The sequence below is a fragment of the Bacillus sp. 7884-1 genome (assembly GCF_002272245.1).
Lineage (GTDB): Bacteria > Bacillota > Bacilli > Bacillales > Cytobacillaceae > Neobacillus.
The window spans coordinates 1-43,697 of sequence record NZ_NPDD01000182.1 but is presented as its reverse complement, the minus strand read 5'-3'; the positions used below and the strand labels follow the sequence as shown (position 1 = coordinate 43,697).

Here is a 43,697-nt window from a genome sequence, read left to right as displayed (position 1 = left end):
GCTACCAGTTATCACCCTTGTTAGGGACACATTTACTACACACAGAGGTAGGAATAATAAATGGAGACAAAACTAGTAAGGATAGCAGAATTAGCAAAATCTGATCCTTAGAGATTAGAAAGGTTCTGTGAATGGTAACTAGGAGGAGCCGTGTGCGTTAATAGCGCAAGCACGGTTCTGTGAGGGGGGTGGAGTACAATTTACCGCAAGGTAAAAAGGCTCCCTTCTACTCGACTAGCTGTACAAGTTATAAATTTAATGGTTTAAAGTTATAGAGTATTTCTTTGAATGAGGAATGCTTTTTATTTTTGTTTAAAACAAAAATCTACAATAAAAATGTTATTTAAATTAATAAAAATTTATTGAAAAACGATAAAATATATATTAAAATCAAAATCAGAGTAAATAAGTGAGGTGCTTTTTATGGAAAAAGTAACAACGTTGTTTTTAAAAATAGCTGTTATTCTTTTAGGAGTCCCAGTTCTTGCTCTGTGCATCTTTTTGGTGCCTGAGATGGCAAATCTTGCAGCAAAATTGCTTCAAGAGTTTGCTTTTATAGAATATCTCGTTTTCATCGCTTTTGATGTATCGGCGATACCTTTTTACTTTGCTTTGTATCAGGCTTTCAAACTCTTACGCTATATTGACAAAAATAAAGCTTTCTCCGATTTATCTGTAAAAGCTTTAAAGAAAATCAAATACTGTGCCATCACAATCAGTATTTTGCATGTGCTAGTTTGGCCGCTCTTCTATATCTTTGCGGAAGTAGGCGACGCACCAGGAGTTATCTTTGTCGGATTGGTTGTTCCTTTTGCTTCGATGGTTATCGCAGTCTTTGCGGCTGTTCTCCAAAAACTTTTACAAGAAGCAATTTATATCAAATCAGAAAATGATTTAACGGTCTGAAGTGAATAACAATGGCAATTATAATCAATATTGATGTGATGTTAGCAAAAAGGAAAATGAGCGTAACAGAACTTTCGGAGAAGGTTGGAATAACAATGGCGAACCTTTCTATATTGAAAAATGGAAAGGCAAAAGCGATTCGATTCTCTACTTTAGAGGCAATTTGTAAGGCTTTAGAATGTCAGCCTGGAGATATTTTAGAATACAAAAGTGACGAAGACAGTTAAACATTGTGGAGGAAACTTAATATAACAATTATTAGTGGAGGTATAACTATGGACATTAACAATTTGATTATAGAAAATATTGCTAACCATCATGAGCTGGAGAGAATGTATAGAAAAGACCCGAAAGCTTTTAAAAAGTCATTCTCACACGCATGGGAACAAAATCCTGATTCTCAGGTTCTTGGTGTTTGGTATGAAAGATTGCATTTCAAGGAGACGGCAAATACAGAAAAATCTTCCTTGCTTCAAAAAGGTTTCTTATTCATGGGCATTTTAGCCATTCTGGCCGGGATAAGCACCAGGATCATTTTCCATTTTGTCGAACAGGAAGCAATTGCTCCAATTAACCTGGCTTTTGGTATAATTCCCTTTATTGCTGCCTATTTTGTTTACAATAATACTCCGAAAAAAAGTGTTATTTATTCCCTTGCAACGTTGTTCCTAATTTCCGGGTTTTATCTTAATATGCTGCCATTAAATTATAAAGACAGTATTATCCTTGCTTATTTACACGTTCCCATATTCTTATGGGTATTGGTAGGGCTTGCATTTACAGGAAATGAATATTCAAAAGGCAGTACAAGATTAGCCTATATTAAATTTAATTTGGAATATTGTATTCTCTACGCCAGCATGGCAGTTAGCGGAATGGTACTAGCGGCATTAACCATGCAGTTATTTAGCTTTGTTGGCTTGGATATAGAAGATTTCTATTTTAGTAATGTCGTTTTATTTGGTGCTGCCGCTCTCGCTATTGTGGCTGCATACCTGGTATCAATGAATCTTAAACTTGCTAAGAATATTACACCATATATAGCTAAAATTTTTAGTCCTCTTGTCCTGGTCACATTGTTGGTCTACCTTATAACGGTTATATGGGTCGGAAAAAATCCATTCTTGGACCGCAATTTCCTGATAGCCTTCAACGGAATACTCCTTGGTGTATTGGCCGTTACCATATTTTCCATTACCGAGAGCGACTCAGACGAGAAAAAGAACATTTCAGATTATATAAATTTTGCCTTAATTGTTCTTGCGCTTATCATTGACAGTGTGGCTTTGTCAGCCATCGTGTTCAGACTTTCTTCTTATGGGATTACGCCTAATAGACTTGCTGTTTTAGGAGTAAACATACTTATCTGGGCAAATCTAATTTGGATTATGCTCTCCTATATGCGTTTTCTACAAAACAAATCCGGACCTTCAACTATCCAAGATGCCGTTACTAAGTATTTGCCGGTCTACGGACTTTGGGCAGCTTTCGTTACATTTACTTTTCCTATAATTTTTAATTAGAAAGGCTCTGTTAATGTAACGAAAAGCTAATCTTCTATAACGTATAAAATCCTCAGAGCCGATATTATGCAGCTTTTTATACAGAGTTGCATAGTTTTGGCTTATTTTCATTACCAAAGTTAAAAAAGAGGGTATTCAAACTAGAAGACATAATATATTGTTGCAACTGGATTCTTTAAAATATGTCCAGTTTCATGTGCCCAACGAAAAGGACTTCATGAAACGTATTTGATTAGCTAAACTTGCAGGTTTTAAGTTTGAGTTTGATTTAGATTAAATGTGAAAAGATGTACTTACACTAAAGGGTGCTTTAGTTGAAGAAAGCCACTGATTTTTATCAGTGGCTTTTTTGTTTGTTTAATGGAAGACCTTTATCATGAACTATTTATTCAATCACGGCGGAATTCTAGTTACTTAATTCCATTAATAATTCGTGGACAATGTGTTGTTCAAAAGTTTAATTCAAGAAAAAATGGTATAATTTTTAAAAAAATAGGGTAAAGGGGAAGTGAAAAATGATAGATCTTAATGGTCGTAGCTTTGTTTCGATTGAAAATACGGATAATGGTGAAGTTTCTTCAAAGACTATTTTTGATTACACACAAGAGGGGCATATTATCTCAGCAACTTACAGTGGAGGGGAAATTGTAAAAGGAACATTGATTGGAGTAATAAAGGATGACGGTTGCTTAGAGTTTAGGTATAACCACGTTAACAACAAAAATGAAATTAGAGGTGGACAATGTATTTCTACTCCTGAAATCTTACCAGATGGGCGACTTAGGTTATATGAAAATTGGAAATGGCTTGATTCTGAAGCTACTGAGGGAAATTCAATTATTGAGGAAATTATCATTTAAAACTATTGAACGTACTAAATTATCCCTATTATGTAACGGGGGGCTTTAGTTAATAAGGTTTAGGTATTCCTAATAAAGAAACTCACCAATTATTGAGGGTTTTGCTTTTTTATATACCAATAACGATGTCAAAACGAATACCGTTTCTGTACTTATTTTTAGAAAAGCATCTCAAAACGGAAGCCTTTATGCTTGGCACATGCCGTTTTTAGACTACTAAATTAAGAGCAATCATCAAAAAGCCGAAAACCTGCAAGATAAATTCATCTTTTGCATGTTTTCGGCTTTTTATTGAAGATTACATTTGAATAGGGTGATCGGTTGATTCTGACATTCTTTGTTTCTTTGATTTTTTAAAATACAATAATTCATATACACATGGGATGACGATTAATGTCAAGAGGGTAGCGAGAGCCAGCCCGCCTATAACAACAACCGCCAAGCTTTGAGAAACCAAGCTTCCGCTCTGAGAAGCTTTAAACAAGAGTGGAATCATCGCACTGATCGTTGCGATGGCAGTCATCATAATCGGCCTCATTCTGGTAGCCGTCGCTTCCACAATCGCTTCGCGAATACTCATTTTTTCTTCATTTTGTCTAACACGGTCAATTAAAACAATCGCATTGGTTACAACTATTCCAATCAGCATAAGCGCTCCAAGCAGGGCGGTGATATCCACGGAAATCCGGCTGATTAAGATTCCTAGAATCGCACCGATGGCTGCTAACGGCAGGGAGGTTAAAATGGCGATTGGCGCTTTAATCGACTTAAACGTGATGACCATAATCAAGAACACAATTCCGATGGAAACGAGCATCGTTAAGAAAAGATCGGTGAAATCCTCCATCTGCTGCGCACTTGCCCCTCCAACAAGAACTTCTACATCTTCAGGGAAATCCATTCCTTTATTATCTTTTTTGTCACCGAATATTTCTAAATTAATCTTGGTTGAAATTTCAGAGAGCTTAGCAGGATCGACGGATGCTATGACACGAAGGTAGGTTTCTCCATCTTTATGGAATTGGCTCGTTGAGCTCTCAGCCACTTTTAAGGCTGCAACTTCAGAAACGGGTACCATTCCACTTTCGGTTATTATGGAAATGTTTTTCAAGTCGTTTTCCGTTTTGGTGTTTAGTAAAGGTTCAAGAACAACGGTCGTTTGTTTTTCATTTATCGTGATCGACCCAAGTGGTGTTTGATTTAACATGACACCAAGCTGCTGGGCAATCTGCTGTGTATTACCTTTTGCAGGATCTACGACAAGAGAGTAGACGGTTTTCTTTTCATCTTGATTCGTTGTTACTTTCTCAACACCGTCAATATCCGATGCTATTTCTTTAATATTGTTAGCTGTTTTTTCCAGTTGAACTATATCCTCACCAATCACATCGATGGTAATAGTGGTTCCTGACCCACCCATCATAAACGAAGCTGTTGCGACTTCTAATACAGCATCCTTATAGTCGTCTTTTTTCTTTTCTATTTCTTTTAGAACTTTATCGGTATCGTCTTTATCTTTTAATAGAATACTAATTATCGCTTCGGTTGGAGAACCGATTTCGCCAAATTGAGCGGAATCAGCTGAAGAACCGACTTGGTTAAAAACATATTCAACCTCATCCAATTCAGCTATCGAATTTTCAAGCTCGAGTGCCTTTTCTTTGACTGTTTCAAAAGGCGTTTCATTTGGGAATTTCAAGGTGGCTGAAACAAAGTCGGCAGAAGAATTGTCAACGGCACCCTTCGGTACAGCAAAGTAAGCACCTATCGATCCTGCAAACAAAAGGAAGGAAATCGTAAAAACTATCCATTTATGATTTAAAGACCATTTGACTGCTTTTGGAAAGCGAACAGCAGGTTTATGTTCAGGAAGCTTTGTATTTTTCAACAAGCCCGCACTCATCAACGGAACCACTGTCAATGCCACAAGAAGGGAAGTGAGCAATGAATAGGTAACCGTTAAGGCAAATGGTAAAAGGAATTCCCGAAGTCCACCGTTTAATAAACTCATTGGCAGGAAAACCGCGACGGTTGTTAGCGTGGAGGCCGTAATTGCAACACCCACTTGTTTCGTTGCATCAATCACCAGTTGAACGGAAAATTTCTCTGTTTGCATTTTGCGGTAAATATTTTCAATGACCACGATACTGTCATCAACAAGTCGCCCAACGGCAACGGCAACACCGCCGAGTGTTAAAATATTTAACGTTACCCCGGACCGTGACAGTAAGAACAAGGTAAAACAAAGGGATAGCGGGATGGAAACAATCGTAATAAACGTTGTACGGATATTCCGTAAAAAGATCATAATCACAATCGTAGCAAATAAAGCACCAAGAAGAACTTCTTTCATCATCGTTTGAACCGATGTTTCAACCATATCAGCTGATGCCACATAGATCGTAGATTCTTGCGTATCGTATTTTTTGTTAATTTCCTTTGTTACTTTTTCAATTTCTTTACTTATAGTGACAGCATTTGAATTGCTGTCCTTCGTAATACTGATGCTTAATGCTTCATTCCCGCCGAAACGGTTAAGAAAATTGGATTGGTTTTTTTCCTCAATCGATGAGATATCCTCAAGCGTTACATTGGGTGCGACTGGCAGGTTTTTTAGTTTTTCAAGACTTGATAAGTCGCCAATCACCTTAATATTGCTGGTTTTTCCGTCAATATTCTTTTCGCCGATGGCAAGAGCAGTGTTTTGACCTTGAAGAATTCCGAGCACACTCTGAAGGGATACTTGGCTTTCGGCTAACTTTTGATTATCAATTTTTACTGAGATAACAGGGTCAACTAAACCATAGGTTTGAACTTGGGACACACCGTCAATATCTTTGTATAACGGTTCAATTTTTTCTTTTACCAATTCCAGGTTTTCAGTCGTGAGGCCTTCTTTAAATGTTACTGCGATGTTGGAGATGGGAATCATGGAGGTATTTAGCTGCGAAATGATTGGCTTTGATATGTAAGCTGGAAGTGCTACATGTGTTAAAGCCTCTTGAACATCTAATTTTGCCTGTTTCATGTCGGAACCTGCTTCAAAGAATAAATCAACCTTTGAAAAGCCGTCTCCCGTTGAGCTATAAACTGAATTTTTTCCCTTAATTCCGGTAACCGCCCGCTCGATTGGAGAAGTAACTTCACTTTCCATTGTTTTTGAATCGGTTCCTTGGCCCATCGTAATAATGGTTACCTGCGGATTGTCTGCAGAAGGCAAGAACTCCATAGGTAATCTAAAATAACTGACGACCCCAATGATTAATACTAAAATCGTCATCAATGATACAGCGGCTTTATTACGAAAAGCCCATTTCGTGAAAACTGACATAGGTAAATCTCCCCTTTGATATAGATATATAGTCCAAGTAAAATCGTAACATAATTCTGAAATTTCTACCCAATATTTACCATAAAATTGCAAGAGATTAACAATCTCTTAATAAAATTTGATATTATATTTCATCAACACCGCCTTTTGTGAAAAGTTTTTTGTAGTGCTTTTTGACGAATATGTCATCATCGAAATCCCTACCTAAATATCCCATATTTCCTTTGTTTTGAGGAGACTGAATTTTTTCTACGACTTAAGTCTTACAGAGTAAAAGGCTGATTAATAAAAGAAAGAAGTGCCCGGCACTATCCAATAATTGGTTGGTGCCGGGCACTTTTTGTTTTTTACTTTAAATATTTTCAATCGTTCATCTACAGTACACAATCCGATTATTAACTAAGGATGTTAAAAAGAGATTGGAGAAATGAAGATGAACATGGCTTGGAAAGAAATGAAGAAAAATAAAGGCAATTTTTTGATTTAAGGTTCCATTGTTTACTTTGACCATCGTGCAATTGTAGCGGTTGGGAGTTTGATTAGCGGTATTATTTTATCAGTATTCACACAATGGGGTCTTTTCCAGTTTTTGGATTATCGTAAAGAAGGGTTTACTATACTTACGATTATCGACTTAGAAAAATAGAAGAAACTTATTCAAAATGGAAAAATGGAGAAGTAACAGGTGTTTTGTTTATGGAAATGCTAGAACTAAAGAAAAATACATTTTATTAATTTATGAAGGAATACGAAAAAGCAAAGTAGCACTATTCATATAGAAAGTTACTTTGCTCTTGGCTGCACGGACCTGGTATTACCATTAATGTGGGAAATAGCTGGAGATTGCACATTTTCCGTAATAAGTGATTGTAAGATTTGCAAGATTTGTGATATTTGAAATAATTGTTGTTAAGTTAAAGGGCATTCAGTTTAGAATATTGCCTCCTTCTAAATTGCCTTTACCTTCACCGGCTCCCATTATTTTCAACCGCTCTTTTACGATTTTTGCCCCGTATTTCTTATCATTCAACATGTTGTATTTTTCCATTTGTAATGTTAAGTTTTTTCATTCTATACTGCAGGCTTTGCCGGCTTAAACCTAGTAAACTAGCAGTTCGTGAAATATTTAAATCATTTTTTTGCAGAACATGGTCAATATAGGATTTTTCAAATAGCTCCATTTGGTCCTTTAAGGGAACTGCAGCCTCTCCACTTTCTCTAACAAATGTGTCCACCATTGAAAGAGGGATCATTCTCTCTTTCATTTGCATTTTACTTCTGTATTGATATGGTAAATGGGAGTAAAGAATCATTTCTTCATCCATAATAATGTTCATCGCGGCTTCGATAATATGTTCAAGTTCACGAACATTTCCTAACCAATCGTGCTCCATAAAAGACTGTCTTACTTCCTCAGATAAGCCTTTTACATTCATTTGAAATCGGTCATTGTATTTTTCAATAAAGTGTTGGACTAATAATGGAATATCTTCCTTTCGCTCCCTTAATGGAGGAATAAAGATGGTTACAACACCAAGACGGTAATAAAGATCTTTGCGCAAATGATTATTGGCAATGGCGTCAATGGGATCCTCATTAATATTGGCAATAACCCTTACATCAACAGGTGTATCTTTCGTATCACCTACACGTCGTATTGTTTTTTCTTGAAGCACACGTAATAATTTTGCTTGAAGATTTAGATTTAAGGAGTTGATTTCATCAAGCAACAATGTTCCCCCATTTGCCTGTTCAAATAAACCTGGGGTATCGACTGCTCCGGTGAAAGCGCCGCGTTTGGTCCCGAAAAGAAGACTTTCTATTAAATTATCAGGAAGAGCTGCGCAGTTTTGTGAAATAAAAGGAGCTGATAATCGATTGCTCGCGTTATGTATACTTTGGGCAAAAAGTTCTTTCCCTGTCCCTGTCTCCCCAACAATCAAGACATATGAGGAGGTACGGGTGGCTCGCTTTGCACCTTCAATAACTTCGTTTATTGTATGGCTGCTGCCAATGATACGATCAAACGTAAATCTAGGTGTTCCCTTACTATTAATATTCACTTTTATCAGGCGTTCTAATTTTGTTACATCGTTGGCAATTTCTACAGCACCTTGAATTTTTCCATTGTTAAAAATAGGAAAGGTATTGTTAATCGTCGTAATTTCGCGACCTTTGTTATTAAAATAGGTTTGCTTGACGTTATACGTTTCTCTGCCTTCCTGTAAAGCTTGTACAAAAGTACTAGATTGATCATCTTTAAACATAAAAACATCTAATAGATTTTTATTAATAACATCCTGAATATCCATAGATTCCATTTGCATTATTTTTTTGTTGTAAATAATCGTTTTACCCGTTTCATCGACTGCATGGACACCTACATCCACTTCGTCCAAAATCCGTTCATACATTTTGGTTAAATATTCAAGATATTGAATTGATCTTTTTGAAATTTCCATAATCATTTCTCCTTATTTAAACCTGTTATCAACTATTAAAACAAAAAAATCTTATTAACACAAAATTATTTTGCGTTATTCTCAAAAAATATAGATTTTCGCAAAGGTTTATTGCACCAAGATAGTGGAAATCCCCTTAAAACTGCAAAAAAATAAATTGACGCATAAATTGCATAAATAAGGTAGAACAAACCTGGGGAGTATGTTCAGTCCCGCTGTTTCATTATCATCAGATCCAGAATATAAACGTGGCTTTGGGCCAATGTTACCGGGTATTAGCCTCTAGTTTTAGGGGATGGGTATAAATAGTAATATTGCTGATAATGTCAAAAGGTTAATTTTCACCCCGTACTTGAAACCAACCAAGATTATGAAAAAAATATTGTATCAAAAAAAAGACTCTTTCTATTTCATTAGAATGAGTCTTTTTGCAGTTAAGGTGCAAAATAAATAAAGATAGTGCCAAGAAATTTGGCATATTGGTTTCACAGAAAGTTCACAAATAGGGGTTTTTACATTTGGCACGGAAATTGCAATTTAATAGTTTGAAATAGTGATAATTTTGAATTATTTGGCTGTTGTAAAGTTTCCTATAAGCCTGATCATCAAAATGTGACAGGAATGTGAAGTATTATTTTTTGAAAATTTTATCGCTATTATTGGAAACAAAATGGAAACACATGCATTTTTAAGGAGATGAAAGGAGAAATTCTATGTATTTACAAGAAAACAACACAAATGAATTGAAAAGAACGATGAAGACTCGGCATTTAGTTAGGATCTCACGCTTTGCCTAGGTGAATTGTCTATAGCAATGCCAGTTTCTGGGTCCTTCCAAACGTATACAACGAAATTTATTAACGATTCCAAAATCGATTAATTAAAAAGAATCGTGAACAGGACGGAAGCGACGAACAAGAACTACAGCTACAGACTGATATAAAAATGATTATATAAGATCTTTAAAAAAGCTAAGATGACAAATGTTTTTGTTTAAAGTTAATTCCTATTGAATTAGATGTGATTTCCTTGTAAAAGAAATAGATACCTTCAAAAATCATCAAAGGGGGCTTAACATTGAAAACAGGTACGGATCGTGTAAAAAGAGGCATGGCTGAAATGCAAAAGGGCGGCGTCATTATGGACGTTGTGAATGCAGAGCAAGCAAAAATAGCAGAGGAAGCAGGAGCGGTAGCTGTTATGGCATTAGAGCGCGTTCCTTCTGATATCCGTGCAACTGGCGGGGTAGCAAGAATGGCAGATCCACGAATTACTGAAGAAGTCATGAATGCGGTTTCCATTCCAGTTATGGCAAAAGCACGTATCGGACACATCGTAGAAGCCCGAGTACTTGAGGCAATGGGCGTTGATTATATTGATGAGAGTGAAGTTTTAACACCAGCAGATGAAGAATACCATCTAAATAAAAAAGCTTACACTGTTCCATTTGTTTGTGGTTGCCGTGATCTTGGGGAAGCCGCACGCCGTATTGGTGAAGGTGCATCCATGCTTCGTACAAAAGGAGAGCCGGGAACTGGTAATATCGTAGAAGCTGTTCGTCATATCCGTAAGGTAAATGCACAAGTACGTAAAGTCGTTACAATGAGTGAAGATGAACTGATGACAGAGGCAAAGCTACTTGGAGCACCATATGAACTACTTCTTGAGATTAAACATCATGGACGCCTACCTGTAGTAAACTTTGCAGCTGGTGGAGTAGCAACGCCTGCTGATGCTGCACTTATGATGCAGTTAGGTGCTGATGGAGTATTTGTTGGTTCAGGAATCTTTAAATCTGATAACCCAGTAAGATTCGCTAGAGCAATCGTTGAAGCAACGACTCACTACCAGGACTATAAACTAATTGCAGAGATTTCAAAAAATCTTGGAATTGCAATGAAAGGTATTGAAATTTCAACTCTGCCTCCAGAAGCACGTATGCAGGATCGTGGTTGGTAAGGAGTTTTTCTATTGCTTAAGGTCGGAGTATTCGCATTACAAGGGGCTGTACGTGAACATGTTTGTTCGATCGAAGAAGCTGAAGCAGAAGCTGTTGTTATTAAAACGATAGAACAGCTTGGAGAAGTCGATGGGCTATTTCTTACTGGTGGAGAAAGTCCAACGATACGCAGAATAATAGATAAATACGATTTCATGGAAGACTTAAAATAATTTGCTGAGGAAGGAAAGTCGACGTTTGGGACTTGTCCTGGCTTAATTATATTGGCATAGTATATTGTCGGCTATGATGCTCCTCATATCGGAGCAATGGACGTAACTGTAGAACTCAATTCATTTGGGCGTCAGAGGGAAATCTTTGAAGTGAATCTTGATATTAAGTACGTATAAGGGGCACCTCCGCTTTTTCTAAAAGAAAATTTCTTATCTTTCTAGAAGGATTTTGGCATACAAGGGAGAATTATTTATTTATAAAATGCTATAGTTCAATAAAATAATCGTAAGCGTTTAATTGTTATTGAAAGCGCTTCAACATTTTTGAAAATTTAGAAAACTCATATTGACATTGTTTTTTCTGACCCATATACTCGAGTTAGAAAAAGAAAATGATCAGTTGGTTTTTTCAAAGGAGATTTAGGTGCATGCAAACACTTGAAACAGTGATTGTTACAGGATATGCAAAAGCTCCACAGGGAACTTCCATGTATGAAATGTATAAGCATGCGGGAATAGTACTCGAAGTGGATCTGAAAGAACATAAAATTATCGGCGCCGAATTCACATTCGTAACAGAATTAACAAAAAATTATTTTCAAAAACTGCTGATAGGCTACTGTCTTCAAGACGGGGTTGAGCCGCTGATTGTACGAATTCAAAGCTTTTATTTTGCTCCATCCCAGCAAGCGATCATTGTGGCTCTTCAAGCTGCAGTTCAACGTTACTGGGATAACGTGAAGCAAATGAATACATAACGTTTGGTTATAATAAAGTGGGAAGATGACCTCTTCCCATGGTCTTATTAAAACCGGGCAGACATGGACTCTTTGTAAGGAATGTTCGTTGGAACGACATTCTTTATAGAGGATTTATGTTTTGCTCGGTTTTTTATATTTCCGAACTGTTGAAACCCAATAAAGTCTATGGAGAGGAAGGGAAAATGGATGAACAAGCTGATTACATGCGAAGAAGCTGTAAAAAAGATTAAAAGCGGCTCGCGAATTATGGTTGGGGGATTTGGGCTTGTAGGAAGTCCGCTTAGTTTAATAGCCGCTTTGGCTCAGACGGAAGTCAAAGACTTAGAGATTATTAGTAATAACCTTGGTGAACCAGGCAGAGGACTTGGAGTTTTAGTTCGGCAAAAACAAGTAAAAAAAGCGATAGGTTCTTATTTTACAAGCAACCCGGAGGTGGTTAAATCCTATCAGGATAAGGAAATAGAAGTGGAGCTTCTCCCTCAAGGAACGATGTCTGAAGCTATTCGAGCGGGTGGTGCAGGACTAGGAGGGTTTTATACACCGGTCAGCGTAGGAACAAAAATCGCCGAAAACAAAGAAGAGCGGACCCTTAACGGTAAAAAATATGTGTTCCAAGAGCCGCTTAAAGCCAATTTTGCTTTAATTAAAGCGAAAAAAGCGGATCAATTAGGAAATCTCATATACAACAAATCGGCAAGAAACTTCAATCCGATGATGGCAACAGCTGCGGATGTGGTTATTGCAGAGGTGGACGAAATTGTGGAGGTTGGCCAAGTTTCTCCTGAAGAAATTGTGACCCCTCATTTATACGTTGATTTTATCGTTGTGAAGGGCGGGAACTAGCTTGAACGTGAAACAATACATTGCTGCAAGAGCGGCGAAGGAATTAAAGAATGGCGATATCGTCAATTTGGGTATAGGGATTCCAACGCTGGTGGCTGATTACATTCCATCAGATGTTAAAGTTTTTCTACACTCGGAAAACGGCATCCTTGGTGTAGGTCCTACCCCTGAGCCAGAGCATATTGACCTAAATCTTGTCAATGCAGGGAAACTGCCTGTCACAGTATTGGAAGGTTCATCCTTTTTTGATAGTGCTTCCTCTTTTGCGATGATTCGCGGAGGACATGTAAGTGTTTCAATTCTTGGGGTGCTACAAATTGATGCGATTGGGCGGATCGCCAACTGGGCCGTTCCAGGAAAAAGTGTTCTTGGTGTAGGCGGGGCGATGGATTTATTGGAAGGCTCCAAAAAGGTAATCGTAACAACAATGCATACGTCTAACCAGGGAGAGTCAAAAATCGTCAAGGAATTAACCTATCCGATCACATCGGAACGAATAGTGGATTTAATTATTACCGATTTGGCGGTGTTCGCTGTAAAGGAAGATGGACTTCATCTTATTGAACTGTCCCCTGGAGTTTCCCTTGAGGAAGTTCAACTGAAAACAGACGCACCCTTCCTTATTGCTGAATCTTTCAATAAAGGCAAAGAGGTGACTGCGTAGTGGTTGTAATCGTAAATGCATTTCGGACTCCAATCGGAAACCTCGGCGGATCACTGGCGGATACGCGCCCGGAAGAGCTCGTATCCCTCATCATGAAAAATAATCTTTCGGCTTCCGGTTACAGTGCCAATATTGTCGATGAAGTCATCGTCGGCCAAACAAAGCAGAGTGCGCATGCTCCGAATATTGCAAGAGTCGCGGCATTACATGCCCATTTTCCAGAATCGATTCCTGCTTATACTGTTCATCGTCAGTGTGGTTCGGGGATGCAGGCCGTCATTAACGGAGCGATGTCCATTTTGACTGGTCAGGCAGAGGTTGTTTTAGCAGGAGGTGTAGAAAGTATGTCTCAAGCTCCCCATTATACAGTCGGTTCGCGATTCGGCCTTAAGATGGGAGATTTGACACTGTTTGATTCAAATACGGAAAGTCAGCCAAAATCCCAGCCTGAAGAGATATACGGTCGATTTACGATGGGGCAAACAGCCGAATGGCTTGCTGAAAAATATAACATAAGCCGCCGTGAACAAGACGAATTTGCCTTCACGAGTCAGCAGAAAACGAAACGTGCAATTGAAATGGGATATTTTGAGGAAGAAATCATTCCAGTTCCGGTAAAGGAAGGAAAAAAGGGAATCAGACACTTTGCGATAGACGAGTACCCAAGATTGACGGACATTGAAAAGTTAGGAACACTAAGCCCTGTGTTTCAAAAGGATGGGACGGTAACAGCCGGAAACTCGTCCGGCAGAAATGATGGAGCCTCAATGCTGCTGTTAATGTCGGAAGAAAAAGCGGAACAGCTTGGAGTAGTTCCTATGACAAGGATTCGTTCCTTTGCTGTAGCGGGTGTATCACCAAAAGAAATGGGAATCGGTCCGATTCCTGCCTCCCAAATCGCGTTGAAAAAAGCGGGTCTTTGTTTGGAAGATATCGATTTGATTGAATTAAATGAAGCGTTCGCAGCTCAAAGTCTTGCATGTTTAAGAGAATGGGGCATTAAAGGTGACAACGTGAATGTAAATGGAGGCGCGATTGCACTAGGCCATCCACTGGGGTGTTCCGGTGCAAGAATCGTCACTACATTATGCCATGAGCTTGAAAAGCAAAAACGGCAATATGGCCTTGCAACGATTTGTGTAGCAGGGGGATTAGGAATGGCAATGGTGGTGGAAAGATGGATGGAATAAAAAAAGACTATGTGTTCCATCGAGATTTAAAAAAGGAGTACCCGATTATTACCCACGGTGAAGGGATCTATCTTATAGATGAAAACGGGAAAAAATATTTGGATGCTTGCTCGGGGGCGGTTGCAGCCAACTTGGGTCATGGGATTTCTTCTATTGGAGAGGCGATGGCAGAACAAGCAAAAAAAGCGGCTTTTGTCCATACAATGCGTTTTGAGACAAAAGCGTTGCATGCACTGGCTGAAACAATCGGAAAAATGGCACCAGACCATTTAAATAAAGTGTATTTTACAACCGGAGGCTCAGAAGCAAATGAAAGTGCTTTGAAGCTGGCGAGGCAATTTCATAGGGATGCCGGCAGACCCCAAAAACACATTGTGATCGGGCGTTGGCAATCGTATCACGGAAACACCATCGGTTCTTTATCAGCAGGAGGAGACGTTAAAAGAAGACATGCATACACTCCTAATCTTTTAAACTATGCCCATGTCTATTCTCCGTACTGCCACCGATGTCCATACGATCGTCAAAAAGATGATTGTCTCTCCAAACAAAACTGGACGTGTGTAACTGATATTGAAAGAACCATTTTAGAGCTTGGTCCTGAGAACGTGTCGGTATTTATCGCCGAACCGATTGTTGGAAGCCAGCAAGGTGCTGTTCCACCGCCGCCGGGTTATTTTGAGAAAGTTCGAGAGTTGTGTGACCGTTACGAAATCGTCTTAATTATCGATGAAGTGATGACTGGATTCGGCCGTACTGGTACCAACTTCGCGACAGAACAGATTGGAATCGAACCTGATATCATCACGTTTGGAAAAGGGGTTTCGGCAGGATATGCTCCGCTGGCCGGCATGATTGTTCATGAACGGTTGATAGATGGGCTTATTCAAAACAGCGACGGAAAATTTATTCACGGCTATACCTATAGCGGGCATCCTGTGGCAGTGGCAGCCGGTCTGGCTGCCCTGGATGTATATAAGCGTGACAGGGTGCTCGAAAACGTGAAAGAGCAGAGTTCTTACCTTTTCGATGGGCTTTTGGAACTTAAGCAAAAACATACCTGTATATCCGATGTCCGGGGCAGGGGGCTTTTAATTGGAATGGAGCTTATCAAGGATTGTGATCGTGATCTACTGTTCAATCCATCTGAAAAGGCAGCTGAAACATTGAATGGTATTGCGATGGAACTTGGTGCGGTTTTTTATCCGGGCACCGGTTCAATTGACGGCACAAATGGGGAACATCTAATCATCAGCCCCCCTTTAAATGTCACGAAAAAAGAGATTGATGAGATTGTGAGAATATTAGATGAATCATTATCGATATTCGAGGGTCAATTAAGAAAGGATGAGGCATATGAAATTGCAAAGTAAAACAAACGAAATTCAAGAAAAAGCACGAAAGCATCTATCTCCTGTCATGACAAGGGTGACCGAACTTGTCATTGAAAAAGCGCATGGAGCCAAATTTTGGACGACAGACGGAAAAGAATATATCGATTTCGTCTCAGGAGTGGCCGTCAATGCAGTCGGACATACGAACAAAAAAATGGTGGAAGCCATTCAGAAGCAAGCTGAAGCCTTGATACATCTTGGATTGAACTATGGTTATTATGAAACGGCAGCAAATTTGGCAGAAAAGCTTGCTCATATCACACCAGGAAATCTAGACACTGTTTTTTTCTCCAATTCGGGAGCTGAAGCCATTGACGGTGCGCTTAAACTGGCAAAAGCGGCAACAGGCAGACCGGGCATTATTGCTTTTGAAGGATCGTTTCATGGCCGTACATTAGGAGCAACAGCCATTACGGCATCAAGCTCCAAATACCGTCGTTATTATGAACCAATTTTAGGTGAGGTGTACCACGTTCCATATCCGTACCCAACCCAGCTGAAAAACATTAAAGAAGAAGAAGCAGAAGAGTACTGCTTGAATCAGCTTCAGAAATTGTTTGATTTACGCGTCGATCCTTCACGTGTAGCGGCCATCATCATTGAACCGGTAATGGGTGAAGGCGGCTATTATCCGGCACCTCCAAGCTTTTTGCAGGAATTAAGAAAGATTACAGAGGAACACGGCATTTTGCTTATCTTTGACGAAGTACAAACAGGATTTGGTCGTACAGGCAAAATGTTCGCGTCAGAGCATGCGAATGTGACTCCTGATATTTTAGTACTAGCAAAAGCCCTTTCCGGCGGCATGCCTCTTGGTGCCATTGTAGCAAGTCGTGAGCTTCATGAAAAATGGCCGACTGCTGGTCATGGTTCGACATTTGGAGGAAATCCAGTTTCTTGTGCTGCGGCATTGGCAAACATTGAGGTCATTGAGGAAGAGAAGTTAGTAGAGCGTAGTGCTAAACTCGGTGCCGAGATTGTCAGAAGACTTCAAAACTCGGTAGGACATTTACCTGGCATCGTTGAAGTTCGAGGAGTCGGCATGATGATCGGTATTGAATTCAATTCTGAATCTGCTGCTTTATTTGTACCGAAAATTAAATCGAAAGCACTGGAAAATGGCTTGCTCATTATGAACTGCGGTGTAAGCGGGCAAACGATCCGATTAATGCTTCCTCTTAATATTCAAGAAGATGTGCTTGATAAGGGATTAACCATTTTAGAAGATGTGATAACAGAAACAATTTCAGGAAACTAATTTTCGATTCTTCGGGAATACCACGAAAAAGGAGGTCAAGTTTATGTCTAGTCAAATCAAAACAGATATCCTTCAGGGAGATCTTTATATAAATGGAAAATGGGTTAGTGCCCACGATCAGTCCTACTTTGAAAGCTTAAATCCGGCAACGGGGGAACTTGTCGGTATATGTGCAGCCGCCACAACGGAGCAGGTGAATGAGGCTGTCGCAAATGCGAATGAAGCGTATTCACAATGGAAGAACATCCCCATTCCAGAACGAGCGGCTTATTTAACGAAAGCAGCCCAATTGTTTGAAATACGAAAAGAGGAACTTGCTCGTGTCATGACAATGGAGATGGGCAAAGTGCTACCTGAGTCTTTAGGCGAAGTTGGAGTGGTCATCGCGACTGCTCAATATATGGCAGGCGAGGGACGACGCCTCTTTGGAGAAACGATCCCTGCAGGGTTCCCAGATCGGAACGTAAGAATGGTTCGTGAACCTCTTGGAGTTGTGGCGTGCATTACCCCCTGGAACTTCCCTGTTGCACTTGGTTCCTACAAAATCTTTTCAGCTCTGATTGCTGGTAATACCGTCGTATGGAAACCGGCTTCAGAGGTAGCGCTATCGGCAAAGATTTTCGTAGAAGTGTTAGATGAAGCCGGATTCCCAGCAGGGGTTGTCAACTTAATTACAGGTTCAGGTAGAACAGTCGGGCAAACACTCGCAGAGCATTTGGATGTGAAAGTCATTTCGTTTACGGGCTCAACTGAAGTCGGACAAAAGCTGGCTGAAATGAGCAGTAAAACGTTAAAACGTATTTCATTGGAACTGGGTGGAAAAAATGCAGTGATCGTCTTGAAGGATGCGGACTTGGACAAGGCGGCAGACGGAATCGTAAAATCAGCGTTTACGACAACTGGTCAACGCTGTACAGCGGCAAGCCGAGTAATCGTCGAGCGACCAGTAAAGGATTTGCTTGTCCAAAAAGTAGTTGAATTAACAAAGTCTATGAAAATAGGAAATGGACTTGAAGAAGGGAAACAAGTGGGCCCTCTCGTAAATGAAGACCAGCTTCATACAGTCGAAAAATATGTAAAAAAAGCGATTGAAGAAGGTGGAAAAATTGTATCAGGTGGCCAGCGTGTCAAAGAATTGGGCGGCTATTATTATGAGCCTACAATCATTGAGAATGTGAAACCGAATGATACCATTGCCCAGGAAGAAATATTTGGTCCTGTTCTTGCCATCATTGAAGTAGATTCATATGAGGCAGCAATGGAGGTAAATAACGGGACAATTTATGGGTTATCGACTTCCATTTATACAGAGAGCCTTCATTATGCGAACCGTGCGGCAAAGGAAGCGGTAAGCGGACTTGTCTATATTAATAACGGAACGTCCAATGCCGAGATGGGAGTAGCGTTTGGGGGGATGAAAATGTCCGGAAACGGTCACCGTGAAGTTTCCCATCATGTATTTGATGTCATGACAGAGTGGAAGTCGATTTATACGAACTATTAATAAACGGGCCATATCTATTAGAAGGTGGGAGAATATGAGAAAACATCGTATTGGAATTGCATTCTTTTACCATGAATCCCACAGTTTTAGTCCGATGAGAACCGAAATCGAACAGTTTCGAAATGAAGGCTACTATATCGGCGATGAAATTTATGATGCCTATTCAGGAACGAAAACAGAAGTGGGCGGGTTTCTGGATGTATTGATACAGGAGGAGGATGTAGAAATTGTGCCGCTGCTTTGTGCGGCAGCGGTCCCATCGGGCGTAGTAACAACTGAAGCGTATTCAATCATCGAAGAGCAAATGCTCCAGTCAATCCGGGAGGCTGGAAGGCTCGATGGTTTATTGCTGGCACTGCATGGAGCAATGGTCGTGGAGGACCTCTTCGATCCGGAAGAGCATTTACTGGGAAAAATTCGTGAGTTGATCGGACCGAGTGTCCCAATTGCGACAACACTGGATATGCACGCAAATTTAAGTGAAAAAATGATTGATTACACACCGCTTCATTTTGGATTTAAAACATATCCACATGTTGATATGTATGAACAAGGCGTTCATGCGTCAATGGCTTTATTGAAGCAATTAAAGGAAGGGGTGCATTATTATGCTTCTTTTGAAAAATTGCCTATGATGCCTCCCTCTATCAATATGAGAACTGCAGAAGGACCAATGTACAAAATGATAGAGTGGGCGAAAAAAGCCGAAGTGGAAGAAGGAATTTATAATGTGTCCGTATTTGGTGGCTTTCCTTACTCGGATATTCCCATGGTCGGTGCAAGTGTACTTGTTGTTTCGTTCGATCCACAAAAAGGAAAAGAGACTGCCCAAAAGATGGCCTCCTTGTTCTGGAGTGTAAGAGAAGAATTTATCATGGATTTGCCCGGTGTAAAAGAAGGACTCGATTTGGCAATGTCGATTGAAGATGACAAACCGGTCGTGCTGGCGGACATCTCGGATAATCCTCTAAGCTGCGGGAGCGGGGATACAACAGAGCTGCTTCGGGAGATGGTGAAGATGAACATTCCTGACACGCTGTTTGGAGGGCTCTACGATCCAGAATCCATTGAGGCCTGCCGCAAGAAGGGAACCGGAAATAAGGTATTGTTGTCCCTTGGAGGGAAAGTATCGCCAGAATTTGGAGAAGCCGTTCAGGTTGAAGCAACAGTCGTGGCTCTATCAGACGGAATATTTTACAATTCAGGTCCTTTCAATCAGCATTTAAAAGTCGATTTAAAGGGAGCGGCACACATTCGCGCTGGGAATATGGATATTCTCCTCATTGGAAGGCCGATGTCAGCAAATGATCCGGAAATGTTTCGTCATATTGGTCTTGAGCCGCAGGCAAAGAGAATTCTTGGGTTAAAGGCAAAAAATCATTTTCGGGCAGCGTTTGAGCCGATTGTGGGCCGTATCATTTATGTGGATGCACCTGGTGTTGCATCCAATCGTTTAACAACTTTTACGTATCGTTACATTCCTAAGCCAATATGGCCGCTAGATGATATCGAATATGAAGTAGAACTAAGGGGGACAGAAAAATGGAAACATTGAACAAAACCTATTATGTCGAAGTACCAGCTTCATTGAATCCAGAACAGCTAAAAATGATGATGGAGCTTGAGCAAGATGCGTTTCCGGGATTAGGAGCAGTAGATGAACAAACCCTTGTCCCACTTACACGCTACGGGAAACTCATTCAATACCGGCAGCAAAATGATCCAAGGCCGATTGCAATTTGCGAAGTGATGAGAGCTTACAATGATATTCAGAAAGCCTACATTTTTGGGTTTTATGTCCGCTCCGACCAGCAAGGGAAAGGAATCGGGAAATTATTTTTACAGGAAATTTATCCGATTCTAAAGCAAGATGGTTTTCGTAAGGTTTGCTTAACGGTCAGTACTAAAAACAAGGCAGCCGTCAAGTTATATGAAAAATTAGGGTTTGTCATAAAAGAGACAAGATTAGATGAATTTGGCGAAGGGGAAAATCGCTATTATATGGAATACCTCATTTCTTAATATAGTAATGATCGAAGGAGAAATCATCAAAAATGGTCGATAAAAAATAGGCTAATTATAGGAGGAATTTATGATGAGAAACACTTTATTCAAACCAAAGAGACATTGGAAAGAAATCGAGCTTTGGAAGGATGTTACAGAGGAGCAATGGAACGATTGGGTTTGGCAATTGACGAATACTATCAAAAATTTAGAAGACTTAAAGAAAGTAGTTAACTTAACACCAGAAGAAGAGGAAGGGGTTTTAATCTCAACAAAAACAATCCCATTAAACATCACGCCATATTATGCATCGCTTATGGATCCAGATGATTCAAGATGTCCGGTGCGAATGCAGTCTGTTCCAATTTCTGCGGAATTGCATAAAACAAGATATGATTTAGAAGATCCCCTTCACGAAGATGAAGATTCACCAGTACCTGGGTTAACACATCGTTATCCTGATCGCGTGTTGTTCCTAGTAACAAACCAATGCTCCATGTACTGCCGTTACTGCACAAGAAGACGCTTCTCCGGACAAATCGGAATGGGTGTACCAAAGAAACAGTTAGACACAGCGATTAATTATATCGCATCAAACCCACAAATTCGAGATGTGTTAATTTCAGGAGGAGACGGGCTCCTTATTAATGACAATATTTTAGAATATATTTTAAAGAATTTACGTGATATTCCGCATGTAGAAATTATTCGTATCGGTACAAGAGCACCTGTCGTATTCCCACAGCGTATTACCGAAAATCTTTGTAATATTTTGAAAAAGTATCATCCAGTTTGGTTGAATACACATTTCAATACATCTATTGAAATTACGGAAGAATCGAAGCGTGCATGTGAAATGCTTGCAAATGTTGGTGTACCTGTTGGTAACCAGTCTGTTATTTTGGCAGGCATTAACGACAGTGTACCGATCATGAAACAGCTTATGCATGATCTTGTTAAAATTCGCGTTCGTCCATATTATATTTACCAATGTGATTTATCAGAAGGGATTGGCCATTTCCGTGCACCAATCAGCAAAGGAATGGAAATTATGGAAGGACTTCGCGGCCATACATCGGGTTATGCCGTTCCTACATTTATTGTTGATGCCCCGGGTGGAGGCGGTAAAATTCCATTGCAGCCGAACTATATCATTTCTCAAAGTGCTAATAAAGTCGTACTACGTAACTTCGAAGGTGTCATTACATCTTATCCAGAACCAACAAATTATCAGTCAGGCAGTGCAGAGGATTACTACAAAAAGGTATATCCTGAAGTGTTTGAAAAGTTTGAAAGTAATGGTGTTCTATCCATTATTGATGATACGAAATTTAACCTTACACCTGAAGGATTAAAACGGTTAGATCGCCGCAAAACGTATAAGGAAAATACTGAGCATAGTTCATTAAAAGATAAACGTGACAAACGTGACGAGTTAAAAGAGAAAAAATTCCAATCGCAAATGAAGAAATATGAAACAGTGGGAGCAAAGGAGGAATAATTTTGATTTGTCAATGGTGCGAATCTGACACAGCACGTGAAACGAGCAACAAAGTGTATTGGGAACTTCCAGATGGAACAAATGCAATCGAAATTCAGGACACACCATCCATTCATTGTTTGGAATGCGGTATGACCTATCAAACAGATAATACGGTGAAAGAAATTGAGGATCATCTATTTTTAATTGATGGTTCAAAGCTCGAAAAAAGTATGACGTATGAAACACTTATGGCCGCTCCACGCTTATTGAAGCGAAACTACTTTGATTTTTCGAAATAATTAGTAAGCCGTCTCTCGTTTTTCGATATTAAGCGAGAGATGAATTTTATTCTAATGGACAATTTATCCCCATCATCCTCATGAAGGGATAAATTGCCCATAAGAAATAGAAAGTTTAGCAACCAATCAGTAGGGATAACATAATTCAACTGATTGAGGTTTATTTATTATGATAATTTGCATGCGTTTTCTTGTCAGCTAAGTACCTACATCGAAAAAGCAGAAGGATAATGAACATCTGTTTTCTAAAAAGTTAGATAGATGCTTATCGTACAAAAATGAAGGAGGACAAGAATGGAAGCACACAAAAGCTATAAAACCGACCAAAGTAATCAGAAGGTTCAGAATAGTGAAGAAAGTAAAGGGCATATTAAACGCAATCTAAAGGCACGTCACATGACAATGATTGCTATTGGAGGGTCAATCGGAACAGGGTTATTTTTAACAACAGGGTCATCCATTCAAACAGCTGGACCTGGTGGAGCGCTAATAGCTTATGGAGTTATCGGCATCATGGTCTACTTTTTGATGACAAGTCTCGGAGAAATGGCTACCTTAATGCCGGTTTCGGGATCCTTTTCAACATATGGCAGCCGTTTTGTTGATCCGGCATTTGGTTTTGCGCTCGGTTGGAACTATTGGTTCAACTGGGCTGTTACACTTGCGGTTGAAATCGTTGCATCAGCTATTATTATGAAGTTCTGGTTTCCGGATGTACCGAGCATCGTGTGGAGTACACTGTTTTTAGGTCTAATCTTTTTATTGAATGCACTGTCGGTTAAAAGTTACGGAGAATCCGAGTATTGGTTCTCCTTAATAAAAGTAGTGACAATCATCGTTTTCATTGGAGTCGGTTTGCTCACCATTTTCGGCATTCTGGGCGGACAGTTTATCGGGTTTAAAAACTTTACAGTAGGACATGCTCCTGTTAATGGCGGCCTTTTGTCCGTTTTAAGTATTTTTTTAATCGCAGGTTTTTCATTTCAAGGAACGGAGCTCGTGGGGATTGCTGCAGGAGAAAGTGAAGCGCCAGAGAAAAACGTACCAAAGGCGATTCGACAAGTATTTTGGCGGATTCTACTATTTTATATCGTTGCTATTGCTGTCATTGGCCTAATTATTCCTTATACAAGTCCTGACCTGTTGGGTAGGGATGTCGACAACATCGCTGTCAGCCCTTTTACCCTTGTATTTGAGAAAGTGGGCATTGCATTTGCGGCATCTGTGATGAATGCTGTCATTTTGACATCGGTCTTATCGGCAGGTACTTCTGGTTTATATGCATCGACACGCATGCTTTGGTCCATGGCAAAGGACGGAAATGCACCTAAATTTTTACAAAATGTAAATGATCGAGGGATTCCGATGAATGCCCTTGTCATGACGACGATTATCGGAGGCTTGGCCTTTTTAACGTCCATTTTTGGAGATCAAGTGTATACATGGTTATTAAATGCGTCAGGCTTAACTGGATTTATTGCATGGCTTGGAATTGCAGTCAGCCACTATCGTTTTAGAAAAGCATATTTGGCCCAGGGCAGGGACATAAATGATTTGAAATTTAAAGCGAAATGGTTCCCGCTTGGTCCGATTCTCGCTTTTGTGATGTGTGTCATTGTCATTATTGGTCAAAATTATCAAGCTTTTTTAACTAGTGAGATTGATTGGTATGGAGTAGCCGTGTCCTATATTGGTTTACCAATCTTTTTGGCATTATGGCTCGGGTATAAACTCGTTCATAAAACGAAGGTCGTTCCACTAAAGGAATGTTCTTTTGATGAGATGTCATTTAAATAGAGAAACCGTGATTCGTTTTGCTCCGCCACTCATGATTAGCCAAGTGGAATTAATTTGGCCGATTGAACGAATTCAAAAAGTGTTGTTTTAGATTTCCAACTAACACAGTAGGGGTGCCATATGGGAGAAGTAGGAGTAACAGAGCGCAATATAGAACAAAAGTCAGATGAGTCTTTGAACCTTTTAACATCAACACAGATTGTGATAAAAGAAGCCTTAGATAAATTAGGTTATACAGATGATATGTACCAACTATTAAAAGAACCATTGAGAATGCTCACTGTTCGTATGCCTGTTAGAATGGATGACGGGTCGACTAAAATATTCACTGGATATCGCGCGCAGCATAATGATGCTGTTGGACCGACAAAAGGCGGAGTTCGTTTTCATCCAGAAGTGGACGAGGACGAAGTTAAGGCATTGTCGATGTGGATGAGTTTAAAATGCGGCATCGTCGACCTACCATATGGAGGCGGAAAAGGCGGTATTATTTGCGACCCAAGAACGATGTCAATGGGAGAACTAGAGCGGCTTAGCAGGGCTTATGTTCGGGCAATCAGCCAAATTGTAGGACCTACAAAGGACATACCTGCTCCAGATGTTTATACAAACTCACAAATTATGGCGTGGATGATGGATGAATACAGCAGGCTTCGTGAATACGATTCGCCTGGATTTATTACAGGGAAACCACTTGTACTTGGCGGCTCGCATGGCCGTGAAAAGGCTACCGCACAAGGAGTTGTCATATGCATTGAGGAAGCTGCAAAAAAACGTAGAATTACGATCAAAGGAGCTCGGGTGGTCGTTCAAGGGTTTGGTAATGCAGGTAGCTTTTTAGCAAAATTTATGCATGATGCAGGTGCAAAGGTCATTGGGATATCTGATGCTTATGGTGCGCTTTATGATCCAGATGGTTTGGATATTGATTACTTATTAGATCGTAGAGATAGCTTTGGAACGGTAACAACATTGTTTGATAACACGATTACAAATGAAGAGTTACTCGAGCTTGACTGTGATATTCTAGTTCCAGCTGCAATTTCCAACCAGATTACCACAGCTAATGCACATAATATCAAAGCTTCGATTGTTGTCGAGGCAGCTAACGGCCCAACAACCCTAGAAGGGACTAAAATACTTTCTGATAGAGGAATTCTGTTAGTGCCGGATGTTTTAGCGAGTTCAGGAGGAGTAACTGTTTCCTATTTTGAATGGGTTCAAAACAACCAAGGCTACTATTGGAGTGAAGAAGAAGTTAATGAAAAGCTTCGTAAGGTGATCGTCCAATCGTTTATTAATGTTTATGAAACATCCGAGCGACGGAATATAAATATGCGTTTAGCCGCATATATGGTAGGTGTTCGTAAAATGTCTGAAGCATCAAGGTTTAGAGGCTGGGTATAAATTCTATAAGGTGAAAGCTAGATTTTACATCAGATGCAAAAAAACCTTGCAGGTATAATGCAAGGTTTTTTGTAATTTTTCTAAGAGACAAGGGGTTCTAAAAGTTCATTTTTGAGCTTCGGTAGCATCCTTTTTTTTATAATTAAGGGATTAAGGATTGCTCCAGCAGTTCTTTTTCTTATGATGACGGTGCCAGTCTAATTGGCACCGTCTTTTTTTGACACATTTACAATAAAAGCAAATAAGCTCGTTTTTATAGATACGTAGCAATCGTGACACAATATTCGGCTGTTTGAGTTTCTTGGGGTTATTTTTTCATTCATCGTCTAGTATTTTGTCACTAGTGTTAATAATTCTAATTCATAGATTAACACTTATTACCTGCAACTATTTCACTGTTTTTCTTTACCATTTCTACATAATTCTTCATATCATCTTTACAAATAATTAATCCTGAATTAAAACTACTTAACTACTATAAGCGAGGAGTGAATTTTTCAAAAATATAAAAAAGGTGTGTGGCTAATGGCTGGGCAAGTAAAAAAATATTTAGGTTTTTCAATGTTATGTATATGTATGATGATTTTTCCGTTTCGAGCTTCTGCCCATACGGACAACAGTGAAGGATATTCCAAACTATCGATGGGTGACAGCGGATTGGTATATGAAATACAACTGGATTATCTTGAATTGGCACGAATTGTTGATCTTGGAGTAACAACCAACACGACAGCTTCTGATTTAGTGTATGCATTAACCAAAAATGAAAATAAGCTAGAAGAATATTTTCACTCAAAACTAGCCGTGTTTAATCAGGGGGCAAAAGTGGAAGGCAGCTTGGGCGAAACGGGAGTGGAAAGAAAATTGAATCGAGATTATGCCAATCTTACTTTCCATTATCCGATTAAAAACAAGGATTCTGCCGCTTTACAAATTATATATGATATTTTCTTTGAAGATAATGACTCTGCTCACAGGAATATTGCCTCCTATGAAATCGGTGTTAGTAAAGGCCAATTTGTCTTTACATCAGAGAAGAGGGAACTTCACGTAGGTGAACAAACTATCATCGGTCAAAGTATCCCTTTTATTAAACTGGGCTTTCATCACATTCTGATCGGTCTAGATCATATTCTTTTCATCATTGCTCTTGTTGTTACCTCAAAAAGATTCATTGATGTCCTAAAAATCATGACATTGTTTACATTAGCCCATAGTGTCACAATCGGACTTACTGCTCTTAATCTACTATCTATTCCTGCTGAAATAGTGGAACCGTTAATCGCATTAAGTGTGGCGTTTGTAGCAATAGAAAAATACATAGGACTTTCAGAAAAATATCGAAATGGAGTTGTATTTATTTTTGGTTTAATTCATGGAATTGGCTTTGCCGGGGCACTGGAATTAAATACAACCGATTGGACTGCGATTTGGCCCATTTTCACTTTTAATGTGGGTGTAGAAATGGGACAAGCTCTCATCATTGCACTTCTTTTCCCAATCCTTATCTTGATTCGAAAATATAAATGGTCATATTCCGTACACCTGGCGACGAACCTAGCCATCTTCTTTATCGGATTAACATGGTATTTTCAACGCTTTTTGGCTTAATGGTTACCATGTCAGCCATTCCAAAAGGAGGTGATGCCTATAAAATGACCGATGCGATTTCGTCATAACCGGAAAAAGAATAAGGAGGAGGAGAAAGAATGATACTTGAACCAGATAAAATGAAAAAAATCAAAAAGGTGTTAAAACCAAGTGTAATTGTGCTAATGACGGGTCTTTCGTTAGCGACCGTGCTCAAACCAGTAACTGCCGATAATCAGAATGCGACCGTTAAAGGAACCGTCTACCAGGACAAAAATGAAAATGGAGTGCAGGATGGGAACGAACCAGGGATACCGAATGTCACCGTCTCTGATGGGAAAACTCTGTCCGTAACGGATGAACACGGAAACTATCAACTAATCATTGATACGGAAAGACGTGTTAAGGATATCGTATTTGTGACTGTACCAAGCGGATATAGTGTACCTGCAGATAAAAACAAAACACCGCAGTTTTATGCACAGTTAGGGAACCTTCAGGCAGATGAAACACGGGAGCAACATTTCGGACTGCTACATACACCTGAAACAAGTAATCCAAATTTTACTTTTGCCAATGTTGCAGACGTTCACGTGGAAGCTGGTACAACCAATAACCAAGAACGATTCACAGAACAGCTAAAACAAATCAATGAATCGACAGGAAATCCTGCTTTTATAGCGGTTAGCGGCGATTTAACAAATCGTGCAACAGATGCAGAATTTGAGGATTATACAGCAAGCACCGCTACTTCCAAATTGCCTGTATACCCTGCGGTAGGAAACCATGACTTTGCTCCTGGATCGGACTATAAAACAAGAATTGATCGTTATCGAGAATATCTAGGGCCTGAATGGTATTCCTTCGATTACGGCAATCGGCACTTTATCACATTGGAAAATAATCTGGGTTTCATTGAAACAGACCAATTGGAATGGTTAAAGCAGGATCTTGCTCAAAATGCCAAAAATAAGGAAGTGGTTATATTTGTGCATAAACCGTTGAATACACCGCAAACTCCTTCACCTGATAAGACGAAAGAATTTATTGATGTTCTCAGTCAATATCAGACACGACTAGTCATGGTAGGACATACACATGTAAACGACGTTGCCCAGGACACGATTCCGGGAGCTAATCATGTAACAACTGTGTCTAGTTCTTACACAATTGATCAGATGCCAAACGGATTCCGGATCGTTAATTTCCAAGGCGGGAATCAGGACCATAAGTTTAAAATGTATGACGTGAAACAAAGTGCGTCTATTGTCCACCCATCTGCAGGAAGTGAAGTGTCACAAGGTAAAATGGATGTGTTGGTAAATGCATACAATACGACAAGTACGATAACAAGTGTAGAATATCGAGTCGATGCTGGTCCATGGAAAAAATTAAAACAAAGCAGTGGAATGGCATGGTTTGACCAATGGGATGGGAAAAATGCTGAAAAAGGCCAACATGCCATCGAAGTGAGAGTGACTGATGATGCTGGAAAGGTTTGGTCTAAAAATCACACATTCACAATAGTGGACAGCAAAGAACGCGTTATACCAATGAGTGGTGCAGACTGGAGTATGTTCCATGGAAATGCACAGCATACAGGAGCAGCAAAAGATACACTTGATGCAGGTCTTAGCCTGAATTGGACGTATCGGACACCGGGAACGATTCTTACCTCTTCCCCTGCGATTGCAAACGGAATTGTCTATATTGGTACACGTGATGAAGATGGCAATCATAATCATGCTATCCACGCCGTTGATCAAAAAACTGGCAAATTGGTATGGCAGGTTCAAGCAGATGCACAAGTACAAGCGTCACCTGCTGTAGTAGACGGGATCGTGTACGCTTCCTCTATTCGCGGTACGATGTATGCCATGAATGCAGACAATGGTGAAATTATATGGCAGAAAACCGTTGGAAAAGACGAAGTCCAAAGAGCTTGGATGTACTATTCACCAACCGTAGCTGATGGAGTCGTCTACCAAGCATACAGTAATGGAAGCGGCGGAAAAATCATGGCGATGGATGCTAAAACCGGTGAAGAATTATGGAATGCTGCTTTAGCGGGGAACTGGATTGTTGAATCCACTCCTGTGGTAGCGGATGGTAAGGTTTATGTTGGTGCAGACGGAGGTTGGATCATCTCTCTTGAAGCCTCTACCGGAAAAGAATTGTGGAGGAAAAAGCCTGCTGGGGGATGGATGCACTCGATGCCAGCGATCTACGAAGGAAAGCTGTACATGGGATATCAGGGTGGATTATTAGTGGCCCTTGAAGCATCCACAGGTAAAGAGCTATGGCGTTTCAAGAGTACAGATTCGTCTTACATTCACGGGAATGCAACAGGATCATCCCCTGCGGCAGCCGATGGAATCGTCTATATGGGATTCCCAGATGGTAATGTTGCAGCCTTAGATGCAATAAACGGCTCATTAAAATGGAAACATCGTACGAACGGTGGGATCATTTCCTCTGCCGCCATTAGTGGAGAAACCGTCTTTATTGGCTCGAACGACGGGAATTTGTATGCATTTGATCGCTTAACAGGACAACCTCTCTGGAAGCATGAAATCGGAGCTTGGGTAGCATCTTCGCCTGCAATTTCTGGAAATACATTGGTGGTTGGAGCGCTTGATGGAAATTTATATGCCTTTACTCCTGGCGGAAAAGCAGTACAGCGTTGGCCGCGAGTGACCGGAAAGGTGATGGATACTGTTACAGGAGAAGCTGTTAAAGGTACAAGCATAACAATTACAAATGAAAAAGGCGATAAGGTGCGGTCAGGTATGACAGACCAGAATGGAAACTTCTTACTAGCGGTTGAGCCTGGTAAATATCAATTGGTTGCATCTCGTTTATCTTACCAGACGAACCGAATCGATATCGAATTGGCTAATGGTGGTGCGGAAAGTATGGAAATCAAATTAGCTCCTGTCTCGGTTGATGCAGGCTTCGGAAAAACAATTCCAGGTCCGATATCAGAAGGTAAAATGGAAGATATTGTGATGGAAAACAATAAAATGGCCATGCTCATTGCCGAGAAAAGTGTGGATTCCCAGCTTCCAGGAGTTACTAGAGGAAAGGTCATTGACTTCGCAGCAAAAGGGTTGGAAGATCAAATGGATTGGTTTAATCTGCCTTATGCATCGAAGGAGAAGCCTGTAGGACCAGATGCTTGGCAACAGCTTACAGTAGAAAGTGAAAAAGTAGAAGTGATCGAAGTATCTCAAGATCGTGCAGTTGTAAAAGCTATTGGTAAATCACTTGCTCTGCCAAGTATTGATGTGGCTACTACATTTACCATTGAAGCAAATCAAGATTGGATTTCAGCTAAAACCGTTTTCAAAAATACCGGTTCTGATACACAAACTTTATGGATTGGAGATGCCATTGATTATGATGGTTCAGGACAAAAAAGTGGGGCAGGAGGGCATAATTCCATTACGCTTCCGTATTCAAATCCACAAGAATTCAATTTAATTGAACCATGGATTGGCATGACAGGAAACGACAAACAAGTATATGGAATCATATACCCTGAGGAAACTAGTGGTCTTACGGGTTATGGCAATGGCAATTGGATCATGAGCCAGAAAAAGATTGAACTTTCAGCAGGTGAAAGCTATACAATAAATAGAAAAGTTACTGCAATAAAGGCTATTCACCCAGAAAACCCATTCTCAATTTTAAGCACGATATACAATCAGTAAAAAGTAAAATTAGGTGCCTGGTACGCCCTCGAAGTATGTAGAATTTTACAAACTAATGTTCCGATGAAAACTAATAAGGACTGGAACCTGTATTTTACAGGATTTAGTCCTTTTTGTTTTTCTAACAGGCACAAAATCAAGTTTGGTCACATCCAATTTGGCTAGAAGTTATTAAGTGCCCAGCGGTTTTTTGTACAGACTTTCGATTTCTTTCCATAATAAGAAGGAATATACTAAAGGAGGTAATAAACACATATGAAACGACCACTACTAGTAGGACTTGGGATCGGGGTAGCACTAATGTTTAGCTTACCTGTTTCCGCACGAACCAAAGTAATTCTGCCGGAGGATTTTACTTATGGAGATCAGTTAGGGGCGGAACAAGTGCCAGGATACAACGTAGGGTTCTCCGTCAATCCGAAGGAATTTAGTGAGCAGAATATCAAAAGCATAACCGTGCAGCTGGTTGGCAATGATGGCAAAGTGGTGGCCGAAAACGAGGCGCAAGGGAAAGGCTTGCAGAATCTTATCGCCTATGACGGTCAGCAGTACAGCACACAGTTTTATGTAAAAGCAGATAAAATGAAAGACGACGTATGGACCCACAGCGTCTATTGTGGTGAAAAGCCTGCATTCGCGGAGATTATTGTCCAGGACAAAAGGGGCAATACATAAAAGGCGCATAACACGAATGCCCCGGAACAAGGACTCGAACAATTGCCAAACTGTCCAAAGGGCAACTAAGCAAGAAAATATAAGTCCTTATGAAGAAACAGCGGTAGGCAAACAAAACCTAAAGTTTATTAAATGGACTTCTATGTTCCCCCGGCCGTTATGGTTAGGGGATTTATTATTTAATATAAAATTGAAGAATACAAAGCTTGATCAGAACAGGAAGGTTATATACTTCTTTTTCTTTCAGTTTGGATGAAGTTTTATATATTAAGGTAATGAAAGTAAAAATTAATCATTATACTTCAATAAACTTTTTCCTAATGCATAGATTATGAATAAACTATTTAAAGGGGAAAACTCAACATGATTTATCCGCATACGGCGCTGCGTTATATAAATGATCAAATAGGTTTTGGAGTTTTTGCAACTAAATTCATTCCGAAGGGGACAATAACGTGGGCATTGGATGAGCTAGATCAAGTACTGGACCCGGCAATTCTTAATAGTCTAGACGAATACAGAAGCAAGATAGTAAAGAAATACTCCTATCGTAATCAGGAAGGAAAATATATACTTTGTTGGGATCTAGGACAGAGCGAATAACTCTCCATTATTTGGTTAGTAACACTTCGCTTTATAGGGTTGCACCCTCATTCTGAAAATTTACACTAAACATTTATTGAACTTAATGACATCTTTTACAGTCTTAAGATAAGCTTCTTCACTACTATTTAAAACTACTTCTTCTTGAACTTCGGCATTCATTTGTGTTCTTTGAATATAGAAAATCAATCGCTAATTTATATTCAGTACCTAGAAAGATTAATAGGGAAATCGTTAAAGGTGTATCCAGCAATTTTGCAAAAAATGACGTATTGAATCAGCTTTCAAAGCCAATAGAAGAAGTTTCTGAACGTTTAGAGAAATTGGCTGTAACGCCGATCAAATTAACTGTTGACCTAATCGAACGTTTAGAAAAGAATGTCGAAGAAGGTTGTGAAGCCTATATTAACTACTCACGCGAAGGTCGTAGAGGCATGCAAAAAGTTACCAATGAATATGTGAAGCTAGCAAAAAACAATCATAAAAAGCTAGTAAATACACTTGAAGAAAGCGCAAACGTACTCGTTAGTACAAATAGATAATAAAGTATTGTCATTTATTCTTTTAATAAAAAACGCACATGAATCGCTGACTCACACCCCAAGATGAAATTATTTCATCAGGGGTTTTTTTAGCTAACTTTTTTTAAGTAACTTTTTGGAGGATTTTGATGAATATATGTAATGCAAATGCTTCATCAATTCAATTGAAAGTATTTGAGGATTCAGAAGAATTAAATCATTGGTTAAAAGAGAATAAGGCTGCGAAGGAACTGGATATAAAATTTAGATCTATGGTTATTATTGATGAGATTGTAATTAGAGATTGTTACTTAGTCATTTATAAATGATTACTTAATATTTTTAGGTTGAATTACAGGGTGTATGTTGCATAAGCAGAATTATCAATTGCTCAGAGCTTTATATGCCCTGAGCGTTTTTCTATATTATAAATGGTTCTTATTAGCTTGTTAATAATAGTTTTAATTCAATTTGGTTTCATAAGGGCAATTTTTCACTTCAAAACCGAACCCGTTAAGGTAATTTGCTATTTTTATTTCCGGCCAAACGTATGGGCGAGATGCTTGCTTTGTTCTCTTCGGAGCTTTCGGGCAATGGACCGTTCTTCTCCAGTATTAAATAAATAGAGCTCCTCTTCCGATTCGGGATAGACAAATGGCACTGGGGCCGGATGCCCTTCTTCATCTAACGAGACAAAGGTTAAAACGATGTCGCCGCCACTCGGCTTTCCCCTGTAAATAAGTTGTCTGCTGTCACTTTTACAAACACTTCCATCGATGTGTTCCCGGTCCAAGTGACAAACGCTTCTAATGTGACGGCATCCTGAAGGGTGATTGGGTGCAAAAAATCGACTGAATCGGTGCTTGCGGTCACTGTAGGTTTTCTGCAGTGTTTGACCGCTGCAATGCCAGCAACGCGGTCAATCCGGCTCATCAGAGCACCCCCGAAAAGAGTCTGGTGCGGGTTTGTGTCATTTGGCAGGACGCCGTCGGTTTGAATGGTTCTTGATTCACTGCAAGATTTTTTAATGGATATACGTTCCTACTTTCACTGATTGTGTTTTTCCCTATTATACCAGAAATTAAAGTAAGGACCCTATCGCAAAGGATAGTAGTTTACATCTATTTTATTATTCAACAAGGGTGAATAGAATTTGAATAAATTTTCTCCGTCTGCCTCTGCTGCTTGTGCCTCAGGGCTAGATCCAAGCATTCAAATTCTAGTTCAGTAATTAATATTCAACAGTAATTTAAGGTATTCCATTGTAATAAACTCTAAAAAAAGCATTAGAGAAAATTAGTAACCATAATATTTCTCATTAAATCATATAATGTCTTTATATATTTAATCGTTTTTCTGATTATTTCGATAAAAAAGAAGGTGGACAACCAATGAAAGTTGAGTCTTTTTTAAGTGCCGCCCCACATAAACGTGTAAGTGAAGATTCAATTGTATTAAATGAAAAGATAAATGTTTTTGGGGTTTTTGATGGGGCAACTCCATTAATGCCATTCAAAGATGAAAACGGAATGAACGGTGCATATTTAGCATCGAATATATTTAAAGATTATTTCTTTGGACTCTACCGAAGTAACCTTTCATTAGTTGAAGGAATCATGATTGCTAATAGAATGTTGAGAGAACACATGGAAAAATACAAGGTGAATCAGGAAAAATATGAAAATCTTTGGTCAACATGTGCTGCAATTATAAAAATTGAAAAAGACGGAAAGATTTCTTATGCCCAGGTTGGTGATTGTATGATCATTGCTGAGTATCAAAACGGAACCATAAAAGCCTTAACAAGGGATACCGTAAAAGATATAAGTTATAGAGCGAAGGCATGGCGTGAGGAACAAAGAAAGCAAGGAGATAAAATTCCAGATGAGGAGTATTATCAGGATCGTACTCAACAGCTTATCTTTAATCGGTCATTAGCTAATAAGGAATATGGTTATAGTGTAGCTAATGGTAAAAAAGAAGTTTTAAATTTTATTCAGCATGGTCAAGTAAATATCAGTGAAATCAAAACATTATTAATGATAACAGATGGCCTTTTTCATCCAAACTATTCAATTGAAGAAACATTTAAAAAGATACAAACAGTCGGTTTACAAGTATATTCTATGGCATTAGAACAATATGAGAAAAGGAATAAACTTCGTTCAGATGATAAGTCTGGGATCATGATTCAATTTGTGTGATGAGGAGAAAGTCTAGATGAAATTAGAACCGGGATTGATTAAAGATATTAATTTATGGTTTAAAGAGCCGCTTATTGCTTTAAAAGATGTCAAGTACATCATTGTACACCATACAGAAGAAATAGGTTGGGATATTATTAAGACCCATAGGTTTCATCAGGATCATCGTGGATGGAGTGGAATAGGATACAATTTTTTTATTGAGGAAAATGGTGAAATTATGAAAGGAAGAGGATACCATGTTGGAGCACACGCATATTCATATAATGAAAAATCAATAGGTATTTGTTTAGCTGGTAATTTTGATATTCATACTCCTTCAATAGTCCAGCTAAAATCATTAAGTAAACTATGCGTTTTCCTATTACATCAATATAATTTATCCACTACTCACATTCTGGGACATCGTGAATTAAAAGGTATCGCAAAAAGTTGTCCAGGTAAAAACTTTAATATGGGCCAATTCAGAGATTCTATTAAGATGCAATGACCAAAATATAAAGGTAAAGAGTGAGGTTTCAAACAAGACAGATTATAAGGTTTTTGGAAAATATGAGTAAAATTTTTGTGTGAAGATTCGAGGCTTTAAAGATAATAGAAATTCAAAACCAAGATGTATTTTGAGGGATTTCAAATATATCTTGGTCTTAAACATTTAGAGATTAAAAAAAGGAGGTACCTTTATAAATTAAACTTAATCAAAATAAACGGCTTCATCGGGATTTTTTAAGTATTTAAAAGCCATCTCAATTTGTGTTTTTGTATTCCGAGCTGTTGAAAGTGGAGGCAGTTCGTTTTCAGCAAAGAACTGCACTTCACTTGTTTCAATTCCTTTAGCTGGCTGCCCGCCAATTATTTCACATTGAATAAATATTTTGTAAACATGAAAAGCAGAAGGAGGATGTGGGTGACACTTTTTATCGGTCACAGCTAATACTCTGATTGGTTTCACAGTAAATCCCGATTCTTCTTTTACTTCCTTAACAGCGACTTCACTTGGAGTATGTCCAATGTCAGCCCAGCCGCCAGGCAATGCCCAATTCCCATCGGTATTTTCACGGACCATCAGAATTTTATCATCCTTAAAGACAACTGCCCTAATATCAACCTTAGGAGTTGCATAACCAGTTTCACCTGCAAATAAATCTTTGATTACAGGCCTGTCCATATCTGTGTAATGCGCTAAAATGTCAACGCTAATATTTCTAATTAATTCAAATCTTTCCAAGTCATAAACATCTTTTGAATACGTTAATCCCGCCTGCGCAATGGATTGAAGCTGTTTCGCCCAATCCAGCCATTTAGGTTCCAAAATCATCACCTCCAGCTAGTCTAATAATATTTACTATTACCATATATATTAATCAAGCAAAAATTTGCTACAAAATTCAAAAGGTCTAATTGGAGATTTCATATGTACTTAGATAGAGGAGTCAAGGAAATCTGTAAAAGAATTGGAACTGCATTTATTGCTGCGATTGCCACTGGAACAGTTTGTGGTATTTTTCTAACTGGTCAGTTTAGTTTCATAATGGATACATAATTTAGTTTTTCAGGAGTATTTTTTAGAAATACTTTTAATGATTCAAGAACTAAAAAAAAGGGGATGGTTTGTTTGATAAAACTAGTGAAGTATGATGATCTTACATTATTTAAGAAAGATGTGATCCCTTTCTTAGAAAAAGATGAAGCTGAAAACAATTTAGCGTTAGGTGTTTTGCAATCTTTAACTGAAAAAGATGAAAGTCCTTTTTTGATGGCTGCTGTAATAAAAGATGATGATCTAGGATTAACCATACTTCAAACACATCCTAGTCAAATTATCTTATCAAATTCTGTTCCTTTTACATCACACGAAATACAAGTTATAGGAGAAAAGCTGATTAACACAATTCAAGAAATACCTGGCTTTGTAGGGGAAAAAGAATTAACTACTGAACTAGCTTTTTATATTGCGGATATAAAAGGGATTCATGCACATGTCCAAATGAACCAAAAAATTTATAAGCTAGAAAAAGTTAAGAAAAACACAAAATCAAAGGGAAAACTACGAAAAGTGGAGGAAGAGGATCATAACACTATTAAAGATTGGGTGTATCAGTTTTGTAATGAGGTTAAACAACCTATAAGTTTAGAAGAAGCAATCAAAAAAACAAAAGAAATGATTCATAAAGAAAATTTAGTAGCATGGGAAAAGAATGGTAAGTTGGTTTCCATGGCATATGCTACACGACCAACCAAAAATAATATTACAATCAGCTATGTATTCACCCCGATTAACGAAAGAAAAAAGGGCTATGCATCTGATTGTGTTTCAGCTTTCACTCAATTATTGTTAGATCGAGGTTATAAAACAACAAGTTTATACACTGATATTAGTAATCCTACTTCCAATAAAATTTATATTCAAATTGGATATGAAGCGATAATGGATTCAGTCCATATCCTTTTTAAATAGAAATATTGAAAAATCGAAATTGTGTCCAACTTCAATATAGCTTGAAAACTCATCTTTTTTACTAGTTCGATTAACTAAACAGATTGTGAAGAATTGTACTTAATGTAATGAGTACGTTAGTTTAAGATTCTAGAGTTGCTGATGCAGTTCTGTTTCTTATGGTGAAGGTGCGAGTGTGATTGGCACCGTTCCTTTTTTAATCACTAACAAAAAATTGGTTTTGACCCTATCGTTTTGGCGAGAACTTTCTTTCCTTTGATTCTGTTATTATTGGCTTATAAGAAATGGAATATGGATAAAACCTTAGGTTTTTATATTTCTGATGCAAACAATTTAAGCTCTTCCGGATCATTAGGAAAACTAATGGTTCCTTCAAATTTCATCATGATTTTTTCAAGCAGCTTGGAGGAACCATGATTGTCCATAGATGTTATGGCTAAGATTCGCTTAAGATGCAGTTGTTCATGTCCATATTTAAGCGTCGCAGAGGCGGACTCAAATCCATAACCTTGTGTTTGATATCTTGATAGAAAAGCAAAGCCAATATCAGGATTTTCTAGAGTGTCTCTTTTTAACAAACCACAAATTCCAATGGGGGTTTTTCCTTGCTTTCGCTCTACCAGATAAAGACCAAAGCCCAGTTGGGAATACATATTTAAGGGGCCAGTTAAAATATAGTTCTTTGCATCTTCAAGCGTTCGTACACCTTTATCTCCGATATAACGTATCCAAGAGGGTTCATTTAAAAGTTCGAGTATAAAAGCTGCATCATCTGTTGTTAACCAACGAAGAATTAATCGATCTGTTTCAAGTACTTTCAATAAACATACACCTCTCTCTTAAGATATTGCTTTTAAAATCTGTCCAACATGATAGATAAAAAGTAATGTTCAATTCTACCTATATTAATGAAAAATTTTTATTTTGTAAATAAAAAAATGAAACCTAGAAATGATTAGAAAACCTTTGGAAAACCTTGGGGACGGTTCTGATGGCTTTTTTCATTACACCATGAGAAACTCTCCGTGGCTCATATCCTCGAACTTTCTACCTAAATATCCCATATTTCCTTTGTTTTGAGGAGACTGAATTTTTTCTACGACTTAAGTCTTACGGAATGCTACAAACAAAAGCTACGTGTGTAAGAAGGGCAGGCAATACCTTGGGCCTCCTGAAATGGATGACCAACCAGTGCATTATATCCGAATAATGGAAAAAGAAGCGTTACAAAGACGCTTCAAATGATCAACAGTGGCTAATAATTTTTCATTAAAGAAAGTTCGGAGTAGTGAACTAGGAGAATATTGAAATGAGAATATGAATCTTGGATTTCACAAAAATCTGAGGAGTATCGGTGAAGAAGAATATATTTCTTACCCTTGTACTGAACGAATTGTTTTTTCAAGTAGAACACTCCTTTTAATGAATTTTATTGTCTATGTACGATTAATTTTCAAGTAACGGCTCCACCTACGCCAAATACCATGATAGCCACACATGCTATCCCCACTAATAATAGAATAATAAATCATTGTTAAGAGGCTGCTTTGTAGATGTTAAGGTTCTGTAAATCTTTTATTAAAATTCCGGGAAAAGAATAGTCGATTATACTCCATTTTCGTATAACAACTTGTATGGAAATCATCTTGAGTGGTGTCATGTGTTGTCAATGGGTAATAGTCTAATCCTGGGACAATCGTGGAACATAGTATGAGATTGTGGTTATTTATATAAGAGAAAAAACCATTTCATTGTAAATAAGAATGATAAGAATAAACAACCTGGGTGGGGGAATGGATCAAAATGAATGGACAAAAGCAATACCGTGAAGATTTGTTGGAATGGTGTCATGAAACATCTAAAAGTTTATGTGAACAATTGGAACTGCTATCTAGAGAATCTAATGCTTATCAAGAAGAGATTGAAGTCGATTCTGTAAATCGTTTCGAAATGGAAGAACAATTCCAAATCGAGGAAGAATATTTGGAAACAAATGCTTTTCAAGACGAGATGAAGATTGAATCTGACCAATATATCGATACGGAGGAACTTAACCAATACCGATTGGATTTATTGGAATGGTGTAATATCCTTTATTCAAATTGGAAGAGAACGAAACTGAGGTTATCAAACGTTGTCGATCACGAAAGCTTAGAGGGATGGGAAGGAATGTGCTCTCGTTTAAAAGAGAAATTACAGGAAGGTCTGTCATTGGACTACGAAGATTATGAGACAGCTAATACCTTGTATGAACAGTGGGAAAGGTTTCTTGAGGAATCGTAGACCGTGGTAGACCGAGACCGTGGGGACGGTTCTGATGGTTTTTTTATTCCACCATGAGAAACCCTCCGTGGCTCATATCCCTAAATTACTGGTAAATAATTAATTGGAATATAAATAAATAGTCTAGGAGTGAAGTTTTTCCTTTGATTTGAGAGGAAGGTCCAAGTAACAGAGGGAATATCAACAAAAATGAACGCGATTAGCCTCAGCTAACCGCGTGTTCCTTTATATATTTTCCTGCTTTAGGCTCTCAATGATGTTTTCATTTTTTATTTTTGAAATCGAATAGAGCATGGCGGAACCTACAATCAGGAAAATTACAACTATAACAAATAGAATGCTCATCCAGGGAAGCTGAAATCCGTATTCAAAGGTGAATCCAGCGGAGCGGTGAATGCCAATCATAACGAGGACACTGATGGGCAGTCCGTAGAGTAGGGCATTCACTCCATAAAATATACTTTCATATTGGACCATTTTGTTAAATCCTTTTGGGGTCATGCCCACCGATCGCAGCATTGCAAATTCCCGTTTTCTGAGTGAAATGCTGGTTGAGATGGTATTAAAGATGTTTGCGATCGAGATGAAGGAAATCAGCGTGATGAACCCATAGGTAAAGACCGACATAAGCATAATCAACTGTTCATCTTGTTGTCGCTGCTGGTAGACATTGAATACATGTATGTTCGAATCTTTTCGGTCTTCAATTGCCGTTTGGGTGGCCATTGGGTCTGTACTATTGAGGTACACATAAGGAGTCACCTCTATTTCAGTTTTCGATAACAAGGAATCCATTGTGGCTTGTGGGAGGATAAGGTTAACACCGCCGACCGCAACAGTTTCAATGCCCATTGGCACTTTGGAAGTTAGTGCGCCAATTTCCACGCTGCCAACTACTTCTAGTTCCGGTTGTTTATTTTCCATATCCCCTATAGGCATCGTCAATAAATCGATTTTCTTCCCAACCTCTGACTCAATCGATTTTGTTTCGATAAATTTTCCCGTTCCGCCATCCTCATAGGTAATTTGGTCAATGACAATGGCTTTTGGTGTTTCTTGTTTCGTAAAACCTTCCACATCGACGCCGACTTCTTTTGCATAGGCTTCAAAACCTTTTTGATCCAACCCATGTAGCATCACATAATTATGAAACTTTCCATCTTCAGTTTGTAGTTGATTTTTCTGTTGAGCTGATACTTCTTCCCGCTCGAGCTTTGCCTCTAAATTAGCTTCCTCGATGACGATCGATTTAGTGACATGATCGAGCTTTGTGTAGTCGGTCAAGTCTTCCTTCTCCACTTGGGTGCTGAAAATTTGTATATCATTCTTCAAATCAGATTACGACATCGTCAGAGATTTCTTCAAATTGTCGGTAAAATAGGTGACCGATAAGAACAGGACAATGCTAATCACCAGAGAAAACACGGTTGCCAAGTACTTCTTCTTATTCCTTTTGACATTCTTCAACCCAATTTCGGCTTCAAGCCCAAAGATTTTTCGGACAAGCTTTGAAGTTTTCATGGTTTTCCCCGTTAACTTGATGTCATGGGTTTGTCGGATCGCATCAATTGCTGAAACCTTTGAAGCCCTTTGCGCAGGGATATAGGTAGAGATAAATATCGTCAAAATTGAAATCCCGCAGGCAATGAGAATCGAAGCAGGTGTGAATATTAAAGCAAGCTTCTCGGAAACCCCAATTGCCACTTCTAAATTTCGGTTGATAAAAACAAAGGTGATTCCAAGCCCCGCTAGACCGGCGAGAATCCCTATCGGAATACTAATCGCTCCAATCACGGATCCTTCAAAAAAGACAGAATTTCGCTTTTGCTTTTTGGTTGCGCCAACGCTTGAAAGCATCCCTAAATGCCTTGTCCGCTCGGATACACTAATCGAGAAGGCATTATAAATCAAAGCCACGGAGCCAATGATGATGACGTTCATAATGATAGCAGCTAAGGAATAGAGGGTCTTGTGTAATTGAGCATTATTCGTTACTCCATAGTAACGAAGCAATTCACTATTAATATTTACTGCCTCGATCCCCTATGTAGCAGCCAAGCTTTTTGCTTTTGTATAGAGGGAACGGTCTATTTCCGTTAGCACCACAAAAGCATCGACGGTATCGATTTTGCTTACGGATGTTTCGTCGATATAGCCAATCACGGTGTAACCAGGTGACCATGTCGGTTCCCAAGAAGGGCGTTCAATCGTCCCGACAATGGTTAGGGTTTTGGTTTCGTTGGTTCGCAGCTTTTCAATGAGCGTGTCTTCGTCCCGTTCGAGAGCGTTATTCTACGTTAGTAACTTTCCGTTTGCTTTGTTCCAACGCTCACCGATATCTACCGTGAGTTGGTCCCCGATTTTGTAATCGACCTTTGCATTTTTGATAACCGCTTCTGAAATTGCAATCTCATTTTCATTGTGAGGAAGTCTTCCCTCAATCACTTCCATTGGAAATTGCTTCATACCAACTGCATTGTAGTTTTGAAAAAATAGATAAGGTTTATTCTGATTTTCTGATTCTACTAGAGACGCATAGCCATCGCTCGAGAGGACCATGGTTTTCGTTTCGCTGTCCTTTTCAATGGCTTCGATTTGGTCTAAGGTGACATCTTTATACTGAACATGCCATTCTCCATGTTTGGCGATATTCTGGCGAATCAGTAGGTCTAAAAAGGAATAACCAAGCGTGGTAACCGCGGTGATCATCGCCACCGAAATAATGACACCAATTATCGTTACAAGTGATTGGCGTTTGTTCTCTTTCAAATGCCTTATCGTGCCTTTATGGATAATGTTCATGGACGAAGCACCTCATCCTTGGCGACCTTGCCATCTTCAATGGAAATAATGCGGTCTGCTTGAAGGGCGATACGCTCATCATGGGTAATGACAATCAGTGTCTGATTGTAGGTTTTGTTAAACCAACTCACGAATTCGAAATGGCTTTGTAATATAATCATCAGCCCCCATATCAAGGCCCATAACGACATTCACTTCATCGTCAAAAGCGGTTAAAAAAATGACCGGGGTATCGCGTTGTTGTTTCACATGCTTACACAAGTCATAACCGCTTCCATCCGGTAAGGACAAGTCAAATAAGCATAAATCGATTTCTTCGATTCTATGATTCAGCACTTCTATACTGTGGCTGCCTGATGACAAAGCACAATTTCATAGCCCTCTTGCTTCAAGGAATACTCCAATCCCGAAGCAATCGTTCGATCATCTTCCACCACTAAAATTTTCATTTGCGTCCATACTAACTTAGCGTTTTCTTTTATCTTATTGGAACAGTGCGCTACCAGCAAAAAATATCGGTGTGGGGGCGTTTTTTGTGCGAATTGGGAGGGTATGCTCAATTGATTGCATGCATGAAAGGGAATGTGAAAGAATAGGATTACCTGTAAAGCATCTGACATTAGTCAGTTGAGGAGGATTTAAGTATGGAGTGGTATATCTGGTTCGCCGTTTTGATTGCTGTTATTATCATTTTGTTTAAATCATCTAAAAGGAAGTAAATCTGTAGAATAGGTGCTTGAAAGCATTTGTATATAAGGGTTAAAAAATATGTGTGCAGTGGAAAAGCCTCGTTTAGAGGATTAACACACCAATAATTGAACAAGGAATTGGCAGGACACCTTAATTAGTGAGCTATTTACAACACGCTTGTAAATGAATTTTGACCAAAGGGATTATCTACTAATGGGATTTAATTGGAGGGAATAGAAAATGGATGTAAAGACACTTTTGTTACAACAATGGGCAAGCTGCTTAGATGAAGAAGACTGG

General features: G+C 39.0%; 33 protein-coding genes and 7 pseudogenes. 32 read left to right on the top strand and 8 right to left on the bottom strand.

Translation table 11 applies throughout. The annotated features are described in order from the left end of the window. Positions 1-423 precede the first annotated feature (423 nt). The 4 genes from CHI06_RS20545 to CHI06_RS20530 all read left to right on the top strand — a co-directional run bounded on the left by CHI06_RS20545 (position 424) and on the right by CHI06_RS20530 (position 3,289). A complete protein-coding gene (locus tag CHI06_RS20545; protein WP_095250457.1) occupies positions 424-906 on the top strand; it encodes a DUF2975 domain-containing protein in 483 nt (160 codons plus the stop codon). Between the two features lie 11 nt (positions 907-917). Next, on the top strand, positions 918-1,133 hold the full coding sequence (locus tag CHI06_RS20540) for a helix-turn-helix domain-containing protein (RefSeq protein WP_027323032.1): 216 nt from the start codon (positions 918-920) through the stop codon (positions 1,131-1,133). A gap of 48 nt (positions 1,134-1,181) precedes the next feature. Next, a complete protein-coding gene (locus CHI06_RS20535) occupies positions 1,182-2,429 on the top strand; it encodes a DUF4153 domain-containing protein (RefSeq protein WP_095250456.1) in 1,248 nt (415 codons plus the stop codon). Between the two features lie 515 nt (positions 2,430-2,944). After that, positions 2,945-3,289: a n-acetylglutamate synthase gene (locus tag CHI06_RS20530; RefSeq protein WP_179292717.1), complete on the top strand. Its 345-nt coding sequence runs from the start codon at positions 2,945-2,947 to the stop codon at positions 3,287-3,289. A gap of 298 nt (positions 3,290-3,587) precedes the next feature. Here the strand turns inward: CHI06_RS20530 and CHI06_RS20525 are convergent, their stop codons facing one another. Beyond that, positions 3,588-6,620 carry an efflux RND transporter permease subunit gene (locus CHI06_RS20525; RefSeq protein ID WP_095250455.1) on the bottom strand — a complete coding sequence of 1,011 codons (3,033 nt, stop codon included), beginning with the start codon at positions 6,618-6,620 and terminating at the stop codon, positions 3,588-3,590. 1,022 nt (positions 6,621-7,642) lie between these two features. After that, on the bottom strand, positions 7,643-9,082 hold the full coding sequence (locus CHI06_RS20520) for a sigma-54 interaction domain-containing protein (protein ID WP_179292716.1): 1,440 nt from the start codon (positions 9,080-9,082) through the stop codon (positions 7,643-7,645). 181 nt (positions 9,083-9,263) lie between these two features. Between CHI06_RS20520 and CHI06_RS30700 the strand changes: the two are divergent. The 23 genes and pseudogenes from CHI06_RS30700 to CHI06_RS20405 all read left to right on the top strand — a co-directional run. Beyond that, positions 9,264-9,365: pseudogene (locus tag CHI06_RS30700) on the top strand (hypothetical protein); the annotation flags it as partial. Positions 9,366-9,869: 504 nt separating this feature from the next. Then, positions 9,870-9,944, top strand: a pseudogene (locus CHI06_RS31155) (hypothetical protein); the annotation flags it as partial. Positions 9,945-10,159: 215 nt separating this feature from the next. Further along, positions 10,160-11,041: a pyridoxal 5'-phosphate synthase lyase subunit PdxS gene (gene pdxS, locus CHI06_RS20510; RefSeq protein ID WP_095250454.1), complete on the top strand. Its 882-nt coding sequence runs from the start codon at positions 10,160-10,162 to the stop codon at positions 11,039-11,041. Positions 11,042-11,053: 12 nt separating this feature from the next. Continuing rightward, positions 11,054-11,428: pseudogene (pdxT, locus tag CHI06_RS20505) on the top strand (pyridoxal 5'-phosphate synthase glutaminase subunit PdxT); the annotation flags it as partial. A gap of 254 nt (positions 11,429-11,682) precedes the next feature. Then, positions 11,683-12,012, top strand: a complete 330-nt coding sequence (locus CHI06_RS20500; protein WP_095250453.1) for a DUF3870 domain-containing protein — start codon at positions 11,683-11,685, stop codon at positions 12,010-12,012. A 189-nt stretch (positions 12,013-12,201) separates the two neighbouring features. Next, positions 12,202-12,858: a CoA transferase subunit A gene (locus tag CHI06_RS20495; protein ID WP_095250452.1), complete on the top strand. Its 657-nt coding sequence runs from the start codon at positions 12,202-12,204 to the stop codon at positions 12,856-12,858. Between the two features lies 1 nt (position 12,859). After that, the gene (locus CHI06_RS20490; RefSeq protein WP_095250451.1) at positions 12,860-13,522 is read left to right on the top strand and encodes a 3-oxoacid CoA-transferase subunit B; all 663 of its coding nucleotides are present in this window, start codon (positions 12,860-12,862) and stop codon (positions 13,520-13,522) included. After that, positions 13,522-14,712 carry a thiolase family protein gene (locus CHI06_RS20485; protein ID WP_095250450.1) on the top strand — a complete coding sequence of 397 codons (1,191 nt, stop codon included), beginning with the start codon at positions 13,522-13,524 and terminating at the stop codon, positions 14,710-14,712. The genes CHI06_RS20490 and CHI06_RS20485 overlap by 1 nt, the downstream gene beginning before the upstream one ends. An 11-nt stretch (positions 14,713-14,723) precedes the next feature. Further along, a complete protein-coding gene (locus CHI06_RS20480) occupies positions 14,724-16,085 on the top strand; it encodes an aminotransferase family protein (RefSeq protein ID WP_257009392.1) in 1,362 nt (453 codons plus the stop codon). Continuing rightward, positions 16,069-17,364, top strand: coding sequence for an aspartate aminotransferase family protein (locus CHI06_RS20475; RefSeq protein WP_095250448.1), 1,296 nt, complete (start codon positions 16,069-16,071; stop codon positions 17,362-17,364). The genes CHI06_RS20480 and CHI06_RS20475 overlap by 17 nt, the downstream gene beginning before the upstream one ends. A 43-nt stretch (positions 17,365-17,407) precedes the next feature. Then, positions 17,408-18,868, top strand: coding sequence for an aldehyde dehydrogenase family protein (locus CHI06_RS20470; protein WP_095250447.1), 1,461 nt, complete (start codon positions 17,408-17,410; stop codon positions 18,866-18,868). A 34-nt stretch (positions 18,869-18,902) separates the two neighbouring features. Continuing rightward, positions 18,903-20,423: a M81 family metallopeptidase gene (locus tag CHI06_RS20465; RefSeq protein WP_095250446.1), complete on the top strand. Its 1,521-nt coding sequence runs from the start codon at positions 18,903-18,905 to the stop codon at positions 20,421-20,423. Beyond that, positions 20,411-20,890: a GNAT family N-acetyltransferase gene (locus tag CHI06_RS20460; protein WP_095250445.1), complete on the top strand. Its 480-nt coding sequence runs from the start codon at positions 20,411-20,413 to the stop codon at positions 20,888-20,890. Before CHI06_RS20465 ends, CHI06_RS20460 begins: the two co-directional genes overlap by 13 nt. A gap of 73 nt (positions 20,891-20,963) precedes the next feature. Beyond that, the gene (gene ablA / locus CHI06_RS20455; protein WP_095250444.1) at positions 20,964-22,373 is read left to right on the top strand and encodes a lysine 2,3-aminomutase; all 1,410 of its coding nucleotides are present in this window, start codon (positions 20,964-20,966) and stop codon (positions 22,371-22,373) included. Between the two features lie 2 nt (positions 22,374-22,375). Further along, positions 22,376-22,654, top strand: a complete 279-nt coding sequence (locus CHI06_RS20450) for a YokU family protein (RefSeq protein WP_095250443.1) — start codon at positions 22,376-22,378, stop codon at positions 22,652-22,654. Positions 22,655-23,056: 402 nt separating this feature from the next. Next, positions 23,057-24,451, top strand: a complete 1,395-nt coding sequence (locus tag CHI06_RS20445) for an amino acid permease (RefSeq protein ID WP_373558159.1) — start codon at positions 23,057-23,059, stop codon at positions 24,449-24,451. 120 nt (positions 24,452-24,571) lie between these two features. Then, positions 24,572-25,858 carry a Glu/Leu/Phe/Val family dehydrogenase gene (locus tag CHI06_RS20440; protein ID WP_095250441.1) on the top strand — a complete coding sequence of 429 codons (1,287 nt, stop codon included), beginning with the start codon at positions 24,572-24,574 and terminating at the stop codon, positions 25,856-25,858. Positions 25,859-26,383: 525 nt separating this feature from the next. Next, the gene (locus CHI06_RS20435) at positions 26,384-27,469 is read left to right on the top strand and encodes a HupE/UreJ family protein (RefSeq protein WP_095250440.1); all 1,086 of its coding nucleotides are present in this window, start codon (positions 26,384-26,386) and stop codon (positions 27,467-27,469) included. A gap of 98 nt (positions 27,470-27,567) precedes the next feature. Beyond that, positions 27,568-31,161: an outer membrane protein assembly factor BamB family protein gene (locus CHI06_RS20430; RefSeq protein ID WP_095250439.1), complete on the top strand. Its 3,594-nt coding sequence runs from the start codon at positions 27,568-27,570 to the stop codon at positions 31,159-31,161. Positions 31,162-31,416: 255 nt separating this feature from the next. Next, positions 31,417-31,836, top strand: coding sequence for a hypothetical protein (locus CHI06_RS20425; protein ID WP_095250438.1), 420 nt, complete (start codon positions 31,417-31,419; stop codon positions 31,834-31,836). A gap of 363 nt (positions 31,837-32,199) precedes the next feature. Next, on the top strand, positions 32,200-32,439 hold the full coding sequence (locus tag CHI06_RS20415; RefSeq protein ID WP_257009391.1) for an SET domain-containing protein: 240 nt from the start codon (positions 32,200-32,202) through the stop codon (positions 32,437-32,439). A 164-nt stretch (positions 32,440-32,603) separates the two neighbouring features. Next, complete coding sequence (locus tag CHI06_RS20410; RefSeq protein WP_095250436.1) at positions 32,604-32,981, top strand: hypothetical protein; 378 nt, start codon at positions 32,604-32,606, stop codon at positions 32,979-32,981. 128 nt (positions 32,982-33,109) lie between these two features. Continuing rightward, complete coding sequence (locus CHI06_RS20405; RefSeq protein WP_095250435.1) at positions 33,110-33,289, top strand: hypothetical protein; 180 nt, start codon at positions 33,110-33,112, stop codon at positions 33,287-33,289. A 203-nt stretch (positions 33,290-33,492) separates the two neighbouring features. Here CHI06_RS20405 and CHI06_RS20400 read toward each other — a convergent pair. Continuing rightward, positions 33,493-33,995, bottom strand: a pseudogene (locus CHI06_RS20400) (acyl-CoA thioesterase). Between the two features lie 356 nt (positions 33,996-34,351). Between CHI06_RS20400 and CHI06_RS20395 the strand changes: the two are divergent. Together CHI06_RS20395 and CHI06_RS20390 are read left to right on the top strand one after the other, a co-directional pair. Then, positions 34,352-35,164 (top strand): protein phosphatase 2C domain-containing protein, encoded by an 813-nt coding sequence (locus tag CHI06_RS20395; RefSeq protein WP_095250434.1) that lies wholly within the window; start codon positions 34,352-34,354, stop codon positions 35,162-35,164. A 16-nt stretch (positions 35,165-35,180) separates the two neighbouring features. Next, a complete protein-coding gene (locus CHI06_RS20390; protein ID WP_095250433.1) occupies positions 35,181-35,654 on the top strand; it encodes a peptidoglycan recognition protein family protein in 474 nt (157 codons plus the stop codon). Between the two features lie 204 nt (positions 35,655-35,858). Here the strand turns inward: CHI06_RS20390 and CHI06_RS20385 are convergent, their stop codons facing one another. Beyond that, positions 35,859-36,476 carry an NUDIX hydrolase gene (locus tag CHI06_RS20385; protein WP_095250432.1) on the bottom strand — a complete coding sequence of 206 codons (618 nt, stop codon included), beginning with the start codon at positions 36,474-36,476 and terminating at the stop codon, positions 35,859-35,861. A 102-nt stretch (positions 36,477-36,578) separates the two neighbouring features. Here CHI06_RS20385 and CHI06_RS30690 point away from each other — a divergent pair, with 102 nt between their 5' ends. Together CHI06_RS30690 and CHI06_RS20380 are read left to right on the top strand one after the other, a co-directional pair. Beyond that, entirely contained in the window at positions 36,579-36,707 is a 129-nt protein-coding gene (locus CHI06_RS30690; RefSeq protein ID WP_257009390.1) for a hypothetical protein, read from the top strand. A 72-nt stretch (positions 36,708-36,779) separates the two neighbouring features. Beyond that, a complete protein-coding gene (locus tag CHI06_RS20380) occupies positions 36,780-37,622 on the top strand; it encodes a GNAT family N-acetyltransferase (protein WP_179292715.1) in 843 nt (280 codons plus the stop codon). 311 nt (positions 37,623-37,933) lie between these two features. Here CHI06_RS20380 and CHI06_RS20375 read toward each other — a convergent pair whose 3' ends face one another. Beyond that, positions 37,934-38,443, bottom strand: coding sequence for a GNAT family N-acetyltransferase (locus tag CHI06_RS20375; protein WP_095250430.1), 510 nt, complete (start codon positions 38,441-38,443; stop codon positions 37,934-37,936). A gap of 982 nt (positions 38,444-39,425) precedes the next feature. Between CHI06_RS20375 and CHI06_RS20370 the strand changes: the two genes are divergently transcribed. Further along, the gene (locus CHI06_RS20370; protein WP_095250429.1) at positions 39,426-39,905 is read left to right on the top strand and encodes a hypothetical protein; all 480 of its coding nucleotides are present in this window, start codon (positions 39,426-39,428) and stop codon (positions 39,903-39,905) included. Positions 39,906-40,130: 225 nt separating this feature from the next. Here the strand turns inward: CHI06_RS20370 and CHI06_RS20365 are convergent. The 3 pseudogenes from CHI06_RS20365 to CHI06_RS20355 all read right to left on the bottom strand — a co-directional run. Beyond that, positions 40,131-42,707 (bottom strand): annotated as a pseudogene (locus tag CHI06_RS20365) (FtsX-like permease family protein). Then, positions 42,704-42,832: pseudogene (locus CHI06_RS20360) on the bottom strand (ABC transporter ATP-binding protein); the annotation flags it as partial. The pseudogenes CHI06_RS20365 and CHI06_RS20360, both read right to left, overlap by 4 nt. Beyond that, positions 42,828-43,156, bottom strand: a pseudogene (locus CHI06_RS20355) (response regulator transcription factor); the annotation flags it as partial. The pseudogenes CHI06_RS20360 and CHI06_RS20355, both read right to left, overlap by 5 nt. Between the last annotated feature and the right edge of the window lie 541 nt (positions 43,157-43,697).

Bases quoted from the DNA above. Each gene is read 5' to 3' on its own strand.
- CHI06_RS20495 (WP_095250452.1), top strand. From the start codon at position 12,202: ATGAACAAGCTGATTACATGCGAAGAAGCTGTAAAAAAGATTAAAAGC.
- CHI06_RS20465 (WP_095250446.1), top strand. From the start codon at position 18,903: ATGAGAAAACATCGTATTGGAATTGCATTCTTTTACCATGAATCCCAC.
- CHI06_RS20445 (WP_373558159.1), top strand. From the start codon at position 23,057: ATGATTGCTATTGGAGGGTCAATCGGAACAGGGTTATTTTTAACAACA.
- CHI06_RS20540 (WP_027323032.1), top strand. From the start codon at position 918: ATGGCAATTATAATCAATATTGATGTGATGTTAGCAAAAAGGAAAATG.
- ablA (WP_095250444.1), top strand. From the start codon at position 20,964: ATGAGAAACACTTTATTCAAACCAAAGAGACATTGGAAAGAAATCGAG.
- CHI06_RS20525 (WP_095250455.1), bottom strand. From the start codon at position 6,620: ATGTCAGTTTTCACGAAATGGGCTTTTCGTAATAAAGCCGCTGTATCA.
- CHI06_RS20435 (WP_095250440.1), top strand. From the start codon at position 26,384: ATGGCTGGGCAAGTAAAAAAATATTTAGGTTTTTCAATGTTATGTATA.
- CHI06_RS30690 (WP_257009390.1), top strand. From the start codon at position 36,579: ATGTACTTAGATAGAGGAGTCAAGGAAATCTGTAAAAGAATTGGAACT.
- CHI06_RS20545 (WP_095250457.1), top strand. From the start codon at position 424: ATGGAAAAAGTAACAACGTTGTTTTTAAAAATAGCTGTTATTCTTTTA.
- CHI06_RS20460 (WP_095250445.1), top strand. From the start codon at position 20,411: ATGGAAACATTGAACAAAACCTATTATGTCGAAGTACCAGCTTCATTG.
- CHI06_RS20415 (WP_257009391.1), top strand. From the start codon at position 32,200: ATGATTTATCCGCATACGGCGCTGCGTTATATAAATGATCAAATAGGT.
- CHI06_RS20475 (WP_095250448.1), top strand. From the start codon at position 16,069: ATGAAATTGCAAAGTAAAACAAACGAAATTCAAGAAAAAGCACGAAAG.
- CHI06_RS20370 (WP_095250429.1), top strand. From the start codon at position 39,426: ATGAATGGACAAAAGCAATACCGTGAAGATTTGTTGGAATGGTGTCAT.
- CHI06_RS20520 (WP_179292716.1), bottom strand. From the start codon at position 9,082: ATGGAAATTTCAAAAAGATCAATTCAATATCTTGAATATTTAACCAAA.
- CHI06_RS20405 (WP_095250435.1), top strand. From the start codon at position 33,110: ATGAATATATGTAATGCAAATGCTTCATCAATTCAATTGAAAGTATTT.
- CHI06_RS20430 (WP_095250439.1), top strand. From the start codon at position 27,568: ATGATACTTGAACCAGATAAAATGAAAAAAATCAAAAAGGTGTTAAAA.
- CHI06_RS20500 (WP_095250453.1), top strand. From the start codon at position 11,683: ATGCAAACACTTGAAACAGTGATTGTTACAGGATATGCAAAAGCTCCA.
- CHI06_RS20530 (WP_179292717.1), top strand. From the start codon at position 2,945: ATGATAGATCTTAATGGTCGTAGCTTTGTTTCGATTGAAAATACGGAT.
- CHI06_RS20470 (WP_095250447.1), top strand. From the start codon at position 17,408: ATGTCTAGTCAAATCAAAACAGATATCCTTCAGGGAGATCTTTATATA.
- CHI06_RS20395 (WP_095250434.1), top strand. From the start codon at position 34,352: ATGAAAGTTGAGTCTTTTTTAAGTGCCGCCCCACATAAACGTGTAAGT.
- CHI06_RS20425 (WP_095250438.1), top strand. From the start codon at position 31,417: ATGAAACGACCACTACTAGTAGGACTTGGGATCGGGGTAGCACTAATG.
- CHI06_RS20390 (WP_095250433.1), top strand. From the start codon at position 35,181: ATGAAATTAGAACCGGGATTGATTAAAGATATTAATTTATGGTTTAAA.
- CHI06_RS20535 (WP_095250456.1), top strand. From the start codon at position 1,182: ATGGACATTAACAATTTGATTATAGAAAATATTGCTAACCATCATGAG.
- CHI06_RS20440 (WP_095250441.1), top strand. From the start codon at position 24,572: ATGGGAGAAGTAGGAGTAACAGAGCGCAATATAGAACAAAAGTCAGAT.